Raw genomic sequence first — 55,010 nt, 5'->3', positions numbered from 1 at the left:
ACCGCCCGAGGTTCTGGCAAGTGAAATGCTGGGAAGCGACGCTTTGCCCTCACAAAGCGCCGCTTGCGGACGCGAGGTGACCGGCAATCAGGCGCCGAGGAAACCTTCCAGCACGTTCACCGTGTTGATCCCCACCGCCTCGATCGCATAGCCGCCCTCCATGCAGAACACGGTCGGCAGGCCGAGCGTCTCGATCCGGCGGCCGGCATCGGCGAAGTCGGGACTGTCCAGCTTGAAGAAGCTGATCGGGTCGTCCTTGTAGGCATCGACCCCCAGCGAGACCACCAGCGCCTCGGCCCCCCAGGCGCGGATGCGGGCGATGGCATCGTCCAGCGCCTCGGACCAGCGGTCATAGCCGGTTCCGGGCGGCAAGGGGTAGTTGGCCGTGGTCCCCTCGCCCGCGCCCGTGCCGGTCTCATCCCCGAAGCCGAGGAAGTAGGGAAAGGCATCCTCGGGCGCGCCGTGGACAGAGGCGAAGAACACGTCGCCGCGGCCGTAGAAGATGTCCTGCGTGCCGTTGCCGTGGTGGAAGTCGATGTCCAGCACCGCAACCCGGCCCGCGCCCTGATCGCGGAACATCTGGGCGGTCACGGCCGCGTTGTTCAGGAAGCAATAGCCGCCATACATGTCTGCCGTCGCATGGTGCCCCGGCGGGCGGCAGAGCGCGAAGGCCGCCCGCGCGCCACCCGCCACATGGCGCTGCGCCGCCTGCGCCGAGGCCATCGAGGACAGCGCCGCGGCCCAGGTGCCGCCGGTGATCGCGGTTTCCCGCGCAAGGCAATAGTAACCCGCCAGCCCGTCGATATTGCGGGGCGGGCGCGCCATCTGCATCCGCCGCGCCGGGATCGCCGCCGGGATCACCTCGCCCGCGCAGCCCGCGGCCTTCCACTGGTCCCAGGCGGTTTCAAGGAAGCCAAGGAAGCCCGGGTCCATCATGCCTCGCACGGGGCCCATGTCACAGGGGCCGGGATCGGCGATGTCGCGCAGGCCCTGCTGCTTCAGCCGCTGATAGACATATTCCGCCCGGCTTGGCCGCTCATAGGGGGTGACGAACTGGCCGCCGCTCAGCTCGGCCTGCGGGAAATGCAGGCGGTGATCCTCGCTGAAAAACACTTTCATGGTCGGTCTCTCCTGTGATCGTGCCGCTCGCAGGGCGGGAAGGGTTGTATCAGGGCAGCAGCCCGCGCTGGCGCAGGTCTGTCAGGATCTCGTCGCGGTGCTTTCCCCGCGCGGGGCGCGGCGCGATGGCCGCGCGCTGGCCGTCGAAGCGGGGGGCGGGGGCGGGTTCCGGCTGGCCGTCGCGCTGTTGCCAGGTGCCGCGCGCGGCCATATGCGGATCAGCGGCGGCTTCATCGGGCGAGAGCACCGGAGCGACGCAGGCATCGTTGGCGCCGAAGAGCGTTTGCCAATGGGCGCGGGGATGGGCAGCGAAGATCGCCGCCAGCCGGGCGGTCTGGGCCGGCCATTGCGCGGGGTCGTGCTGCGCTTCCATCGCGGAGTCGCCCGCCAGCCCCAGCCCCTCCAGCAGCAGCGCGTAGAATTTCGGCTCCAGCGCCTGCACCGCGACGTGGCCGCCGTCGGCGGTAGGGTAGCTGCGCGACCAGTGCGGCCCGTCCAGCAGGCTGGCGCCGCGGGCAAAACCCTGCGCGCCGGGCGGGCGCAGCGACAGCAGCAGCGCCAGCATATGGGCCGAGCCGTCGACGATGGCGGCGTCGACCGTGGTGCCCTGCCCCGTGCCTCGCGCCCGCATCACCCCGGCAAGCAGCCCCACCGCCAGATACATCGCCCCGCCGCCGATATCGCCCACCAGCGTCGGCGGCGTCACCGGCGCATCCCCCGGCAGCCCCGCAAACCACAGCGCGCCGGATCGGGCGAGGTAATTGAGGTCATGCCCCGCCACCGGGGCCAGCGGGCCGGTCTGGCCCCAGCCGGTCATCCGGCCGTAAACTAGGCCCGGGTTCAGCGCGTGGCAGTCCTCCGGCCCCAGCCCCAGCCGTTCCATCACCCCCGGCCGCAGCCCCTCGATCAGCGCCTCGGCCGAGGTGACGAGCGCATGGGCAATGGCCAGATCGCCCGGTGCCTTGAGGTCGAGCACGATCGAGCGTTTGCCGCGGTCCAGCAGCCCCGGCGCATCCGGGCCGGGGCGGTGGATGGTGATGACTTCGGCCCCCAGATCGGCCAGCAGCATCGCAGCGAAGGGGCCCGGCCCCAGCCCCTCGAACTCGATGACGCGGAGACCTTCCAGCATCAGCCCCTCCAGCCCGGAAACAGCGCGCGGGCCTGATCGGCGGTGTAGCGGCCAAGGCGCACATCCTCGTCCACCGCCGCGGGATCGCGCAGCGCCGGATCGCCATAGCCGCCGCCCCCGGGGGTGCGCACCCGCACCCGGTCGCCGGGGCGCAAGGGAATGTCCTGCGCCTTGGACAGGTGTTCGGGCACCGTCACCACGCCGCCACGGATCACCTCCACCCGGTTCACCGCGCCGTCCTGCCCGCCAAGCGCGCCCTGCGGGCCGGTGCGGCCGTGGTCCATCACGAAGCTGGCCCGCGCCTCGCCGCGCAGGAGTTCGATTTCATAGTCGAGGCCGAAGCCGCCGCGATGCTGACCCGCGCCGCCAGAGCCGTCATGCAGCGCATAGCGGCGGTAGAGCACCGGGTAGGTCTGCTCCATGATCTCCACCGGCGGGGCCTTGGAGATGCCGATGGTGGAGCAGCCATTGGCCAGCCCGTCATGCCCGGCATTGCCGCCATAGCCGCCGCCCGAGATCTGGTACATCACATAGTCGCGGCCCTTGTCCGGGTCGTGCCCGCCGAGGCCGAAATTGCCCGAGGTGCCGGCGGGGGCGGCGGTGACAAGCTCCGGGATCCCCTGCACCAGCGCCGCGAACACCGCCTCGGCGATGCGCTGGCTGACCTCTGCCGCACAGCCCGAGACCGGACGGGGGTAATGGGCATCGAGGAAGGTGCCTTCGATGCCGGTAACCTCCAGCGGCTCGAACGCCCCCGCCGACATCGGCACATCGGGGAAGATGTGGCGCAGGGCGAGGTAGACCGAGGACAGCGTGGTGGCGCGGACCGAGTTCATCGGCCCGGCGCAGGGCAGCGACGATCCGGTGAAGTCGAAGGTCAGGATTTCGGCACCGGGCGCGCCGCTGCGGGTGACGGCCAGCGCGATGGTCAGGGGTTCGTTCACCACACCGTCGCTGTCGATGAAGGCGGTGGCGGTCAGGCGGCCCTGGGGGATCTGGGCGATGCTGGCGCGCATCTGCCGCGCGGCGAGGGTGCGGACCCGGGCAATCGCCTCGCGGACATCGGCATCCCCGTAACGGTCCAGGATCGCCGTCAGTCGCTCGGCCCCGACCAGCAGCGCCGAGGCCTGCGCCTTCACATCGCCGATGCGCTGGCCCGAGACACGGATGTTGGAGCAGATCACCTGCCACAGCTCGGGGTCCATCACGCCGCGCTTGAACAGCTTGACCGGCGGCAGGCGCAGCCCTTCCTGTTCCGCACTGGTGGCGCTGGCGCTGAAGCCGCCGGGCACCGCGCCCCCCGTATCGGGCCAGTGGCCGGTATTGGACAGCCAGCAGAAGATCTCGCCGCCCCTGTAGAAGGGCATGGCGAAGCGCACATCCATCAGGTGGGTGCCGCCGAGATAGGGATCGTTGACGATGTAGATGTCGCCGGGCTCCGGCGGCAGCGTCTCGCCGCTGGCGATGCGGGCGATCAGGTGGCGGGTGGAGAATTGCATGGTGCCGACGAAGACCGGCAGCCCGCGCGCGCCCTGCGCGATCAGCGCGCCGTCGCTGGCGTCATAGATCCCGTCGGAGCGGTCATCGGCTTCGGCGATCACCGGCGAGAAGGCGGCCCTGGAGAAGCTGAGGTCCATCTCGTCGCAGACCTGCTGCAGGCCCGCCTGGATGACGGCGAGGGTGACGGGGTCGAGGGTCATCGTGTTGCGTCCCTCGCCAGCGAAGCCGGGGGGCCGTCTGCCCCCCGGAGCCCCCCGAGGATATTTGGAAAAGGCAAACTGGGCATGTCAGGCGCCTCCTACCGTGACGATCAGGTTGCCGTCCGTGTCCATCCTCGCATGGTCGCCCGGGTCCAGTACCAGTGTCGTGTCCATCTGCTCGATGATCGCAGGGCCGGTCAGGTTCAGGTCCACCGGCAGGTGGTCGCGCCAGTAGACCGGGGTGTCGGTCCAGTCGTCGAACCACACCGGGCGGGTGCCGGTCTGCGCCTCGGCCAGGGTCGCGCGGCGGCCTGCAGGGTCGATCAGCGCGGCAAGGTCGATCTCGGGGCGGGCGCCGATCACGGAGGTGTTGAGGTTCACGAGGTTGGCGGGGATGCTGTCGAGATCGACGCGGAAGCGGGCGTGATAGGCGCGCTCGAAGGCGGCCTGAAGCTCGGCGCGGGTGGGCTGGCCATTCGGCAAGGGCACGCGCAGCAGATGGGTCTGGCCGACGAACTGCATGTCGACGCTGAATTCGGCGGTGATGCCTGTCAGGGCGATGCGCTCGGCGCCGATCAGGGCGCGGCCCTCGGCCTCTTGCGCGGCGAAGATGGCGTGGACGGCGGCCATGTCGGCACTGTCCAGCGGGCGGTTGAGGGTGCGCACGAAATCATGGCGCAGGTCGGCCACCACGCAGCCAAGCGCGTTGGTGATGCCGGGGCGGGCGGGCACCAGCACCTGCGGGATCGCCAGTTCCCGCGCCAGCGCGGCGGCGTGGAGCGGGCCGGCGCCGCCGAAGGCAAAGAGCGCGAAGTCCCGCGGGTCGGCGCCCATCGAGATCGAGACCATGCGGATCGCGCCGGCCATGTGCGTGTTGCCGAGCCGCAGCACAGCCATCGCCGCCGCCTCTGGCGTCAGGCCAAGCGGCGCGCCGATCTGGGCCGCGAAAGCCTCGCGCACCGTCGCGCGCAGTTCTCCGCCAAACCGCTCGGGCGGCAGCCGCCCCAGCAGCAGGTTGGCGTCGGAGATGGTGACCTGGGTGCCACCACGGCCATAGCAGATCGGCCCCGGGGTGCTGCCGGCGCTTTCGGGGCCGACGCGCAGCATCCCCGCCGCATCGACCCGGGCCAGCGAGCCGCCCCCGGCCCCGACGGTGCGCACATCGACCATCGGCACATGGATCGGCATCGCATATTCGATCTCGATCTCGTTCGACACTGGGGCGCGGCCGCCGCGGATCAGCGCCACATCGGTTGAGGTGCCGCCCATGTCATAGGTGACAAGGTTGGGCATCCCCGCCCGCCGCCCGGTATAGACCGCGGCCATCACGCCCGAGGCGGGGCCGGACATCACCGTCTTCACCGCCTCGCGCGCCACCAGCCGCGATGAGACCATGCCGCCGTTGCCGTTCATCACCAGCAGCTCGCGCGCATAGCCGCGGGCCTGCAGTTCGTGTTGCAGCCGGGCGATGTAGCGTTCCAGCAGCGGCTGCACCGCGGCGTTGACGGCGGCCGTGACCCCGCGCTCGTATTCGCGGCTTTCCGACAGCAGGCGGTGGCCGATGGTGATGTGGGTGTTGGGCCAGACCTCTGCCGCAATCTCCGCTGCCCGCAGTTCATGGGCGGGGTTGGCGTAGGAGTGCAGGAAGTGGATCACCAGCGCCTCGCAGCCCTTGGCCAGCAGGTCGGCGAGCGCGGCGCGCAGGGCGGGCTCGTCCAGCGGCGTCAGCACCCGGCCGCGCGCGTCCATCCGCTCCGGCACCTCGGCCCGCAGGTCGCGCGGGATGATCGGCACGAAGCGGCCGGTCATGCCATAGGGCTGCGGGCGGGTGCGGCGGCCAAGCTCCAGCACGTCGCGGAAGCCCTGCGTGGTCACGATGCCGGTGCGGGCCAGCTTGCGTTCCAGCACGGCATTGGTGGTGGTGGTGGTGCCATGCACGATCAGGTCCAGCCCCCCCAGATCCTGATCCGCTGCCGCAAAGGCCGCCAGCACGCCGAAGGCCTGATTGTCCAGCGTGGTCGGCACTTTGGCCAGGCGCACGGTGCCGGTGGCCGGATCGAAGATCACGAGGTCGGTGAAGGTGCCGCCGACATCGACACCGGCGACGAGGCCGCGGGGGGGATCCATCTCCATGCTCAGATCCCCACGTATTTCAGGAATTCGGGCGAATTATGCGTCATCCCCGCCGCCGGAACCACCTCGGCGACGCGGCCATGATCGACGAAGGCCACACGGTCCGCCACCGACAGCACCGCATCGACGCGCTGTTCCACCAGCACCGTTGCCACGCCCGTGGCCTTCAGTGCCACCACCGTCTCGCGGATCAGCGCGATCATCGAGGGTTGCAGCCCCTCGGTGGGCTCGTCCAGCAGCAGCACCTTGGGCTCGATGCACAGCGCCCGGGCGATGGCGAGCATCTGCTGCTCGCCGCCCGACAGGGTGCGCGAGACCTGGCCCATTCGTTCGCGGAGGCGTGGGAACAGGTCGAGCACCCGGTCCCGCGTGGCGGGACCGTGACGGCGGGTCATCAGCCCGATCTCGATATTCTCGGCCACCGTCAGATCGCCAAACAGGCGGCGGCCCTGCGGGACATAGCCGATCCCCAGCCGCGGCACCTCATGCGCGGGCAGGCCGCTGACGCGTGTGCCGTCCAGCGTGATCTCACCGGCATTGGCGGGCACCAGCCCCATGATCGCCTTCATCAGCGTGGATTTTCCGGCGCCGTTGCGGCCCATGACGCAGAGCACCTCGCCCGGCGCTGCCTGCAGGGTCAGCCCCCGCAGCACCGTCACCGCGCCGTAGCCGGCCTCGAGTTCGCGCACCTTCAGCATTCAGCCCCCCAGATAGGCGGTTTGCACCGCCGGGTTGGCGCGGATCTCGTCCGGCGTGCCGGTCGCCAGCACCTGCCCGAAGTTCAGCACGGTGATCCGCTGCGCAAGGTCCATCACCACATCCATGTTGTGCTCGATCAGCAGCACGGTCATCTCCGGCACCACGCCGCGCACCAGATCCTTGAAGGCGTCGATCTCGGAGTTCGCAAGGCCCTGTGTCGGCTCGTCGAGGATCAAGAGGCGCGGGCGCAGGGCGAGGCCCATAGCCACCTCCAGCAGGCGCTGATGACCATAGGACAGCTCTCCCGCCAGCATGTCGGCGCGGCTGGCGAGGCCGACGCGGTCGAGTGCGGCCATGGACTCGGCCGCAAGATTGCCCGCCCCCCGCGACTGGACGGCGAGCGCGATGTTGTCGAGCACGGTCAGCCGGGCATAGATCGCGGTGATCTGGAAGGTATAGGCGATGCCGGCACGGACGCGCTGGTGAGCCGGCATCTTCGTGATGTCCTGCCCGGCAAAGCGGATGCTGCCCGACTGCACCGGCACCCGGCCGCAAAGCAGGCTGACGAAGGTGGTCTTGCCGGCGCCATTGGGGCCGATCAGGGCGTGAATCTCTCCCTGCGCCAGATCGAAATCCACCCCATCGACGGCGCGGAGGCCGCCAAAATGGCGGGTCAGGGCGCGGGCTTCCAGCAAGGCTACGGCAGCCATTTCAGCCCCCTGTCCCGCAGCGCGCCCAGGATGCCCTTGGGCGCGAACAGCACCAGCACCAGCAGCGCAACGCCCACCACCAGCAGATGCGCGGTGGTGATGCCGCTGGCGAGGTCGATCAGGTAGAACATCAGCACCGCGCCGAGGAACGGCCCCAGCACGGTGCCCGCCCCGCCGAGGAGCACATACAGCAGCGGCAGGATCGAATACTGGATCGAGGCGAAGCTGGCCCCGACATAGCCGAACAGCAAGCCATAGGCCGCCCCGGCAGCCCCGGCATAGATGCCCGACACCACCAGTGCCGCCAGCTTGATGCGGAAGGGATCGTAGCCCAGCATCCGGCTGCGTTCCTCATTCTCGCGCATCGCCACCATGACGCGGCCGAAGGGAGAGCGGACCAGCGCCAGCTTGACCAGCAGCGCGGCAGCGAACAGGGCGAAGGCGGCGAAGTAGCGGATGATGTCTTGCGACAGGTCGAACCCCAGCAGCACCCGCGCGGCGCGGTCGATGACGATGCCTTCCTCGCCGCGGGTGTAGGGGGTGTAGTAGAGGATGGTCAGGTAGCCGGCCTGGGCGAACATCAGCGTGACGATCATGAAGGACACGCCCGCGGTGCGCAGCGCCAGCAGGCCCACGGCCAGCGCCATCGCCCCGCCCGCGGCGATGCCCGCGACCAGCGCCGCGCCCGCGCCCCAGCCGGCCAGCGCCACCAGCATCCCCATGCCGTAGAGCCCCGCCCCGAAGAACAGCGCGTGGCCGAGGCTGAGGAGGCCGGTGTAGCCGAAGGCGATGTTGAACCCCATCGCATAGACCGCCAGCACCATGATCCGGGCAAGGTTGCCGGCGTGATAGGCGGGCAGCACGAACTGCGCCGCCAGCAGCGCCGCCAGCACCCCCAGATGCAGGGCCCAGACCTTTGTCGCGGTGCCGGTCATGCCGCGCGCCTTCCCATCAGGCCCTGCGGGCGGAACACCAGCACCAGCGCAACGAACAGCGTGGCAAGGATCTTGGCCAGCGTCGGCGAGAAGAAGACCGAGATCACCCCATCCGACAGCCCGATCAGCAGCGCCGCGACCAGCGTGCCGCGCAAGGAGCCAAGGCCGCCGATGATCACCACGATGAAGGACAGCAGCAGCGGATCATGCCCCATCAGGTAATGCGCCTGCTGGATCGGCACGATCAGCACCGCCGCCACCGCCGCCAGCCCCGCGCCAAGCGCGAAGACCCCGGCATAGACCCGGTCGACATTGATGCCGAAGGCGCGGGCGGTTTCCCGGTCGATCTGGGTGGCGCGCATCACGAGGCCGATCTTCGTTCGGGCCAGCAGCAGCCAGACCCCCGCCAAGATCACAGCCGCCGCAGCGATCACCGCCAGCTTGTACCCCGAATAGCCGAACCACGGGAATTGCACCCGCAGGGTGAAGGGTGCCTCCACCGGGCGGGCATCGGGGCCATAAAGGCTCAGCGCCGCCTGTTGCAGGATATACAGCAGGCCGATGGTGGCGACGATGGTGGCGTCGGGGTCGTAGTTCAGCCGTTTCAGCACCAGCGTATCGGCCAGCGCGGCGACGCTTGCCACCAGCAGCGGGCACAGCACCAGCGCGGCGATGAAGCCCACCGCCGGCGGGCCGGGTATCCAGGTGGTCACGAACCAGGCGGCGACGGCGCCGAGCATGAAGAACTCGCCATGCGCGACGTTCACCACGCGCATCACGCCGAAGACCAGCGCGAGGCCGACGGCGGTCAGCGCCAGCACCGCCGACATAACTAGCCCCTCCATCAGACTCAGTAAGAGCGAAGGGCCTTTGTCCTGAAGGAACTCAAAGATCGTCGAAATTCTGAAGTCCTCCGTTGAAGGTCGACAAGTCCCGTGGAGCTCAGCGGCCGGCTGACGCGCAACAGTCGGATACCGCCCACGTCACCGCGGGCGGGAACCAAAGCTTACGCCTTAGAACGACATCGACGTGTAATCGGCCTCGTCGGGATACATCCCGTCTTCGGGCGATGTGGTATGCACCTTGACCAGCTTGCCGCCCTCGACCTTCGAGATGTATTGCAACCCGAACACCTGATGGGTCTTGCCGTTGAAGGTCTTCGCGCCCTGCGGATGCTCGATGCCATAGGGCATGTCGGTCATCGCCTCGATCGCCTCGACCAGCTTCTGCCGGTCCGCCGGGCCCTGATAGCCCGCCGCCTCCATCCCCGCCTTCAGGATGAACAGCGTCTCCCAGACCGAGAACATGTGGGCGTAGGTGGACACGTCCTTGGCATCGGCCAGCGAGGCGCCGGTGTCATCCACCCCGACCGCTGCGCGATAGGTCGCCTCATGCTCGCCAGCATCCTCTTGCAGGTAGCGGCAATGCCCTTCCCAGAAATGCGTGCCCTCCAGGAATTCCAGCCCCGGCGAGGCGATGTTCACCGCCTCCAGCGAGTCGATGAAGCCGAAGATCTGCGGGCGGTCGCCCGAGCCATAGAACTCGCCCAGTTCCTTGACGAAGGTCAGCACGGCGGGGCCGACCATGACGTGATAGATCACTTCGGTGTCGGACGGGATCCGCGGCAGGTAGCGGGTGAAGCTGGTCTCGGTCGGCGGGATGGCGATCTGCTCGATCACCTCGCCGCCCGCCGCCTGGATGGCCGGCACGAAGGCGTCGCGGTGGTCATGGCCGAAGGCATAGTCCGGGAAGATCATCGTGACCTTCTTGCCGAGCGTCGAGGAAATCCACGGCGCCATCGCCTGCACCTGCGACTTCACGTCGGTGATGCCGGGCTGCAGCGTCCAGCGGTTCATCTTGCCCGAGGCGACGTGGTGGCCTTCGGAGCACACCAGATAGGGCATCTTCAGCTCACCCGCCCGCGGTGCGGTGCCGACGACGACATGGCTGAACAGCGCGCCGAACACCGCGTCGCAATTCGACTGGCTGGCGAATTTCTCCATCACCTCGGCGCCGCGCTTGGGGTCGGTGCCGTCATCCTCGAACAGGATCTCCACGGGCCGGCCATTGATGCCGCCAGCCTCGTTCACCAGCGTCAGCGCGGCCTGCGCTGTGCGCTCATACCAGCGGCCATAGGCGGCGCCGATGCCGGTGCGGTGCAGCTGGAAGCCCAGCTTGATGGGCGCCGCGCTTTGGGCGCTGGCAAAGCGGGCCGGCAGTGCCAGCGCCGCGCCCGAGGCCGCAAGCCCGCCAAGCACCGTGCGGCGCGACGGGGTCAATCCGATCAGTCTGGAAGTCATGGGAAGATCTCCGCTGTTGGGGGCTTGGCCCTGGTCTTGCGCGCCGGGCCTTGGGAAAAGAATGTGAGTGTGCAAATGAAAAGTCCACGCATTTCTGCACGCCTCGCAGGTCATCAGACCGCCTGTTTATCAGGCTCCGGTCGGGGTCGAAAGCAGCCAAAGGCCAAGCACCGTGTAAAGCACCATCAGCACGGTGACCGGAAGGTGAGACCAGCCGGACAGACGCTCGGTATCGTCCGACAGCCGCATCGACAGCACCACCGCCAGCACATGCGCGCCAAGGATCACCGCGAATTGCACCGCCCAGATGGCGTGGACCCAGGCCGCATCCGACAGGAAACCGAACGACACCCAATGCTCGGGCAGGCCCAGAAGCGCCCAGTCCCGGTGCAGGGGATCGTTCAGCGCCGCCAGCACGTATTGCCCCTGTGTCAGCAGCGCGATGAAATAATGCGCGACATGGTAGCCCGCGGCAATCGGCAGGAAGGACAGCAGCACCGGCCCCGCCAGCGCGCCGAACCTTGCGAGGGGCGCGCCCGCAAGCCGCAGCCCAAGCGCCAGCGCGGCAAGGATCGTCGCCCCGGTCAGCGCCCAGAGCGCCAGCAGGCCCGCGGTATTGACCCCGGTCACCGCAGAGCGGCCGGGGAATTCCAGCGGGTTGATGCCGATCCGCGCCAGCCACCAGAAGCTTTCCGACAGCCCGTCGAAGGTGACGCCGGCCAGCACCAGCGTCACGAAGGCGATGGCGGTCGGCGGCAGCGGCGTCATCCGCAGCACCTGCGCCCCGGGCAGGCCGGCGAAGCGTCGCACCGTGTCGCCATGGGTCTCATGCCAGAGCGGGGCGATTTTCGAGACGAAGCCGAAATAGACGGTGAAGGCCTCGCCCCTCTCCAGCCAGTCCTCGCCCTCGGCCACGGCCAGCACGAAGACCACCAGCCAGTAGCCCGCCACGACGCGGGCCAGAACCGCGGGGTCGGCGGGGCTCAGCGACACGATCTCGAACCAGGCGAAGGCGAGGTAGAACAGCACCGCGGGAAGGTAGCCGAGCCGGGCGAGGCCGATGCCGCCGGTCCGCCCCAGCAGGCGGCGGGCGCTGCGCACCGGGCCAGTCCAGGGGTCGATGCCGCGCCACAGGTCGCCGACGATCACGCAGGCCAGCGTCAGCGCCACCCACATCACCGTCCAGACCATCAGAGGCAGCGGGTTCGCCATCGGATCGCGGCTGCCAAGGAGGCCGGTGACGACCAGCGCCGCCCAGACCAGCGCGGCGATCCAGCTGACGACGGGCCGCGGCACGATCACCCGCCGCTGCCACAACTGCCGCGCCGTGAACGCCGGCAGCCGCCCCATCAGCGCCAGCACCCCCGTCAGCGCCACCGCCACGGCGGCGCCGAGAATATACCAGCCGGTCGGCAACGTCAGGATCACCATCCGTTCCGACGCATGGGCCAGCGCGGCGCCCGGCAGCAGCGCCAGCGCGCCAGCAAGCGCGGCGGCCTGCCGCATCAGCGCAGCCCGTCCGTTCCGGTGACCTGCCAGACCTCGAGCCCGCCCATCCGCGAATGCACCCGCCCGCCGCGGGCCATCGCCAGCACGAACACGATCTCATCGGCGCGGGGGCCGTCGGGCATCGACACGGTGAAGGCATCGAAATGGCTACGGACATAGGCGGCGTTGATATGCCCCAGGGGCACGTCCAGCGTCGCCCCCATCGCGCCCACCTTCATCGCCGAGGGCACGATGGCGCGCGATTCGCCCAACAGCTCGCGCATCGCATAGCCGCCGGGCACATGCCACAGCGCGCCATGTTCGGTCTCGCCGCCGGAGCCGACCAGCGCGCCCTTGCCATAGCCGTCGATGCCCTCGGGTCCGTCCAGCGCCGCGATCAGACGGCGGCTCATCGCCAGGCCGAGGGGTTTGAGATCCTCCATCGCCGGTTGCAGGTCCGGCTCATGGCGCCCGGCAAAGGGGTTGCGCACCAGCGCCAGCATCGCAGCGCGGCGGTGCGGCTGTTCAGGCGCGGGGCCGCCGTCATGGTGGATGTCTTCCACGATCAGGGCGGTCTTGCGGATGTCAAACTGGGGCAAGGCGGGGCTCCACGGGTTGTTGCAGCAAGGGGCCAGTGACTTGCGCGGCACCCTGCAGGAAAAGCGCCGCCCCGGCAATCAGCCCGCGCGCCTGCAGGCTGCGCGCGAAGGTCGCGCCGCGGCCCAGGGCATTTGCGATGTCGTCCGGCGACAGCGGGGCGACGGCGCAAGTGACAAGCCGTGCGCCAAGGTCGCTATCATGGCTGATCTCGCAGGCCGGGCGGCGGGTGATGCCGGCGTGCCCGGGCAGGTCCACGGCATTGGCGATCATCGTGGCGGCGGCATCGGCGGCGGCGGCAGTCTGGGCAAGCACCGTCACCGCATCGGCGATGCCGAGCGACAGCGAGCGCCCGCCCCGGCCCGAGGTGGCGATGCCGCGCACCGGGTCGGCGAAGGCGATGCGCACCCGGTCCGGCGCGCCGGGCCGCGCGGCGATGGCGGCGGTCAGCGTCTGCCCCGGCGCCAGCCACAGCGCGATGTCGCCGCCGTTGTTCACATAGGCGCGGGTCAGCCCGCCCCCCGCCACCAGCGCCGCGCAGACCGCATCGGCCACCGCCCCCGCCACGGCGGCCATCGGGGTGACGAACTCCGGCCGGAACGGGCCCACCGCCGCCGCCATCGCCTGCGCCACGCGGCCCCGCAGCGGGCCGGGCGCCTCGCTGCGCAGGGCCGGGAGTTCAGCCACCAGCGCCGGCAGCATCCCCTCGAACCGGGCGGTGGCGCGGGCATGGGCGGCGCGCACAACCTCTGGCGGGCCGAACGCCTCCACGATCAGGTCGATGGGCCCGTGTTGCAGATGCAGGCGGCCATCCGGCAGCAGGGCCGATTGCGCGCCGATCATTCCGCCGCCCCCGGCCATGGCTCCAGCCGCGCGGCGGTCACATACTCGCCGCCCTCGACCCCGATCCCCGCCAGCGGACGGATCGCCCCGCCATGCCCGCCAAGCGCCAGATAGGCGGCGCGCGGCAGGGTGAACTCCAACGGGGCCACCAAGGCGGGGGTCGGGACATAGCCGAAAGCCCCCCGTGGCAGCCGCGTCACATCGACCATGAAGGTGATGCCGCCGCCGGGCCAGAGGAACACCCCCGCCCCGCCCACCGTCAGCCGCGTCTCGCCCGCCTGCACCGACCGCGTCAGCCGCACCGGGTTGCGCGTGACCCCGGCGCGCAGGCTGCCCCCGGCCCCGCCGACGAACAGCACGGTGCACAGCGAGGGTTCGCAATTCTCGTCGATCAGCGCGACGGAGGGACGCAGCGCCTCGGGCATCGGCTGCGGCACCGGCTGCAGCGCCTCGTCCAGCACATAGTACGCGCAATCCTCTCCGGTGGTGGAGACCATCAGCAGCCGCAACCCCGGCCGCGCGCCCTTCTTGGCGTTCCACGGGCCAAGGATCGCCAAGGGATCGGTCAGCCGCGTGCCGCCCCATCCCAGCCCCGGCTCCGACACCCGGAAATACCGCCCCGGAGTCGAACGCTGGCCGAGGATCTTGATGCCGGTCTCGGGCCAGCCGATGACCTTGCCCGCCTGATGCTCTGATACGACGCCGGTGATGTGGTCATCGACCACCACCACCTCATCCACCAGCCCCAGCCACTGATCGGCGAACATGCCGATGGTGGCCGACCCGCAGCCGACGCGCATCCGCCGTTCCGGCACGCCATCGACAATTGGTGCGCACCCGGCCTGCACCACGACGCTCGACCCGCCCTCGATGGTCAGCTCCACCGGCTCGCGGTTGCACAGCGCCAGCAGCGCGGCGCAGGTGGCGCGGCCCTCGGCCTTGGAATGCCCGGTCAGGTGGCTGACCCCGCCAAGCGACAGCATCTGGCTGCCATACTCCGCCGTGGTCACATGGCCCACCGCCTCGCCCCCCGCCCGCACCACGGCGCCTTCGGTTCCCAAATGGCGGTCGGTGTCGATCTTCACCTTGACGCCGCAATAGGAGAAGATCGCCTCGGTCACCACCGTCACCATGTCGGCGCCGTCGATCCGCGAGGAGACGATGAAGGGCGCGGGCTTGTAGTCGGGATAGGTGGTGCCCGAGCCGATGCCGGTGACGAAGGCATCCCCGGGCAGCATCCCGTCCTGCCACTCCGAGCCCGCGAAGGGCACCACCGCCCCGCCCGCCGCCACGCTGCGCGACAGCAGCGTGACCGGATCGGTGCGCAGGATGCGGCCCCCGACATTGCCGTAACGGTCGCAGGCGCCGGTCTGGCCGGGGGCGATGTAGCACATCACCGGGCAGGCATCGCAGCGGATCTTGGCGGAGGCCTCGGTCACGGGGCGCCCTTCGCAAGGATCGCGGCGCGCAGGCGGTGCGGCAGCAGCGGCACGCGGGTGATGGTGACCCCCGTCGCATGGCGCACCGCGTTCAGGATCGCCGGTGCGGTCGGGATCAGCACATGCTCGCCAAGCCCCTTGGCGCCGAAGGGCCCCTCCGGGTCCGCCCGCTCGATCAGCAGGCTTTCGATTGGGGGCACGTCGCCGATGGTGGGGATCAGGTAGTCATGCAGGTTCTCGGTGCGGCCGGGGATATACTCCTCCATCAGCGCAAGGCCGATGCCCTGCGCGATGCCGCCCTCGGTCTGGCCCTCGGCGAGGGTGGGGTTGATGACGCGGCCCAGGTCATGCGCGGCGGTGATCTTCAGCAGGCGCACGGTGCCAAGCTCGGTGTCCACCTCCAGCTCCACCATCTGCGCGCCATAGCCATAGACGGCATAGGGCGTGCCCTGCCCGTCAGCATCCAGCGGCGCGGTGGGCGGGTCATAGGTCTCCTCGGCCATCAGCGCATAGCCGTGGGGATTGGGGGGCAAAGCGGCAAGGTCGACGCGGTGCGAGGTTTCGCCCTCCACCACCACCGCCGCCGCCTCCAGCCGCAGGCTGGCCGCGCCGTTCAGCCCGGCCAGCCGCAGGATCTGCGCCCGCAGGGCCGCCCCCGCCGCTTGCGCCGCCCGGCCCGACACATAGGTCTGGCGCGAGGCAGAGGTCTTGCCGGCATCGGGCGTCAGGAAGGTATCGGGGCCGACCAGCGTGAAGGCCTCCACCGGCAGACCGAGCGCATCGGCGCAGATCTGGGTGATGACGGTATTGGCGCCCTGCCCGATATCCATGGCTCCCTGATGCAGCACCAGCGTCCCCTCGGGCGTCAGTCCCAGCCGGATGGTGGAGGGGTTGGGCAGCGAGGTATTGCCGCAGCCATACCAGCACGAGGCGACACCCACCCCCCGGCGCAGATGGCCCGGCGCGGCATTGGCGGCAGCCGCCTCGGCCAAGGCGCGGGTCCAGTGCGGGGCCAGCGCGGTCAGGCAGTCATGGATGCCGGTGCCATGCAGCACCTGCCCCGTGGCGGTCGCATCGCCCTCCACGAAGGCATTGCGCAGGCGGAACTCCAGCCGGTCGATCCCCGCCAAGTCCGCCAGCTGGTCATAGAGCGTCTCTTGCGCCAGCGCCGCCTGCGGCACGCCAAAGCCGCGGAAGGCGCCGCCGCTGGGGCCGTGGGTGTGGATGGCGCGGGCGCGGGCCAACACGGCCGGGGTGCGGTAGGGGCCGGTGGCATGGACCGGCACCCGGTTCGCCACAGTCGGCCCCCAGCTGGCATAGGCGCCGGTATCGAACAGGCCATCGAAGCTCAGGGCGGTGACATGGCCGTCCGCATCGCAGCCGATCTGCGCGGTGATCCTGGCCGGGTGGCGCTTGGTGGTGGAGGTCATGCTTTCGGCGCGGGTATAGACCATCCGCGCCGGCCGCCCTGTCTTCAGCACCGCCAGCCCAAGGAGGGGCTGCAGCGAGACATCGAGCTTCGATCCGAAGCCGCCGCCCACCGCCGTGGGCAAGACCCGCACCCGCTCCGGCGGCAGGCCGAGGATGGCGGCGGTCTCATCACGGTCCATCACCGGGGCCTGGGTGCAGGCGCGGATGCACAGCACCTCGCCCTCCATCCAGGCGGAACCCGCTTCAGGTTCGATATAGGCGTGTTCGACGAAGGCGGTTTCCATGCTGCCCTGCACCACATGCGTGGAGGCGGCGAGGGCCGCGGCGGCATCCCCGCGGCGCACACGCCCGGTGATAAGGTGGTTGCCGGGGCGGCCTTGGTGGACCAGTTGCGCGCCCTCCGCCTCGGCCTCGGCCGGGTCCAGCAGATACGGCAGCGGCTGCCAAGTCACGGGGAAATCGGTCAGATCCGGCTCCGCCCCCGGCTCGAACGCAACCAGCGCCACCGCCTCGCCGCGCAGCCTCGCCGTGCCCTCGGCCAGCGCCGGCTGGTCGGCAAAGGCCGGGATCACGCCAAAGCGGTTGCGGCCGGGAATGTCGGCGGCGGTGAAGATCGCGGCCACACCCGGGCGGGCAGCCTTCCACGCCGAAATATCGCCAAAGTGAAAGCCGGCGTGAAAGTGCGGCGAGCGGACCGCCTTCAGCAGCAGCGCGCCCTCGGGCCATTCGTCGGCCCCGAAACGGTCCGCACCCGTCACCTTCGGGACCCCGTCCAGCCGCCGAACCCGGGCGCCCACGGCAGCGCCGGGCGCAAGCGGGGCCTCCGGCACATCCTCGCGCCAGGCATCGCAGACGGCGGCGAGGATCTTGCGGTAACCGGTGCAGCGGCAGAGCACCCCGCCAAGCGCCACCTCTGCCTCCGCCTCGGTCGGGCGGGGCTTTTTGGCCAGCAGTGCGGCGGCGGCGGTCAGCATTCCGGGCGTGCAGATCCCGCATTGCGCCGCGCCGTGGCGCAGGAAGGCCGATTGCAGGCGCGAGAGCGTCCCCGCCTCGCCCGGCGCATCGGCCAGCCCCTCGACCGTGGTCACCCGGGCGCCCGCCAGCCGCCCCACCGGCATCAGGCAGGCACAGACCGCCGCGCCATCGGCGATCACCGTGCAAGCCCCGCAATCGCCCGCATCGCAGCCGGATTTGGTGCCGCGCAGCCCCGCCTCCTCGCGCAGGAAATCCGACAGCCGGCGCGCGGGATCGCCGGTAGCGGCAATCGCCCGGCCGTTGACGGTGAGGGTGGCGAAGCGGCCGGGCTGGTTCATGCGGGTTCCTCCACCGGCAGCGCTTGCGTGACTGCCCGGCGGAGCAGCACGCAGGCGGCCTCGAGGCGGTAGTCCGCGGTGCCGCGGATGTCGGCGATGGGCGAGAGGGCGGCGGCGACCTCCGCTTCAGTGATCCGCGCGGCCACCTCGGACAGCGGCGCACCGACCAGCGCCGCCTCCACCGCTGGCAGGCGGCGGGCGACGGCGCTGCAGGCGCCCACGGCCAAGGCGGCTTCGACCACCTGCCCCCGCTCGGCCACGATCCGCACGGCGACCATGGCAATCGAGATCACCAGATAGGCCCGCGCCCCGAGCTTGACGAACGCCGACCTGCCCGCCAGCGCCGCCGCGGGGATATGCACCGCTGTCAGCAGCTCATCCGCGGCAAGCGCCGTCTTCCGCACCCCCAGCACGAACCGCTCCAGCGGCAGGCGCCGGACCCCGCGCACCGAGGCCAGCTCCACCTCCGCCCCCAGCACAAGCAGCGGCGGCACTCCGTCGGCGGCAGGCGAGGCATTACAGAGGTTGCCGCCGAGGGTCCCGGCATTCTGGATCTGCCGCCCGCCGACCAGACGCGCCGCCTGTTGCAGCGCCACCAGCGCCGGTGGCAGGTCCGCCTCGGCCAGCGCCGTCCATGTCGTGCCGGCGCCGATGCGCAGACCGTCCGGCCCCGCCGTGATCCCCGCCAACCCGTCCAGCGCAGTGATGTCCAGCAGCGGCCCCGCCAGCCGTTGCGCCTGAGTCGCGGGGTAAAGGTCGGTGCCGCCCGCCAGCACGGTGCGGGGGCCGGCAGCCAGCAGCGCCAGCGCCTCGGGCAGCGCGGTGGGGCGGGCGTAGTCGCTGGTCGCTTCCGTCATGGCCGGCCCGGTCCCTTTGGGTGGAAGGCGTGCTGCGCAGGGGGCAATTCGTATGTATAGAAACAAGATTGCGGCGCGCTTCGGCCCCTGTCAACAACCTTGCGTGGCGCGGGCGTGGCCTGTATCCCCGAGCCCGTGGAAAGCCCGGAAAAAACCTATGTGCTGGAAGATCAGGTGGGATTCGTGCTGCGCCGCGCGAACCAGCGGCACCTTGCGATCTTTGCCGAGGCGATCCCGGGGCTGACCACGACGCAATTTACCGTGCTGGTGCGCCTGCACGAGCTGGGGCCGCTGTCGCAGAACCACCTCGGCCGGGTCACGGCGATGGACGGCGCCACCATCAAGGGCGTGGTGGACCGGCTGGCGCGGCAGGGTCTGGTCGCCACAGCCCCCGACCCGGGCGACCGCCGCCGCCTGACCGTGAGCCTGACAGAGGCCGGTGCCGCCGCCTTTGCCGCCACCCGCGACACGGCGCTGGAGGTGTCGCGCCGCACGCTGGCGCCGCTGACCCCGGCGGAACAGGCGCGGTTCATGGACCTGCTGAGCAAGCTGGCCTGAGCGCTACTTCGCCTCGACGGTGATCGCGGTGCCCCAGGGGTCTTGCAGTGCCACAGGCCCGTCCGGGACCACCCCTGCCCGCACGGCAATCGCCGCCAGCTCTGCCGGATCGGCCCGCAACACCACCTCGGCAAGCCCTGCCGTGCCCGGCGCGCGGCGCCCTGCCCCGCGGCTGTTCCAGATATTGGTACCGACATGGTGGTGATAGCCGCCCGCCCCGAAGAAGTTCGCGCCCCGGTAGCGGACCGTCAGGGCCATCCCCAGAGTCTCGCCATAGAACCCCTCGGCCGCGTCCAGCGCGCCGACCTGCAGGTGAACGTGGCCGACCACCGAGCCCTCCGGGATGCCGGCCCACCGGCTGCCCCCGGCCGCCGCCAGCACCCCCGCATGATCCATCGGATCGCTGGCCATCTGCAGGCCGCCCGCCGACATCGGCCACTCGGCGCGGGGGCGGTCGACATAGACCTCGATGCCGTTGCCCTCGGGGTCGGCCAGATAGACCGCCTCGCTGACCAGATGGTCCGAGGCGCCCTGCAGCCGCAGGCCGCTTTCGGCGGCATGGGCGAGCCAGCGGCCCAGATCGGCGCGTGCGGGCAGCAGGAAGGCGGTGTGGAACAGCCCGGCCTCACGCGGCGAGGAAACGCGGGCGGCGGGGTCGCGGCGGAGTTCCAGCAGGGTTCGGTCGCCGGTGCCTAGCCGGACAATCTCGCCGTCCTGCGAGAGGGGGTCGAGCCCGAGGGCGCGTTGATAGAACGCGGCCACGGCGTCCAGATCGCGCACGGTCAGCGCGACATGGCCGATCTCGAGGGGGGCATCACTGGTGGCCATCTCGGCTCTCCCAAATCATCAATTGCTTCGAGGATAACAATGGGGGCCGGTGCTGCGGTTTGAAATTGCACATTCGGGACCATGCTATAGCGCATTTCGGCAGACTCGGGGGGGCGGCTTGACAGCGCGTGCCGCGGCGGGGCCAATCGGCGGATCAAGGGTGAGGGACCGATGCGGATCTGCATATTGGAAACCGACCGGCCGGATGCCGGGTTTGCGGCGCAGCACGGGACTTATGCAGACATGTTCCGCGATTGGCTGGCCCCGGCGATGCCCGAGGCGGTGTTCACCGTGCATGACGTGACGGCGCCGGGCCCCCTCCCCGATCCCGCCGGGCATGACGGCTTCCTGGTGACCGGATCGCGGGCCGGGGTCTATGACCGGCTGGCCTGGATGGGGCCGCTGGTGGCCTTGCTGCACGACCTGCGCGACCGGCAGGTGCCGGTGACGGGCGTCTGCTTCGGCCATCAGATCATGGCGGCGGCCTATGGCGGGCAAGTGGAAAAATCGGCTGCGGGCTGGGTGATCGGCCGGCACGATCACCGCCCCACCCCGGCTGGCGCGGCGCTGTGGGGGGCGGAGCCCTTCGCCAGCATCTCGTTCCATCAGGATCAGGTGGTGGCGCCGCCGCCGGGGGCAGAGGTGTTGGCGGCCAACGCGCTGTCCCCCTATGGCGGGCTGGCCTACCCGTTCCCGGCACTGTCGGTGCAGTTCCACCCGGAGTTCCTGCCGGCGCATGTCACGGATACCTTCGACGGCCCCGATGGCAGCATGGTGCCGCCCGCCATTGCCGCCGAGGCGCGCGCCTCACTCCCGGGCGCGCTCGACGGCCCCCGCATCGCCGCGGGATTCGCACGGTTCTACCGCAGCCAAGCACGAGCCCGGTTCAGACAAGCGGCCCCTCTCACCCAAGCGGGATGACATCGACGCTGTGGCCGCTGGCGCTGCGGCCGGCGGTGCGCAGCACGCCCTTGACCGGGGCCACGTCGTCATAGTCGCGGCCCACGGCCACCACGATATGGTCGCTGCCCACCATCAGGTCATTGGTCGGGTCGAACTCCACCCAGCCGCCCTCGACCCCGCACCAGGCGCGCACCCAGGCGTGCATGGCGTCGGCGCCCGCCAGCCGCTCCTCGCCCTTGGGCGGGCTGGTGCGCAGGTAGCCGCTGACATAGCCGGCGGGGATGCCGATGCCGCGCAGGCAGGCGATCATGATATGGCTGAAATCCTGGCACACGCCGTGGCGCGCGGCGAAGGCCTCGGACGGGTCGGTATCGACAGTGGTGGCCTTGGCGTCGAAGCGCATGTCGCGGTAGAGCGCGCCGCCAAGCGCCTGCACCACGGCCAGCGTGGTTTCACCCTTGGCCAGATGATCGCGGGCATAGGCGGTCATCGCCGCAGAGGGGCGCACCCGCTCGGACGGGCCCAGGAAGTGATGCGGCGCGGTGGGGCCGAGATCGTCGAAATCATACAGCTCTTGGGCCAGCCGCTTCAGCGGCGGCGACAGGTCCAGCGAGGGCGCCTGCGCGATGCGCTCCACCCGTGCCTGAATGCGGAAGCTGGCGCTGCGGGTCGCCTCGCGGAAGGCCACCTCCGTCACCGGATTGCCGAAGAAATCCAGCCGGTCGATGCGTTCCGCCGCGGCAGGCGCGGTGGTCAGCGCCCCCGCGATCAGCTTCTGCGCGCCCGGCACGGTGACCGGCAGCAGCCGCAACAGGGTGCGGCCAAGGCCCGAGGGCTGGTTATAGGCATAGTCGATGCTGGCGGTGATATCGTAGAGCATGGGGGCCGCCTTGAATCCTCGCGGAGAGGTCCGCGCGCCTTCTTAGCCGAAAAATGTGTCGGCGATCAGCCCCGAAAGTCCGGCCGTGGCACCGCGCAGTTTCAGCAGCCCGTCGGTGGTCAGCTCATCTGGCGACAGCACCGCGAGCCCGGTATGCAGCTCCAGCACCCGGCGCGGAAGTTGCGGCATCGGGCCGGCGGCGTCGCTGCCCGGCAGCTTGGCGATCTGGTTGCGGATCTCGCCCAGCTGGAAGAACACCGCGCGGGGGTTGCGGTCATCCAGCGCCAGCAGGTCGATCACCGTGGCGCGGTTGGTGGCGACGGTGTAGCGGCGGCGATGGGTCATCAGGCTGTCGCCGACCTCGACCGCCAGATCCAGCGCGCCCTCGGGCGCCTTGGCATCGGCAAAGGTCGCCAGCGTCCAGCACATGGAGTTCGCCCGCTCCAGCGCGCGGCCAAGGGTCAGGAACCGCCAGCCGGTGAAGCGGTACATGTTCTCATGCACCAGCCCCGAGAAGCCGGCGATCTGGCGCAGGAACTGGCCAAGGGCGCGGGCGGTGTCATCCCCCGCCTGGTCCGGCCCCGGCATGGCAGAGGCGGCGGCGGCGAGATCCGACAGCGCCATCCAGCCATCGGTGGAAAAGCGGTCGCGGACCTTGCCGGCGCAGCTGCGGGCATCGTCCACCCGTTCGGCCAGCGCCTCGGCGATCGGCTGCACCGGATCGAAGCCATGCGCCGCGAGGTATTTGCCCAGGCTTTTCAGCAGCGGCCGGTCGGCGGTTCCGCTTTCCGCCAGCCGCAGATGCCAGGCGCGCAGCAGCCGCACCGCCGTTTCCACCCGTTCGACATAGCGGCCAAGCCAGTAGAGGTTGTCCGCCGCCCGGCTTGGCAGCACCCCAAGCTCTGACCGCCGGAAGGTCTCCGGCGCGGCGACGTTGGTATCGGGCTCCACCGGCTTGTCGGACACGATCCAGACATCGGCGACCGACCCGCCGCGCTGCATGGCGATGGCGCTGGCATCCCTGGTGCGCCCGATGCGGGCATAGCCGCCGGGCATCACCTGCCAGCCCTCGGGCGTGCGCACCACGAAGGCGCGCAGGCTCATCGGCAGCGGGCGCAGACGGCCTTCCACATAGGCCGGCGTCGTCGACAGCGTGACCGCCTCTTGCCCCACCAGCGAGGGCCCCTCGGCCTTGATCCAGTCGCTGACGGCGGCATGGGCGCCGGGGCGGAAGGCGCGGCCCTGCACGGTGGCGCCATCCGCCTCGAACGGCAGGCGGTTCGAAAGGGCGGGGCCGATCAGCATCCGGTCCGCATTGGCCAGCACATAGGCGCGTTCCGCCGACTGCCCGCACCACCAGGTGGCGATGTTCGGCAGCTTCAGCCGCTCGCCCATCAGCACCTCGCAGATCCGCGGCAGGAAGGCGAGGAAGGCGCGGGTTTCCAGCAGGCCCGATCCAAGCGCATTGACCATCGCCACCTGCCCGGCGCGCAGCGCGCCGACCATGCCGGGCGTGCCGATGCGCGACGAAGGGTCCAGCTCCAGCGGATCGGCAAAGCGCGCATCGAGCCGCCGCCAGAGCACATCGACAGGCCGCAGGCCCGCGACGGTTCGGACCATCACCGCGCCGTCCTGCACCACCAGATCCTCGCCCTCCAGCAGCATGAAGCCAAGGTAGCGGGCGATATAGGTATGCTCGAAATAGGTGTCGTTCATCGGCCCGGGGCTGAGGATGCCGACGCGGGTGCTCTCATTCTGCCGCAGGCCGTTCATTGCATCGCGGAAGCCGCGGAAGAAGGCGGCGAGGCGGTGGACATTGGCATTCGCAAAGAAGTCGGTGAACACCCGGCTGGTCGCCACCCGGTTTTCCAGCGCGAACCCGGCGCCCGAGGGGGCCTGCGTCCGGTCCCCCAGCACGAACCACGACCCGTCGGGGCTGCGGCCGATCTCGAAGGCCAGGAAATGCAGGAAATGCCCGCCCTTCGGCACCACGCCCACCAACGGGCGCAGCCATTCGGGGTTCTGCGCCACCAGCTGCGCCGGAAGATGCCCGCCCGCCACCAGCTTGTTGGGGCCGTAGAGGTCGGCCGCCACCTTCTCCAGCAGTTCGGCGCGCTGGATCAGGCCGGCGGAAATCTCGTCCCATTCCGCCTCATGCACGATCACCGGAACGTGGCTCAGCGGCCAGGACCGCTCATCCGACCCGCTCTCGGCATAGAGCCGGTAGAACACCCCCGCATCGCGCAGATACTGGTCTCCCCGGGCAAAGCGCGCCGCCACCGTGTCACGGGGCAGCCGCCCCAGATGCTGCACGAAGGGCCGCCAGACCGGGCGCATCTCGCCCTTGGCATCGACCAGTTCGTCCGCGACGCCCGCATAACGCTCGTAGCCGCGCAGAAGCGCGGCCACGGGGTCAGACGGCGGCGTGGCAACGCGGCCTGTCATGGCTAGAGCCCGGCCAACCGGCGCAGGTCCAGCGTCATCGGGAACTCGGGATGCGGCACCTCCTCGGCAGGCCAGTAGCCGGACGGGGTGTGCCCGTTCGGCTCGAACCGCGCCAGACGCCGCGCCTCGGCCTCGTTGCCGTTGACGGGGAAGGTGTCGTAGCTGCGCCCGCCCGGATGCGCGACATGATAGACGCAGCCGCCAAGCGCATGGCCCGACCAGGTGTCGAACACGTCGAAGGTCAGCGGGGCATGAACCGGCACCACCGGATGCATCGCCGCCGCCGGTTGCCAGGCCTTGAAGCGCACGCCCGCCACCGACACGCCCGCCGTTTCGGTGGGCCGCAGCGGCATCTTGCGCCGGTTGCAGGTGACGGTATAGCGCCCGGGGTCTGCCGCAGTCAGCTTGACCTGCATCCGTTCGACCGAACTGTCGGTATAGCGCACGGTGCCGCCGATGGCGCCGGTCTCCCCCAGCACATGCCAGGGCTCCAACGCCTGCCGCAGCTCCAGATGGACGCCCTCATACTCCGCCTCGCCGCAGAACGGGAAGCGGAATTCGGCCTGCGCCTTGAACCATGCCGGGTCCAGATCGAAGCCATGCCGCCGCAGATCGGCCAGCACATCGAGGAAATCGACCCACAGGAAATGCGGCAGCATGAAACGGTCGGCCAGCTGCGTGCCCCAGCGGGTCAGCGTGCCAGAGGCCGGCGCCTCCCAGAACCGGGCGATCAGCGCGCGGATCAGCAGTTGCTGCGCAAGGCTCATCTTGGCGTTCGGCGGCATCTCGAAGCCGCGGAACTCGACCAGACCCAGCCGCCCGGTGGGGCCATCGGGCGAGAACATCTTGTCGATGCAGATCTCGGCCCGGTGGGTGTTGCCGGTGACATCGGTCAGGATGTTGCGCAGCAGCCGGTCCGTCAACCACGGCAGCGGCGGTTGCCCCTGCCACGGCGCGGGGATCTGCGCGAGGGCGATCTCCAGCTCATAAAGCGCATCATGCCGCGCTTCGTCGATCCGCGGGGCCTGGCTGGTCGGGCCGATAAACAGGCCAGAGAAGAGGTAGGACAGCGAGGGGTGCCGGTTCCAGTGCAGGATGAGGCTGCGCAAGAGGTCCGGCCGGCGCAGGAACGGCGAGTCGTTCGGGGTATTGCCTCCCACGACCACATGGTTGCCGCCGCCCGTGCCGGTATGCTTGCCGTCGATCATGAACTTGTCGGCGCCAAGCCGGCTTTGCCGGGCTTCCTCATACACCGCCTCGGTGGTGGCGACGCAATCGCCCCAGTTGTGGGCGGGGTGGATGTTCACCTCGATCACGCCCGGATCTGGTGCAACGCGGATCACGTTCAGGCGCGGATCCTGCGGCGGGGCATAGCCTTCGATATGCACCTTCAGGCCCAGCCGTTTCGCCGCCGCCTCGGCCGCGCGCAACAGGTCGAGGTAATCCTCGATCGACACCACCGGCGGCATGAACACGCACAGCCGCCCGTCGCGGGGTTCCACCGACAGCGCGGTGCGGATGAAGCCGTCCACCTCCGCCACCGGGCTGCCTTGCGAGCCTTGCCAGCCCGGGCCGCTGGGAATGAAGCTCGACATCGGCTGCGAGCGGCGGGTGGGATCGACGGGCGTCACAGGCAGCAGCGGGCCGCGTTCCACCGTCGGGTCCACCGGGTTGATGTAGGGGTATTGCGAGGCCGGAACCCAAGGCAGCGAGTCGAGCGGCAGGCGATAGCCGACCGGGCTGTCGCCGGGAACCAGGAACATATGGCCGCGGCGCAGGCGCCATTTTTCGGTGCGCCAGCGGCGGCCAGACGCCCTGCCCTGCCAGCTCTGGATCGGCAGGATGAAGCCCGAAGGTTCGGTCAGCCCGCGGTCGAACACCGCGGCGATGCGGTGGCGCTCCTCGGCGTCCTTCAGCTTGCTGTTGTCAGGCGTGACGTTCGGCGGCAGGTTCGCCTCCTTCACCAGCCAGGTCGCGGGGTCTTCATAGGCGGGCAGGATGCAATCCTCCTCCACCTCCAGCTCTGCCGCGATCTCGCGCAGGAACTCCTGGGCCTGCAACGGAGTCGCCCCCGCCTGCGCGCCCTCATCGGCGATCAGCTCCGGGTCCTCCCAGACCGGCTGGCCATCGGCCCGCCAGTAGAGCGAGAAGGTCCAGCGCGGCAGGCTCTCCCCGGGATACCACTTGCCCTGCCCGTAATGCAGGAAGCCGCCCGGCGCGAAGCGGTTGCGCAGGCGCCGGATCAGCCGGTCGGCGAACATGCGCTTGGTCGGGCCGACGGCGGCGGTGTTCCACTCGTCCGCCTCGAAATCGTCGATCGACACGAAGGTCGGCTCGCCGCCCATGGTCAGGCGCACATCGCCCGCCGCCAGATGCTCATCGACCTTGCGGCCAAGGGCGTTCAGCGCGTCCCAGCTCTCATCCGAGAACGGCTTGGTGATGCGCGGATGTTCCGCCACCCGCGTCACCTTCATGTCGAAGCCGAACTCCACCTCGGCAAAGCTGGCAAGGCCCGAGATCGGCGCGGCATTGCTGTAATGCGGGGTCGCGGCCAGCGGGATGTGGCTCTCGCCGGTCAGCAGCCCCGAGGTCGGGTCGAGCCCGATCCAGCCCGCGCCCGGCAGGTAGCATTCGACCCAGGCGTGCAGGTCGGTGAAATCGACCTCGGTGCCAGACGGCCCGTCCAGCGCCTTGAGGTCCGGCGCCAGCTGGATCAGGTAGCCCGACACGAACCGGGCGGCGAGCCCCAGATGCCGCAGCGCGTGCACCAGCAGCCAGCTGGAATCGCGGCACGAGGCCAGCGCCTTTTGCAGCGTTTCCTCGGGCGTCTGCACCCCCGGCTCCATGCGGATCACATAGCCGATCTCGCGCGCGACCTTGGCGTTGAGGCCGACGATGAAATCCACCGTGCGAACCCGGTCCCGCGGCACCGAGTCGAGGAAGGATTGCAGCAGCGGGCCGGCAGCGTCGGTCTTGCGGTAGATCGACAGATCCTCGCGCAGGTCTTCGGGATAGTCGAAGGGCCAGGTCTCGGCCGCTTCCTCGACGAAGAAGTCGAACGGGTTGTAGACCGACATGTCGGCCACCAGATCGACCTCGATCTTGAACTCGGTCACCGGCTCGGGAAACACGAAGCGCGACAGCCAGTTGCCATAGGGGTCTTGCTGGTGGTTCACGAAATGCGGCTGCGGGCCGACGCGCAGCGAATGCGAGATCACCCGCGTGCGGCTGTGCGGCGCGGGCCGCAGGCGGATCACCTGCGGGCCGAGGATCACCGGGCGGTCATATTTGTAATGGGTCAGGTGGTAGATGCTGGCCTTGATCGACATGAGATCCCGCAACGCTGTTTCCCGGGCAGGGTTGCACGGAAGCGGGCCGGGCTTCCAGCGACTTTGTGACCTGTCGCCCAAGCCCCTGTTTGTGCAGCGTCTCTGCCAGCCGCGCGGGCCGGGACCATGGCAGGGCGCCCAAGAAACGGGCAGTTGTGGAGAGATGTGGCGGCTTGCGCCCGAAAACGCACCGCCGGTCAGGCGGCGACCTGCCCCTTGGGCTCGATCCGCCGCACCACCAGCCAGCTTGCCCCGGCCATCACCCCGGCGGTCGCCAGGCAGAGCGGCAGCCCGCCCAGCTGATAGCTGACGCCCGACAGCAGCGTGCCGGTGAGCCGCCCCGCCGCATTGGCCATGTAGTAGAAGCCCACATCCATCGTCACCCGCTCGGCGCTGGTGAAGGCGAGGATCAGGTAGGAATGGACCGAGGAGTTGATCGCAAAGACAAACCCGAAGGCCAGCAGCCCGACGATCAGCGTGACGGTCAGCGCCGTGCTGGGTCCGCCCGCCAGCAAGGCCGCGCCCGCCAGCGCGAAGGGGATCACCGTCAGCGCCGCGACCCAGCGGGCGGCGATGCGGGTGATTTCGCCCGCCGGGCGGCCGTGCGCCTTCACGATCTTCGGCGCCGCGGCCTGCACCGCGCCGTAGCAGATGATCCAGGCCGCCATGAAACCGCCGATCACGAAGAACGCCGCCCGCGCGCCGGCAGGCGTGCCATCCGACAGCACCGACTGGAAATAGACCGGGATGCCGACGACAAACCACACGTCGCGCGCCCCGAACAGGAACATCCGCGCCCCCGACAGCAGGTTGATGCGCCGATCTCCCGAAAAGATCTGCCGCAGCTTGGTGCCCTTCTTGCCCTTGGGCAGGCCCGAGGGCATGAACAGCGCCACCGCGGCCAGGATCACCGCCAGCACGCCCGCCATCGCCCAGACGGCGGTCTGGAACCCCGCCAGCGCCAGCAGCACCGCGCCCAGGAAGAACCCCGCGCCCTTGACCGCGTTCTTCGACCCGGTCAGCACCGCCACCCAGCGGAACAGCGTGCCGTCCCCCTCGGGCGCCAGCACCTTGACCGCGCTTTTCGACGACATCTTCGCCAGATCCTTGGCGACGCCCGAAGCCCCCTGCACCGCCATCACGAAGGCGACCGAGGCGCCCACGGTCCACGAAGGGTCCAACTGCGCCAGTGCCGCCAGCGCGAGGATCTGGAGCCCAAGCCCGGCATAAAGCGTCGAGGTCAGCCCGAACCGCGCCGCGATCCAGCCCGCCGACATGTTGGTGACGATCCCCGCCAGCTCATACAGCAGGAACAGGTAGGCAAGCTGGATCGGCGAGAAGCCGAGCGCGTTGAAATGCAGCAGCACCAGCATCCGCAGCGCACCATCGGACAGCATGAACGCCCAATAGGCCGCGGTGACGGCGGCGTAGGCGGCCAGCCCCTCGGGGCGTGGGGCGGCGGTGGGCATGGTCATTCCCCCGCCACCATCAGCGCCACATCGGCGAGCCGGCAGCTATAGCCCCATTCATTGTCATACCAGGCATAGACCTTCAGCTGGGTGCCGTTGATAACCATCGTCGACAGCGCGTCGATGATCGCGGACCGCGGATCGTCGGTATAATCGGTCGACACCAGCGGCCGCTCCTCATAGCCCAGAATGCCCGCCAGCGGCCCCTCGGCGGCGGCCTTGAAGAGGCCGTTCACCTCCTCCACCGTCACCGCCCGCTTCATCTCGAACACGCAATCGGTCAGCGAGGCGTTCAACAGCGGCACCCGCACCGCATGGCCGTTCAGCCGGCCCGCAAGGTCGGGATAGATCAGCGTGATCGCGGTGGCCGATCCGGTGGTGGTGGGGATCAGGTTCGCCAGCGCCGACCTTGCGCGGCGCAGGTCCTTGGCCGGGCGGTCGACGATGGTCTGGGTGTTGGTCACGTCATGGATCGTGGTGATGGAGCCGTGCTGGATCCCGATCGCCTCATGGATCACCTTCACTACGGGCGCGAGGCAGTTGGTGGTGCAGCTTGCGGCCGTTACCAGATGGTGCTGCGCCAGATCGTAGAGGTCATGGTTCACCCCGTAGACGATGTTCAGCGCGCCGCCATCCTTGACCGGGGCCGAGACGACGACCTTCTTCACCCCCGCCGCATAATAGGGCGCCACCTTCTCGCCGGTCTTGAAGATGCCGGTGCAGTCGATGACCAGATCGACGCCTAGCTCCGCCAGCGGCAGATCCTCGATCCGCTTCACGCCCGTCAGCCGCATCGGCTGGCCATCCACGATCAGGCCCGCGTCGTCATGGCTGATCGGCACCGGCCAGCGGCGGTGGATGCTGTCGAATTCCAGCAGCAGCGCGTGGTCGGCGGGGGTGCCCACCGGATCGTTCAACAGCACGATCTTGCCCGCATGGCCCATGTCCACCAGCCGGCGCAGCACCAGCTTGCCGATCCGGCCAAGGCCGTTGATTGCGATCTTCGTCATCGGTGTAGTCCCTCATCCGGCGCGAACCAGCCGCGCGTCCTGTTGGCAAAGGCCACCAGCGTCAGCATCACCGGCACTTCGACCAGCACGCCCACCACCGTGGCGAGGGCCGCGCCAGAGCCAAGCCCGAACAGGCTGATGGCGACGGCGACGGCCAGTTCGAAGAAATTCGAGGTGCCGATCAGTGCGCAGGGCGCGGCGACATCGAAGCGCACCCGCAGCGCGCGGGCCGCGAAATAGGCGATCATGAAGATGCCGTAGGACTGGATCAGCAGCGGCACCGCGATCAGCCCGATCACCAGCGGATCGGCAAGGATCTGCTGCGCCTGAAACCCGAACAGCAGCACCACCGTCGCCAGCAGGCCGATCACCGAGGCCGGACGCATCCGGTCGCGGAACGCCTCCACCGCCGGCAGCCCGCCCGCCCGCATCCGCGCGCTGCGCACCCAGAGGCCCGCCAGCAGCGGCAGCACGACATAGAGCGCGACCGACAGCAGCAATGTCGACCACGGCACCACGATATCGGTGATCCCCAGCAGCAGCGCCACGATAGGCGCGAAGGCCACGATCATGATCAGGTCGTTCACGCCGACCTGCACCAGCGTGTAGGTGGCATCCCCCCGCACCAGGTTCGACCAGACGAAGACCATCGCGGTGCAGGGCGCGGCCCCCAGCAGGATCAGCCCGGCGATGTAGCTGTCGGCCGCGTCGGGCGGGATCAGCCCCGCGAAGATGTAGCGGAAGAACAGCACCCCAAGCGCCGCCATGGTGAAGGGCTTGATCAGCCAGTTCACCACCAGCGTGATCAAGAGGCCCCGCGGCTCCTGCCCGATCTTGGAGACCGCGCCGAAATCGACGCCGACCATCATCGGGAACACCATCGCCCAGATCAGCACCGCCACCGGCAGGTTGACATGGGCGATCTCGGCCGCCGCAAGCGCGGCAAAGAGGCCGGGCACCGACAGGCCAAGGCCGATACCCGCCACGATGGCCAGGGCGACCCAGAGCGACAACAGCCGCTCGAAAGTGCCAAGGCCGGCCGCGGCGGGACGGGTTGCTTCGCTTATGCTCATGCGCCCCGGCCGATATCGTCCAGCTTGCGCTGCAGCGCGACCTTTTCCAGCTCACCGACCTGCAGCGCCGCGAAGGCGATGATCCGGCGGCGCAGTTCGGCATAGGCGCGCGAGAAGGCCAGCCCCTTTTCGGCGTCGGTGCCCGTCGCCTTCACCGGGTCGGCCACGCCCCAATGCGCAGTGATCGGCTGGCCCGGCCAGGGCGGGCATTCCTCGTTCGCGGCGGCGTCACAGACCGTGAAGACGAAATCCATCGCCGGCGCGTCCGCCGACTGAAACTCGCTCAGATGCTTGGAGCGCATGGTGGACACGTCATGCCCTGCCCGCTCCAGCACTTCGAGCGCATAGGGGTTCAGCTCGGAATGCGGCTTGGTGCCGGCGGAAAACGCATTGAAGCGCCCCTTCCCCACATCGCGCAGCAGCGCCTCGGCAAAGATCGAGCGGGCGGAATTGCCCGAGCAGATGAAGAGTGCGTTGTAAACCCGGTCTTCCATTCGTTCCTCCAACGAAACCCCGGCGCGGAAGGCGGCGGGAGTGCAGATATCGGGCCGGCCGCGGCAGCAGTCGGCGTAAAGGTAGTCGATCAGCCCGCCGATGCCCGGCAGGTTGGCGGTGTAGGTGATCGCCCGCCCCTGCCGTTCGGCGGCGATCAGGCCAGCTCCCTCCAGCGCCGACAGGTAGGCCGACAGCGTGTTGGGCTTCATCCCAAGCGCCTCGGCGATCTCTGTGGGCCGCGCGCCCTGCGGCATTCGCCGCATCAGCAGGCGCAGCACCGACAGGCGGCCTTCGTGGCCAAGGACAGCGAGCGATTCGGAGGCGGTCTTTATTTCCATAATTCGCGAATAACGGAACTATATCCGAAACGCATGTGAAATTCGGCAAACGCCTGTGAATTTTTGATGACAGCCGCGGGGGGCCGTGCCGTCGCCGCCGCCTTTCCTTCGCCGCCGCCAGCGGGCAACACTGGCGGCAACACTGGCGGGCAACAACTCCGGAGGATCGACATGCGCCTATTGGATCTGAGCTCGTGGCAGGGCGTTCTGACCTCGCTTCTGGGTCTGGCGGTCTTCGCGCTGATCGGCGTCGGCATCCGGGTGCTGATGATGCTGACGATCCAGCAGCGCCAGCAGCGGATGAACCGGCAGATCAACGAGAGGCTGAAGACGCTGATCGCCGCCTATCGCACGCTTGGCGGGTCCTTCACCGGGCAACTGACGGTCAACCCCGCCCATCTGCGCGAATTGCGCCAACCGGCCCAGGAGGGCGCAGAGCCTGAACCCGATGCCGCCACTCCCAACGTGCCCCCCAGCGACCGCCCCCGCCGCATTCGGGATGCCGTGGAGGCCGCGCTGTCCGATATCCTGCTGCTGGGAACCGAGGACCATGTGCGCCTTGCCGCGCAGGCCGCCAGCGACATGGCGGCGGGGCGGCCGATCCATACCGCCGAACTGGTGATCTCGCTGCGCGCCTATATCCGCCGCGCGCTGGACCTTGAACCGATCCCCGAAGCGACCCCCATCCCCCTGCAGGGCCCCACCCGCCCGCAATCCGGCGGCGCCCGCGGTGGCCGGGACAGGGCCGGCGGCGGCGCGGGCGGTGGCGGTGGTGGTGGTGGCGGCATGGGAGGCGGTGGCGGCGGGATGGGCATGGGCTTGGGCGGCGCGCGCAATCAGGATACCCCGCCCGGCGGCTAAGCCCGCCCTTTCCCTTCGGATATTGTGCCAGCACAACGAGCCCTCCTTCGCGCCAGCCTAGACCGATGGCTGAAACCGACAGGTTCCCGAAGGAGAAACCCGATGTTCACCCGACGCGCCGCACTCATGGGGGCTGCCCTTGTTGCCGCCTCGCCCTACCTGATCACGTCCGCCAGTGCCGAGGAGGTGATGGACACCTCCGGCGCAGCGCCGGTCGATCTGTCCTCGCTTCCCCGCCGCAAGGTCAAGCTGCTGGCCCCGCCCTTCGTGCATGAACATGAACAGGTGGCAACGACCGGCCCCGCGATCATCGAGTTCGAGATGAAGATCATCGAGAAGGAGATGCAGGTCGATGAAGACGCCTGGATCCAGGCGATGACCTTCAACGGCTCCGTCCCCGGCCCGATGATGGTGGTGCATGAGGGCGACTATGTCGAACTGACGCTGTTCAACCCGCCCGAAAACATGATGCAGCACAATATCGACTTCCACGCCGCCACCGGCGCGCTTGGCGGCGGGTCGCTGACGCTGGTGAACCCCGGCGAAAAGGCGGTGCTGCGCTTCAAGGCCACGCGGCCGGGCGTGTTCGTCTATCACTGCGCGCCGGGGGGGCCGATGATCCCGTGGCACGTCGTGTCGGGCATGTCGGGCGCCATCATGGTGCTGCCGCGGGACGGGCTGAAGGACCATCTGGGCAAGCCGGTCTCCTATGACCGGATCTACCATATCGGCGAGAACGACTTCTACCTCCCGCGCGGCCCTGATGGCGACTACATGCGCTTCGCCGATGCCGGCGAGGGCTATTCCGACATGCTGGAGGTGATGAACAGGCTGATCCCCTCGCATGTGGTGTTCAATGGCCGCGTCGGCGCGCTGACCGGCACCGGCGCGCTGGTCGCCGAGCAGGGCGAGACGGTGCTGTTCGTCCACAGCCAGGCCAACCGCGACAGCCGCCCGCACCTGATCGGCGGGCATGGCGATCTGGTCTGGGAAAGCGGCAAGTTCAACAACCTGCCGGAACGCGATCTGGAAACCTGGTTCATCCGCGGCGGCTCTGCCGGGGCGGCGCTCTACACCTTCCTGCAGCCGGGCGTCTATGCCTACGTCAACCACAACCTGATCGAGGCGGTGAACCTTGGCGCAACGGCGCATGTGATCGTCGGCGGCGACTGGAACAACGACCTGATGGAACAGGTGGTGGCCCCGGTCGAATATGACGTGCTGCACGAAGGGCGCACCGCGCTACCGTGACCTCGCGTGGATTGGGCGGCACCGGAACCCCGGGGCCGCCCTTGCCGTTTTCAGGAGCCCACCATGACAACCCCCGCCGCGCTTGCCCTGCTGCTCGCCCTCGCCGTGATTGCCGGGGTGACAGCCTTGCGCCTTGCGCCCGGGGTGGAGGCGCCCGAAACCGTCCACATCGCCGCCGGCCCGCAGGATTACCGCCCGGCGGGCGAGTTCCGGCAAGGCACAAGGATGGTCGATGCGCCGATGGAGCGGGTGGAGGCCCCGGCACTGGAGGTGATGAAATTCCATGTGAGCGAGGCGGAGTATGCCCGCTGCGTGGCGGACCGTGGCTGCCCGCCGCTGCCGGTCACCGGCCGGCCCGGGATGCCGCAAACCAATATCAACCATGCCGATGCCACCGCCTATGCTGCCTGGCTCTCGGCCCGGACCGGCGCGACCTGGCGGCTGCCGACCGATGCCGAATGGCTGCGCGCGGCGGGCGAACGGGGTTTCGACGACGGCTTCGCCGAGGATGCCAACGGCGCCGACCCCTCGCGCCGCTGGATCGCCAATTACCTGCGCGAGGTGGAGCTGCGCGGCGAGGCAGACCTTGCCCTGCACCCACAGGGGCATTTCGGGGTCAATGACCGCGGCGTCGCCGACATCGCCGGCAATGTCTGGGAATGGACCGAGACCTGCTTCCAGAACGGCACCCTGACGCCGGACGGCACCGCCATCGCCACCCGCGCCGACTATTGCGGCGTGCGGTCGGTGCAGGGCAAGCACCGGGCCTTCGTGATCGACTTCATCCGCGACGCCCGCGTCGGCGGCTGCGCCGCGGGCGTGCCGCCGGACTATCTTGGCTTCCGGCTGGTGCGGGACGCGGGCTGAGGTTGGCGGATGGGCCGCCCCGCGGTAGGATAGAGGGTGTCCCCTGCGAGACCGAGGCCGATGATCACCGAGATCGAGGATTTCTTCACCAAGGGCTGCGGCCGCTGCGACCGCTTCGCCACGGCCGACTGCTCGGTCCGTGCATGGCAGCGCGGTCTGACGGAGCTGCGCACGCTGTGCCTTGCCGCCGGACTGACCGAGACGGTGAAATGGGGCCACCCCTGCTACACCCATTCGGCGCGCAACATCGCCATCATTGGTGCTTTTCGGGGGGATTTCCGCCTGAGCTTCTTCAATGCGGCGCTGATGAAGGACCCGGAGGGGGTGCTGGAACGGCAGGGACCGAACACCCGCCACGCCGACATGATCCGCTTCACGGAGAATGAGCAGGTGGCCGACAAGGCGCGCGTGATCGCCGCCTACCTGACCGAGGCGATGGGCTATGCCGAGGCGGGGGTGAAGCCGCCGAAGGACGACACCGCCCGCGAGTTGCCGGAGGAGCTGACCCTGGCCATGGACGCCGACCCCGATCTGGCCGAGGCCTTCCACGCCCTCACCCCCGGGCGGCAGACCAGCTATGTGATCCACCTCGCCTCGGCCAGGACCTCCGCCACGCGGGTTGCGCGGATCGCGCGCGCAAGGCCCAAGATCATGGCAGGCAAGGGCGCAAACGAACGCTAGCTGCGCGCTGGCTTGACTGTCGCCCGGATCATGTCCCAGATACCCACGGCCTGTGCTGCCAGCCGCTCGCGCCCCTTGGGGTCTGGTGAAAGCACCTTGGACGATCCGATGCACCCTTCCCGTCCAGTGCTTCGTCGGCAATGCGAGCCCCGATCCCGTGCGCTGGCAGGAGGATGTGATGACCGATCCCGACACCGCCAAATCCATGGCGCGCCAACTGCGCGCCGCCCTTGCGCTCGAGGGCACCGAGGTGACGCATTCCAAGGCGCTGGAGCTGGTGTCCAAGTCGCTTGGCTATGCCGACTGGAACACCGCAGTCTCCGCTCTGGGGCAAGGCGCCGAAGGCCCCCGCTTTACCCGGACCAGCCCGATCCTGCGGATCTTCGACGAGGCCAAGGCGCGGGAGTTCTACTGCGGTTTCCTTGGCTTCACCGTCACCTTCGAGCATCGGTTCGAGCCGCAGCTGCCGCTCTATCTCGGCATTGAGCGCGCGGGCCTGTCGCTGCATCTGTCGGAACATCACGGCGATGCCAGCCCGGGGTCCAATATCTTCGTGCAGACCGCCAATATCCGGGCCTTCCACAAGGAACTGGCCGAGAAGCAGTATCCCTATGGCCGCCCGGGATTGGAGCCCTTGCCCTGGGGGCTGCAGATGCAGGTGTATGACCCGTTCGGCAACCGCATCCGCTTTTGCCAGCAGGACTGACGCGCCTACCGCAAGCGGAAGCGCCCCCTGACAAGGGGGCGCCCTGAGCCGGTGTTACTCGGCAACCTGCGCGAACAGCGGCTCGAACCGGGTCTTGGCCTTGCCCTTCTGGGACACGGCGGCGGCCGCTTCCAGGTTGACCGGCGCGCCAGCCTGGATCAGCGCGACCATGCCCATTGTGTAGTGCGGGGTGCATTTCACGCCATAGAGGCCCTCGGCCGTCACGGTCAGCACGTAATCCGCCCCGACCTTGCTCTTGAACGCCTCCACCCCCTCGGGCAGCATGTCCTTGATGTTCTCGACATTGTGGCCCTTGTCGGTCGAGATGAAGGTGACGGTATCGCCCACATCGACCTTCACGAAGGCCGGCTCGAACACCATAGCGCCCTCGGTGCCCTTGTTCAGCATCAGCACATCGACATTGGCGGCATGGGCAACCGGGGCCAACAGCAGCGCGGCAAGGCTGGCGGCGAGCGTGGCGGGGATCAGGTTCGGGAACATGGTGCGTCCTTTCCGGGGATGGCAGATTGGTGTTGCCCCGGTTCTAGGCTAAGGTCGCGCGCGGCTCGTTGTGCTGCCACAACCTCGGAGGCTGCGTTTGCACAAACTCGACGAAAGCCTGCTGACCGGCCTGCCGCCGTTCCGCAAGCTGGCCCGCCCGCAGATCCGCGAGATCCTGGATGCCGCGCAGGCGCTGCGCTTCGATGCCGGGGTGCCGGTCTTTGCGGAAGGAATGCCGGTGGAGCGGTTTTTCCTGCTGCTCGACGGGCATATCCGGGTGATCCGCACCACGGCGGCCGGGGACCAGATCATCGCCCTGCATATCGCGCCGGGGCAGCTGTTCGGCATCGGCGCGGCGCTTGGCCATACCGCCTATCCGGCGACCGCGATGACGGCCGATGAGTGTGTGGTGCTGGCCTGGCCCAACCGCCTGTGGGCCGAGTTCACCGCGCGGCATGACGGCTTTGCCACCGAAACCTACAAGGTGGTAGGCGCCCGCGTCGGCGAGATGAACAACCGGATCGTGGAACTGGCGACGCAACAGGTGGAACAGCGCATCGCCAATGCCATCCTGCGTCTCGTCACCCAGATGGGCCGCAAGGTCGAGGGCGGGATCGAGATCGGCATCCCGATCACCCGGCAGAACATTTCCGACATGACCGGTACCACGCTGCACACCGTCAGCCGGCTGCTGAGCGCGTGGGAGCGGGACGGGATCGTGGTGTCCGAGCGCCGCAAGATCACCGTGACCGCGCCGCACCGGCTGGTGCTGCTCAGCGGCGCCGAGGGCTGATCACCCTCCGGGCTTGCGGCGGTAATCGGCGCTGGAGGTCTGCAGCACCTCGCCGTTGGCCCCCACGGTCAGCCTCAGCCGGCGGGTGGCGGAAAAGAAGGTCAGCCGGAAGCGCCCGGCGTCCTCGTCCATGCCCGTCTCGCATTGGCTGGTGACCGCGCCGCTGCGCAGGGCGGCGCGCAGCGCCTCGGGCTCCATCTGCAGGGCCTTGGCGACGAGCGCCGCATCGACCTCGATCCGGCCGTCCTCAAAGCTGATCGCGCCCATGCCCTGCCTCACTTTCCTGTCCTCACTCTAGGGGCGCCGTGCGCGGGTGCAACGCCCTAACGCCCGCCCGGCACCCGCCGCGCCGGGTTGGGCTGCGTCAGGATCGGCGCGAACCGCCACAGGAACAGGCCAAACCCCACCACCCACAGCCCTGCCGCCCCCCACAGCCCCGCGCCCGAGGGCACCGCGACCCGGACCAGCGCCGCCAGTGCCACGCAGGCAAACCCCAGCGTCAGCGCCCGCCCCGCCACCAGCTCGCGCGCAGTGTGGCCCAGCGAGGCGCGGATCATCACCGCCAGCGTCATCCCGCCAATGCCGCCAATGCCCAGAAGGTGCAGCCCCGTCACCGCCGGCCAGACCCCCAGTGCCGCCAGCCCCAGCGCGGCCAGCCCCGCGGGGATGAAGGCAAAGGCCAGATGTAGCATCGCCAGCAGCGGCGAGCGCCAGACCCGAATGCCCCGCCACCGTGCCAGCCGCCCCGCCTGCAAAGCGCCGGCCGCGAGCAGACCCGCCCCGGCCAACGCCGTGTCCGGCGCCGCCACCCAAGTCAGCAGCGCCGCCAGCGTGCCCGCAAGGCACAGCGCATCGAAGCGCCCGAACGGCACCGGCATCGGGCCCGGCCCCCGCTTGGCCAGCCAGTTGCGGGTGAAACTGGGGATGATCCGCCCGCCGATCAGCGCGATCAGCAGCGTCACCATCGCAAAGCCCAGGCGGCGGCCGATCTCGGCGCTGCCCTGCCCCATCGCCTCCAGATGGAAGGCGATGTTGGCGGCCAGATACGCCAGCACCGGCAGCACCACCATCAGGTTGCGCCAGTTCCGCCCCGCCACGATTTCCGTCACCACCATGACGCCGATGGCCAGAAGGAAGGCGCAATCGACGGCCATCACCAGCAGCGGCCAGGGCGCGAAGGCCACCGCCAGCCGCCCGGCGATCCACAGCACCGCCAGCGCGATCAGCGGCTGCCCCCGTGTCGGCATCCGCCCGGTCCAGTTCGGGATCGCGGTGAACAGGAATCCCGCGATCACGGCAGAGGTGTAGCCGAACAGCATCTCATGGATATGCCAGTCCAGCGGACTGAACGGACCGGACAGTGCCACCTGCCCCGACCACACCATCATCCACAGTGGCACGATCAGGGCCGCGAAGAGACCCGCGGCCAGAAACAGCGGCCGAAACCCATAGCTGAACAAGGCGGGGCCGGCATAGGTGGGTCGGGTGGGGGTGTGCATGGTGCTGAACCTGTCCTGTGTCGCGGTGGAGGCGGCGCACGCTGTCCGGGGCATGAGCGGGACTGGAAACGTCCCGGCCCCTGATCTGCGTCAGCACCTTGGCCGGACGGTCGCCTAGGATGAGCGTCAGCGTCGTTGTGCTGGCTCAACCTCTGGACAGTCCATGATCAGGCCCGACATCAACCAGCTTGGCGCAATGCCCCCGTTCCGCCGCCTCGATCCGCGACAATTGAGCGAGATCCTTGCCCTGTCCGGATCGCGGCACCTGGCTGGCGGCGCCGCGGTCTTTGACGAGGGGGAGCCTGCCCGGCGCTTCCATCTGCTGATGTCGGGCAACATCCGTCTCGTCAGGTTGACGGCCGAAGGTGACCAGATCATCGTGCTGCACATCCAGGCCGGTCAGGTGTTCGGCATCGCGGCCGCGCTTGGGCAGGACAGGCATCACGCATCGGCGATTGCCGCCGGTGGCTGCCGTGTCCTCTCCTGGCCCAATGCCCTCTGGCCGGGGTTCTGCAATGCCTATGACGGGTTTGCCGCTGAAATCTTCCGGGCCTTCGGCGCCCGGGCCGATGAGATGAGCAACCATCGTCGAGCTGTCGACCAAGCAGGTGGAGCAGCGCATCGCCTGTGCCCTGCTTCGGATGATCACCCAGTCGGGGCGAAAGGTCGTGGATGGCATCGAGATCGGCTTTCCGATCAGCCGCCAGAACGTCGCCGACATGACCGGCACCACATTGCACACCGTCAGCCGGGTGCTGAGCCTTTGGGAACGGGGCGGCGTGGTAAGAAGCACCCGCTGCCTCGTGGTCGTCACGGACCCGCACCGCCTTGTGGTGATGAGCCGGGCAGGACCCGGCCCGGACGCCGGCGATCCGATGGTTCAGGCAAGAAGGCGCCCGCCCTGCGCCACCGCGGCCGCCAGCGCGGCTCGGAAGGCGGCCTCGTCCAGCGCGTATTCGGCGCAGGCGTCGATCACCGTGTGAAACGGCGCGATCGGGCAGCCGAAGCACAGCATCCGCTGCGCCCGGAATACCGCCGCCACCTCGGGCCAGCGGTCGAACAGCAACCGCAGCGGCAGGTCTGGATCGTCTAACCTCGGGCCGCGCATGGTGCCTCCGCCTCGGCCGGCTGGGCCGTGCCGCAGCCTCGCCGCGCACGGCCCCTGCGTCGTTGCGCTGGCACAACCTCGCCCGCAGAGGGCGCCAGGACAAGTCGAACAAGGGCGCATGAAAAAACCGGCCTCCGTGGGGAGGCCGGCCTTGGCAGACAGGATGCGAGGGCGGCAGCTGCCCCGCTTGCCCTAATCAGTAGCGGTTCGGACAGGGCGCCGGGGTACCGTCGGTGTAGGTACACTTGCGCGCGCCGACGTTGGAGCCGATAGCCGCGCCCGCTGCGCCGCCGCCGAGGGCCGCGGCAACCTTCACGGTGTCGCTGCCGTCTGCAAGGTCAGCCGCTGCGAGGCCGGCAGCTGCGCCGGTCAGACCGCCGATGGCGGCGTTCTGGTTGGGGGTGTAGCCGGTGCAAGCCGACAGGGACAGCGTGCCTGCACAGAGCAGCATCATGAGTTTCTTGGTCATTCGTTCATCTCCCGGAACTTTGTATTGATCGCACATACCGCGGATGGAACGCCGCGAGACTGCACAATTCGGTGACCAACGCCCGGCACCCGGCAAGGTTCCGCCGCCCCGTCAATGATTTGGCGTCAGTGGATCGGATTGCCGCCGGTCACCCCGATGGTCTCGCCGGTCATGTAGCCGGATTCCTGCGTGGCAAGGAACACGAAGCTGGCTGCAATCTCGGCCGGTTGGCCAGGGCGGCCGAGCGGCGTCTGTTCGCCGAACTTCGCCAGCTTCTCGGCCGGCTGGCCCTGCGAGGGTTGCAGCGGCGTCCAGAACGGGCCCGGCGCGACGGCGTTGACGCGGATGCCGTCCCTGGCCACCTGCCCCGCCAGCGCCTTGGTGAAGCCGAGGATGGCGAATTTGGTCGAGGCGTAGTCGAGGAGGTTCGGCGAGGGATCGTAGCCCTGGATCGAGGTCACGTTGATGATCGTCGCCCCCGGCTTCATCCGCGGCAGCGCCGCCTTGGACAGCCAGAACATCGCATAGACATTGGTCTTGTAGGTGGCATCGAACTGCTCGGTCGTCAGGTCCTGGATGCTGGCCTGCGTCACCTGCTTGCCGGCATTGTTCACCAGCACGTCGATCCCGCCCATCACGCCTGCCGCCTCGTCGATCAGCGTCTTGCAGAAGCCCTCGTCCATCAGGTCTCCGGGGATCGCGTCGATCTTCAGCCCCTCGGCGCGCAGGTCTTTCAGCAGGCTGTCGGCATCGGCCTGTTCGGCCGGCAGGTAGTTGATGACAACATGCGCCCCCTCGCGGGCATAGGCGATGGCCACGGCGCGGCCGATGCCGCTGTCGCCGCCGGTGATCAGCGCGCGGCGGCCCTGCATCCGGCCGAGGCCCTTGTACGAGGTCTCGCCATGGTCGGGGCGCGGGGTCATTTCGCTGGTCAGGCCGGGTTCGGGCTGCATCGGCGTGTCAAAGGGCGGCTTGGGATAGAGGCTGCGGGGGTCACGCATCTCATACTGGGTGTTCGGGGCATTCTTGGGGGCGTTCTTCGGAGTGTCGTTCATGACAGGTCCTTTCGGCTTGGTCGGCTTGCGGCGAAGCGGGGGCCTTCTGCCCCCGCACCCCCGAGGATATTTCCGAAAGGCAAAGGCGATGCCGGCGCGGTCCCGCGGGGGGGGAGACCTGACAACGCGCGCGGCGCCCGGATGTTTCCGGCAAGGCGGATATTCGCGCGCCGAGCGCGTCAGCCGCGCAGCCGTGCCGCCAGCCGGTTCTGCCGGGCGATCACTGCGGGCAGGTCGATGGTCTGCATCTGCCCGTCGCGCACCACCTGCCTCCCCTCGACGAACAGGTGCCGCACCCGCGTCGGCCCGGCCAGCAGCAGCGCCGCCGGATCCCAGCTGCCGGCGCTTTCCACGCCCGACACGTCCCAGACCGCGATGTCAGCGCGCATGCCCGGCACCAGCGCGCCCACGTCGCTGCGCCCCAGCACCTCAGCCCCGCCAAGCGTGGCAATCTCCAGCGCCTCGCGCGCGCTCATCGCACCCGCGCCATTCTCCACGCGCTGCAGCAGCATCGCCAGCCGCGCCTCGGCCACCAGATTTCCGGCGTCGTTGGAGGCAGAGCCGTCCACCCCCAGCCCGACCCGCACCCCCGCATCGCGCATCGCCCTGACCGGCGCGATACCCGATCCGAGGCGGCAGTTGGAACAGGGGCAATGCGCGACGCCGGTGCGGGTTCTGGCAAAGAGGTCAATCTCTTGCGGGCCGAGCTTCACGCAATGCGCGTGCCAGACATCGGGGCCGGTCCAACCCAGATCCTCGGCATATTGCCCGGGCAGGCAGCCGAAGGTGGCCAGCGAATAGGCGACGTCCTCGGCGTTCTCGGCAAGGTGGGTGTGCAGCATCACCCCCTTGTCGCGGGCCAGCAGTGCCGCGTCCCGCATCAGATCGCGGCTGACCGAGAAGGGCGAGCAGGGCGCGACGCCGACGCGGCACATCGAGCCCTCAGAGGCATCGTGGAAGGCGTCGATGACGCGGATGCAGTCCTCGAGGATCGCCTCCTCGCGCTCCACCAGGCTGTCGGGCGGCAGGCCGCCGGCGCTCTCCCCGATGCTCATCGCGCCGCGGGTGGGGTGGAAGCGCAGGCCAACCTCGGCCGCGGCGGCGATGGTATCGTCCAGCCGGGCGCCGTTGGGGTAGAGGTAGAGGTGGTCCGAGGTCAGCGTGCATCCCGACAGCGCCAGTTCCGCCAGCCCGACCTGAGCGGAGGCGAACACCTCCTCGGGCCCGAAGCGCGCCCAGATCGGGTAGAGCGTCTTGAGCCAGCCGAACAGCAGCGCATCCTGCCCGCCCGGCACGGCGCGGGTGAGGGTCTGGTAGAGGTGGTGATGGGTGTTCACGAGGCCCGGGGTGACGACGCAGCCTTGGGCCATGACCACCTCGCCGGTGGTGGAGAGGCCCTGCCCCACGGCCGCGATCACCCCGCCGCGGATCAGCACATCGGCCCCGGCAAGCTCGGCACGGGTGTCGTTCATGGTCAGGATGGCATCCGCGTGGCGGATCAGGATCTCGGGCATGGCGTTTCCTCGCATCCCTTCGGTGAAACGCCGGCCACGCGACAGAAGGGGGAAGGACTCGCGCTGCTAGGGAATGATAGCAAAGCGGGGGGTGTGGGGGCTAGGGGATTCTTGCGGGTGGCGGGTGAGGCTGGGCGGCAGCCTCGAGCCCATATTGACCAATGCCGCAAGATACACGAATGTCAGCTTGAAGCGAGGGGCGGAGACAAATTTGGACGTTAAATTTGCGAGAAGATTTTATCTCTCCGCATTTGTTCTTGCTGCTTGTGCCAGTGGTGGACAATTGTTTGCTCAAGATCTTGAGCAGGACTTCTCAAACCTTTTGGACCGTTGCCGAACGTCCATCGAGATGAGCGCGGAGTTCGACAGCTATGGCTTGCAGTCGCGTAGCGTCGCAGAGCGGCATCTGCGTGATTGGGGTTCAGCACCCAAATACGCAGGCTGGATGGATGCACAGTCGGAAATGTACGTTGTATTAACTGATTGGACATCGCGCGATGGACAAACCAGACGCCTTTGCAACGTATATTTTTATGATGAAAAGCGCGTCCTCAGCAAGACGGAGCAAAGCCTGCTGTTAGAGCGCTTTCGTGTCACTCGAGACAAACTGATTGGGCTAGGAACTCACAAGGTTGACGAAGAGCTATCCAGCATTCCGCCCTTAGTGAATTCCGCCTTTCTGCTTTCCGAAAGAAATCCGAGCGGTTGCAGCGTCACGACGATGATTGCGTTCTCGCCAGACGGCACCTTCTTCTCTGCGGGTACCGGCGAGCAAGCCACCGAGTCTTGCGCCAAGAATTAACTGCTCTGAAGCTGCCCGAGTTGCTTACTTCCAAGAAGCGGCAACTGACAAGTCTTTGGCGAACGGCAACTCCGTCCGATGAACGGACATTCCATCGAGAACAGCGCTAAGCCCTCACCCGTTCAGCAGCGCCAGCGCCTCGGCATGGATCTCTGCATTCGCCGCCGCCACGATCCGCCCGCCGTGATGCGCCACCCCGCCCTGCCAGTCGGTCACCACGCCCCCCGCTGCCGTGACCACCGCAATCGGGGCCTGCACGTCATAGGGTTGCAGCCCCGCCTCGATCACCAAGTCGATCTGGCCCGAGGCGATCAGCGCGTAGGCGTAGCAATCCATGCCATAGCGGGTCAGCCGGGCGCGGCTGGCGACCCTGCGGAAGGCGGCGGCATCGGCTTCGGTGCCGACTTCGGGGAAGGTGGTGAAGACGATAGCCTCGGCCAAGGGCCGCGCCTTGCGGCAGCGCAGGGCGCGCGGGCCATGCGGGCCGGTCATTTCGGAGAGACCAAGGCCACCCACGAAGCGCTCGCCGATATAGGGCTGGTCGATGGCGCCGAGGATCGGGCCCACGGCATCCGACACGCCGACCAGCACGCCCCAGGTCGGGGTGCCCGACAGGTAGCCGCGGGTGCCGTCGATCGGGTCCAGCACCCAGGTCAGGCCGCTGGTGCCGGGGGTTGCGCCGTATTCCTCGCCCAAGATGGCGTCGTGGGGCCGCATTCGGGCCAGCACCTCGGTCATCGCGCGCTCGGCGGCGCGGTCGGCGACCGTCACCGGATCGAAGCGTTCGGTTTCCTTGGTGTCCGCCGCCAACCCCTCGGTGCGGAAATGCGCGAGCGTCTCCACCCGCGCGGCATCGGAAGCTGCATGCAGCGCCGCGATCAGCGACTGGCGTTCTGCCTCGTCCATGGTCCTGTCGGTCATCGCGCGCCCCCTGCTGCCCGGTCCAGCGGTAGCCGGGGCGCGGGGGCGGCGTCAAGGCGCGGCGGCCCTCAGGCGGCGTCGGACAGCACGCGGGCCAGATCGAACAGCCGGCGGCGCTGCGCTTCCGGGATGGCATAGTAGGAGCGGACCAGCTGCAGAGCCTCCTTGTCGGCAAGGATGTCGCCCTCGATCTCGTCCGCAGCCGCGGACTTGCCGTCCAGCCCCTCGAAGAAGAACGCCACCGGCACCCCCAGCACTTCCGAAATGTCCCAGAGCCGCGAGGCGGAAACCCGGTTCATCCCGGTCTCATACTTCTGGATCTGCTGGAACTTGATGCCGACCTTCTCGGCCAGTTGCTGCTGGGTGATGCCGATCATCCAGCGGCGGTGACGGATGCGCTTGCCGACATGGACGTCCACGGGATGGGTCATGGATGTTCTCCTTCTCTGTTGCAGATATATAAGCAATTTTCGTGCCAATCAGGGATTTCCCGAAAAGTTTTCTGCACACGCAAAGGCAGAGGGATCGCACACGGGGAAGTTGTGGGCCCAGCTGCCCAAATGGTCGCGGATTGCCGTCAGATCGTTGCCTCGGGCCCGGGCCCATTGCGCAAATGGTCAGATTGGCCGGTATACCACCGCTGGATTCGCAATTTGCATTGCATTTTGCAAATTGCTTTCAGTCAGTTGTGGCAATCTGCCTGTGCGCCGGGGGTGGCGCGGCGGCTCTCGCACAGCTAGCTTTCCGGCAGCCCCGCTGCCAGAGGATTCCATGCGCGCCTACCGTCTTGAAGCCATCGGCACCCCGCCGCGCCTGATGCAGATCGAAGCCCCCTACCCTGCCGAGGGCGAGGTGCTGGTGCGGATCGCCGCCTGCGGACTCAACTTCGCCGACACGCTGATGATCAAGGGCGCCTATCAGGAAGCGCCGCCCCTGCCCGCCACGCTTGGCATGGAACTGGCGGGGACGGTGGAGGCCCTTGGAATGGGCGTGACCTCGCCCGCCATCGGCACCCGCGTCGCCGTTTTCGCCGGGCATGGCGGGCTGGCCGAGTATGGCTGTTTCCCGGCGGCCCGCTGCCTGCCGCTGTCCGAAGCGATGAGCTTCGTCGATGCCGCCGCCTTGCAGGTTGCCTATGGCACCAGCCATCTGGCGCTGACCCGCCGCGCGCGGCTGCAACCCGGCGAAACGCTGGTGGTCACCGGCGCCGCCGGCGGCGTCGGGCTGACGGCGGTGGAGATTGGCGCGCTGATGCGCGCGCGGGTGATCGCGGTGGCGCGCGGCGCGGACAAGCTGGCGGCGGCGGCGGCGGCGGGGGCTGCGGTGTGCCTGGACAGCGACAGCGCCGACCTGCGGGCCGAGGTGAAGGCGCTTGGCGGGGCGGATGTGCTTTATGATGCGGTGGGCGGCGATGCCTTCACCGCCCTCTTCCGCGCCATGCGGCCCGAGGGGCGCATCCTCGCCATCGGCTTCGCCAGCGGGACGGTGCCGCAGATCCCGGCCAATCACCTGCTGGTCAAGAACGTGTCGGTCATGGGCTTCTACTGGGGCGCCTATCTGGGCTTTGCGCCGGCGGCGCTGAAGGACAGCCTTGCAGAGGTGATGCGGTGGCATGCCGAGGGCAGGATCAAGCCGCATGTCAGCCATGTGCTGCCGCTGGCGCAGGCGGAGGCGGCGCTGGCGCTGCTGTCGGGGCGCAAGTCCACCGGCAAGGTCGTGGTGACGATGGAGTAAGGCGGGGGAGTAAGGCGGGTCAGTCGCAGCAGCCATAGGCCATGCGCAGTTCGTCCTTCAGCCGCTCCGTCACAGCGCCCTTCTGGATGCCGGCATCATAGAGGAACAGCTGCGTCGCCCCGAGCCCGGGCAGCGCGTTCCCCGCCTCGATCACCTCGCAGCCGGGTGGCACCCCGCCGCGCATCCGCACCGTGATGGCCAGATCGGCGGCGGTGGTGGTTTCCATCACATGCTCGGACTGGCCCGAAAAGCCCATCTCCCACGGAATGCCCGCCGCATCGAGCGCGGCAATGGCGCGGGGGCGGAAGATGCAGGCCTCCTCGAACGCCAATCGCAGTGGGCGGCGCTGCCAGGCAGTGCCATCGGGCGCGCCGATCCAGACCAGGTCACGTTCCGCCAGCCGCTCGGCGCCCTCACCCGGCTGGTCCTCGGTGGTGACGATCAGGTCGGCCTCGCCGCGGGCAAAGCCCTCCTTCAGCCGCCGGGTGAAGCCCGAATCAAGCGTGACCCGCACCCGCGGGTAATCCGAGGCCAGCCGCTTGAGAATGCCCGGAATCGACGGGAACACGATGTCATGGGGCACGCCCAGCCGGATCTCGCCGGTGAAATCATCCGCCGTCAGCCGGGCCAGCGCCTCGTCATTCAGCACCAGCATCTTGCGCGCATATCCCAGCAGCTGCTCGCCCTCGGGTGTCAGCGCCAGCTTGCGGGCGGTGCGGGAGAACAGGCCAAGCCCCAACCCCTCCTCCAGCCGCTTGATCTGCATCGAGACCGCCGATTGCGTGAGGTTCATCAGCCCGGCGGCGCGGGTGACGCCCCCCGCATCGACGATAGCGACAAAGGAGCGCAGCGAGGTGAGGTCGAGGTTGCGGGGCATATCAGGATCCGTGATGTACAAGCCGTCAATCATTCATTTTCAATATCAAGCATAGACTGCGATCCTGATCAAGTCCGCTGATCCATCAGCGCCCTTACATCACACGGAGGCTATGATGTTCGCCCTGTTCCGCTCCCGCCTGACCCTTCCGCAGCCCGGATCGTTATTTCGCCTGCTGCGCCGCATGTCCGCCACCCGCCGCCAGCGCCGCGCGCTGCTGCGGCTCGATGACGCCCTGCTGCGCGACATCGGCCAGGATCCCCTGTCCGCCCGCGCCGAGGCCGCCCGCCCTATCTGGGATGTGCCCACCCATTGGCGGCTGTGATCCGCTGGACAGATCGTGAAGCCTTTCGGGGGCTTGGCCCTTGAACGAAAGCCGCTTGTGCCCGATATTGGCTGCAGGTGGGTCTTTCCTCGGGAAGGCCTGCAAGAGGGAAACGTAACGGAGGCTTCAATGGCTGACTACAACACGATCCGCGCCGGCCGGGTGGGCGCCGGTGCGGTTCACATCGACGCCGGGCTCAAGGCCCATATGAACAAGGTCTACGGGCTGATGTCCGTCGGCCTCGCCGTGACCGGTCTTGTCGCCTATTTCGTCGGCAGCAATGACGCGCTGCTGGCCTCGATCTTCGGCACCCCGCTGAAATGGGTGGTGATGTTCGCGCCGCTGGCCGTGGTCTTCGGCTTCAGCGCGATGATCGGCAAGATGTCTGCCGCGACCGCCCAGCTGGTATTCTACGGCTTCGCCGCGCTGATGGGCTTGTCGATCAGCTACATCTTCGCCGTCTATACCGGCGTGTCGATCGCACAGACCTTCCTGATCACCGCGATCGCCTTCGCGGGCCTGTCGCTCTACGGCTACACCACCAAGCGCGACCTGTCGGCAATGGGCGCCTTCCTGGTGATGGGCCTGATCGGCCTGATCGTCGCCTCGATCGTGAACATCTTCCTCGCCTCCTCGGCGATGGCCTTCGCGATCTCGGTGATCGGCGTGCTGATCTTCGCGGGCCTGACCGCCTTCGATACGCAGCGGATCAAGAACGACTACATCCAGCACGCCCAGATGGGCGATGCCGACTGGCTGGCGAAATCGGCGATCCTGGGCGCGCTGACCCTGTATCTCGACTTCCTCAACCTGTTCATGTTCCTGCTGCAGTTCCTCGGCAACCGCGAGTAACGACAGACGCAGACGACAATCAGGGGCCGGTGGGAAACCACCGGCCCCTTTTGCATGGACACAGCAGTGCTCAGACCTTGCAGATCGAATTGCCGCCATCCGCGAGCAGGGCCGATCCGGTCACGAAGCTCGCCAGCCCCGATGCCAGGAACAGCGCCGCAGAGGCGATCTCTTCCGGGCGGGCCATCCGCTTGAGCGCGTGGAGGCCGGAGATGAACGCGGCGGTCTCCGGATTCGTCGCCGCATCCATCGCCATCTCCGTCATCGTGCCGCCGGGCAGCAGCGCGTTCGCCCGGATCCCGGCAGGGCCATACTCGACGGCAATCGACTGGACGAGACCGATCAGCCCGGCCTTCGAGGCCGCATAGGGGCCCATGCCCGGCAGGGTCGCCGTGTAGCCGACGAACGAGCCGGTGAAGACCAGCGACCCGCCGCCCCGCTCCTCCAGCGCCGGGATCTGCGCGCGGGCGGCGAGGTAGGCCGCAGTCAGGTTGGTCGCCAGCACCGCTGCCCATTCCCCAGGCTCGGTCTCGGCAAGCCTGCTGCCGCTTCCCATGCGGCCGGCATTGTTGAACGCGCCGTCCAGCCCGCCGAATTCCGACCGGGCGAGGGCGACCAGATCGGCGGCGAAGCCTGCATCCGTCACGTCGCCGGCCAGCGCGACGGCTCGCCCGCCAGCCTGGTTGATCTCGTCCGTCACCGCTCCGAGTTCGTGCTGCCGCCGTGCCCCCAGCACCAGGAGGGCGCCTTCGCGGGCAAAGAGCCGGGCGGCGGCGGCACCGATCCCGCTGGAGGCACCGGTGATGATATGGACCTTGTCTTCAAGAAGCATCGCGTTTCCTTTCGCTGACGATGCCTCAGGACTAGTCGGCGGCCCCGACCCTCTCGACCCGATACCTGCGCATGGGCGACCCGGATCCTGCGGCTTGGCGCTTCACGGTCGGAACCCGGCCACGAAGCCCCGCACCTGCGCTGGCGAGGAGAGCCGGACCTTGGCCTTGCCCTCGGGCGCGCTGTCCCACAGGCGCTGGATATTCGCCCGCGCGCTGTGGCGGGTCCGCCAGATGAAGCGCCAGAAAGGCAGCGTCTCGCGGTGGAAGCCCTCAGGGCAGCCCTCGGGCAGGTCGGGTCGGTTGCGCCCCTGCCAGATGACGGTGCGCTTCACCACGCGCCACAGGCGCAGGGGCAGCGGCAGGTCGAGCCAGATCAGCATGTCGGCGCGCGCCAGCCGGGTGCGCCAGGTCGCCGAATGGCCGCCCTCGAAGATCCATTCCTCGCGCGCCTCGGCCTCGTGGCAGAGGCGGGTCTTGTCGTCGCGGGCGCGCTCCACCCAGCCGGGCTGCCAGTGGATGTGGTCGATATGCAAGACCGGCAAGCCGGTCTTCCGGCCCATGTCGCGCGCGAGGGTGGACTTGCCGGAGCCGGGCTGGCCGATGATCATGATCCGCTGCATGGCGTCTCTCCCGGGTGCAAACTGGGCGCAAAGCAAAACTGGGCGCAAAGCAAAAGGCCGCGCCCTGGGGCACGGCCTTGATCCGAAACGGGCCAGGCAGATCTTACTTGATCTTGCCTTCCTTGTATTCGACATGCTCCCGCTTGACGGGGTCATATTTGCGCACGACCATCTTTTCGGTCATGGTGCGGGCATTCTTCTTGGTCACATAGAAGTGCCCGGTGCCCGCCGTCGAGTTCAGACGGATCTTGATCGTCGTCGGCTTCGCCATAGTCGTGTCTCCTGCAGCCGGGCGGAAGTGCAGTCTCGCCCGCGCCCCGTGAATTCCTTGAAGCCCGCCTTTTACCTAGCCACGTCGCGGAGTCAACCGCAAAGCAACCGCGTTGCGCTGCATTTGCCGACGTGGCCCGTCAGGATCCGTCGGCAGCCTCACCCGGCTGATATTGCGCCCGGAACCAGTCCCATGCCGAGGCTTCCACCTCGGCCACACCGGGGATCGCCCGAAGCCGGCTCTCCCAAGCCCGCACCTGCGGGCGCAGCTCCACCAGCGACAGCGACAGGGCATCGTTGCGATTGGCGGCGGCGTAGAAGGCACTGCCGATCTTGCGCTTGCCGTTCCTGCGCCCGTTCGCATCGCCACGGGCACGTTTCAGCCGATGCAGGTCATCGGATTTCACATGATGGTGGTGGAGGCAGGCATTGTCCCAGGTCAGGTGATGCGCCGCGACCTCATAGTCGGACCCGCGCAGGCTGAGCAATTTTTCGACCGGCATCGCCACCCCCGCGGCGTTCACCACCTTTGGCACGCCCGCCTTGGGCAGCTTCGGCGAATGCACCCCCATCATGCCGAAATTGCGGGGCCGGAACAGGGTCTTGAAGCCGACAAGCCCCCCGGCCGCCAGATCTGGCAGCGGATCTTCACAGCGCGTGAAGCTCTCGATGACGCTGCCGCCCCCCCAGACCGCCTTGCCCGCCGAGCCGAAATGCCGCCACATCACCGCGATCGCGTCCGCTTCGGGATAGAGGGCGACGAGGTCGTCGATCCTGCGCTGCCCGGCGGTGACGTTGACGTATTCGTCGGCGTCGATATGGATCGCCCAGTCGGCCTGGGCGACATGGTCCAGCTGATAGGCCATGTGCAGGGCCTGTTTCTGGATCGACCCCATGTCATAGGGGCCGGGATTGGGATGGTGCTCGACGGGGGAGTCCTGCCCCAGCAGGGCCAGCAGCCGGTCGGTCCCGTCATCACAGTCATTGGTGTAGACGATGATCCGGTCGAAGCCGATGGTCAGGTGGTGCGCGACCCACTCGACGACGTAAAGCGCCTCGTTGCGCATGCATGCGACGATGACCTTGCCTGGTTTCATCACCTGCCCCTGGAGTTTGGTTTCCCGAGGAAAACCACGCGAAACAGCAAAACACAAGGGCTGGAGGTCTTTGCGCGGATGGCCTGTAAGCCGGATTCTGTGCGGGGGCTTTCGCCCCGTCCGATGACCATTCCTCTGGCCCCCGTCTTGCGACGGGGATCTAGCTGCCAACCCGGGCCTCTCGGGCTGAAGCGTCCCTGCGGCGGCCGGTTGCCCGGCCTGCCCCGCGCGAGGCCCCTATTCGGCATTGCTCCTGGTGGGGCTTGCCGTGCCGTCCCTGTTGCCAGGTCCGCGGTGGGCTCTTACCCCACCGTTTCACCCTTACCTGCGAGGCGTGGGTGTAACCCCTTGTCCGCAGGCGGTTTCTTCTCTGTGGCGCTTTCCCTCGGGTTACCCCGGCCGGGCGTTACCCGGCACCATTACTTCATGGAGTCCGGACTTTCCTCGCACGCCCCGGTTTCCTTGCGGACCCTGTTGCGCACGCGGTCATCCGGCCATCCGCGCGGGGAGACAGCTATGCGCCCCCTGCCCCGCCGTCAATGGGCGGCAGCATGAGGGGGCATGTGGAAGGCATATGGAAACCATGCAGAAACCATATGGGAGGTATACATACGATTTTGGGGCGCTTCCCCCATCCCCCGCAGTTCACCCCGCACCAGCCAGCCGCGCCCTTCCGGGCCGGATCGGCGGCACGATCCCGATCCGCCGGAGCGTGCGGTGCAGCAGCAGCAAAGCCGCCAGCCCAGCCAGCGACAGGGCCAGCGCCGCGCTGACGGCGAGGGACATGGAATGGGCCGCGGCGAAGGCAAAGAGAAAGGGCGCGGACGCCCCCAGAAGGTTGCGGATCGCGGCCAGCCGCCCCAGCCGCAGCCCGAGGCCGGAGGCGCCGAAGAGGGCAACCGGCACCGCGCCGCGCACGATGCTGGACAGGCCCGCCCCCGCCCCGAGAATGGCGGCGAAGGCGAAGGCCAGCGGCTGCGCCAGCGCCGGGACGAGGCCTGGCAGCAGCAGGAGCGCGATGGCGGTGGCAATGGCCCCGGCCGAGAGGAGCGCCACGAACAACGGGTGCCGGTTGCGCCAGACCGTCGCATCCATCACCCGCACCGCCACCTGCGATGGCCCCATCACCATCGCGGCAACATAGGCCATCTCGCCAAGGGCCAGCGAGCGCAGGATCTCGACCAGATGCACGGTGATCGCCGAAATCGCCATGCCGGTCAGCGCGAAGCCGAGCGCCAGCAGCCAGAAGGCGCGGCGGGCGACAGAGACAGTCATGACCGGGAGGGCGGGTTGCGGATCCGCCCCGGCCCCGGGAGCAGGCATCCGGGACTCGATCACGGGCAGCGCGCCCAGCCCCCAATGCAGGGCCGCACAGAGCAGATGCGAGGCGGCGAAGATCCCTTGGGTGCCGCGCCAGCCCACCGCCTCGACCAGAAACCCGCTGAGCGGCCAGAAGATCGTGGAGGCGAAGCCGGCGATCAGCGTCAGCCGGGTGATGGCCTTGCGGGTGTCGCCGGGGCGCTTCTGCGCCAGCATGGCGAAGGCCGCGTCATAGAGCACAGCGAAGCTGAACAGCTCGATCAGCAGCGTCAACCCGCCGAAGACATAGATGTTGGGCGCGGCGGCCAGCAGAGCCAGCAGCAGGGCCATGACCACGCTGCCCGCGGTCATCACCCGCCCGGCGCCGATGCGGTCGATCAGCCCGCCAAGGCTGGGCGCGGCGAGCCCGCCCAGCAGCAGGCCGGCGGAAAGGAGGCCGAACAGCAAGGGCTCGCCGACATCGAACTCCTGCGCGACCGCGGGGGCGAGGATCGGGAAGGCATAGTAGATGGAGCCATAGCCGATGACCTGCGTGGCCCCGAGCGCGGCGACGAGCGGCAGGGTCAGGCGCATGGGGTCGCGGCCTTGGTCGGGACGGGCAGGATCATCTCGGATCCTCCGCAGGCGGCACCGACACGCCCGAGCAGCATTCCGATGTCAGGAAGGCCAGCAGCCGGTCCATCGCCGGAAAGTCCACCCGGTTGAACACTTCGCGCCCCTGCCTGTCCTGCAGGACAAGCCCGGCATCGACCAGCGCCGAGAGGTGATGCGCCAGCGTGGAAGGGGCGAGGCCGAGATGCCCGCCGATATCGCTGACGCGCAGGCCGTCTTCCCCCGCCCGCACCAGCAGGCGAAAGATCGACAGGCGGGCATCATGGCCCAAGGCGGCGAGCGCGCGGGACTGGGGGCTGGTAACGGTCATGGGGCGAGACAGAACCACTATTCCGGTTTTGTAAAGGATTCGCGTGGGGGCTGTTTGTGATGGGACATCGCAGGGCCGAAGGCGGCGGGAGGAGAAGGACGGCGCCAGGGCCTTTGCAGGCTTTGGACCGCTGTGTTCGGGCAGGACCACTGCACCCAGAGCCGCTGGCAAAGCAAAGCCGAAGGAGGCCCGCGCCCGCCCCGGCTCTGGCGGGCGCGGGCCGGGCCCTTTGGGGGCCCGTCCGGAGGGGATGAGAGGGCGATGCGTGGCGAAGGCGATGGCCTTCGCCACGGACAGGGGCACAAGCCGGACGCCAGCCGGCAGCGGTACCCGTCCGGGGCAGGGCTAGACCCGGGCGGGCTTGCATCTGTTGCTGGATGCGCTGCGGGACCGGCGAGGTGCGGGTGGGGGTCTACCCCGCCGCCGGCCAGCGCCGCGCCAGATCGGCCGCGAGGGCGCAGTCGGCAGCGGCCAGCGGTCCGCTTGCCCAAGGGCGGAAGCGCAGGCGGAAGGCCTGCAGCAGCGCTGGGGGGGAGGCGTCGGCGGGGTAGCCGAAGCGGGTGAGGCCCGCGTGGAAGGCGGCCTCATCGGCGTCTGCGGCGCCTGCCTCGGGCCAGACCGACAGCCCGGCCAGCGCCAGACGGCGCCAGTCGAAGCGGGGGCCGGGGTCGGATTTGCGCCCCGGGGCCATGTCGGAATGGGCGATGATGCCGGAGGGGGCAATCGTCCAGCGGGCCATCACCCCGGCCAGCAGGCGTTCGAGGGCGGCCATCTGCGGCTCGGGGAACGGCCGGTCGCCGGGATTGGCCAGCTCGATGCCGATGGAGGCGGAGTTGACGTCGTGGCACGTCCCCCAGCTTCCGGCGCCGGCGTGCCAGGCGCGAGCGGGTTCGGGCACCAGCGCCTCGGCGGTACCATCCTCGGCGATCAGCCAATGGGCGGAGACTTCGGCGGCGGGGTCACAGAGCCGCTCGCGCGCCGCGGCGCAGGTGGCCATGGCGGTGTAGTGGAGCACGATCAGGCGGGGCGTCTGCCCGCCGCGCCGGTCGCCGAAGTTCGGCGAGGGGAAGGCCGGCGCCGCGTCGGTCATCAGATCAGCCGCGCGCCTTCT

At 68.8% G+C, this 55,010-nt stretch carries 54 protein-coding genes, 1 other RNA gene and 1 pseudogene (1 of these 56 only partly in view); 14 read left to right on the top strand and 42 right to left on the bottom strand.

Annotated features, from left to right (window positions below; genetic code table 11):
* Positions 1-87: 87 nt before the first annotated feature.
* The 15 genes from GVY41_RS06830 to GVY41_RS06760 all read right to left on the bottom strand — a co-directional run bounded on the left by GVY41_RS06830 (position 88) and on the right by GVY41_RS06760 (position 18,693).
* Entirely contained in the window at positions 88-1,119 is a 1,032-nt protein-coding gene (locus GVY41_RS06830) for a histone deacetylase family protein (protein ID WP_161344128.1), read from the bottom strand.
* A 49-nt stretch (positions 1,120-1,168) separates the two neighbouring features.
* Entirely contained in the window at positions 1,169-2,248 is a 1,080-nt protein-coding gene (locus tag GVY41_RS06825; RefSeq protein WP_161344130.1) for a CaiB/BaiF CoA transferase family protein, read from the bottom strand.
* The gene (locus GVY41_RS06820) at positions 2,248-3,948 is read right to left on the bottom strand and encodes a hydantoinase B/oxoprolinase family protein (protein ID WP_161344132.1); all 1,701 of its coding nucleotides are present in this window, start codon (positions 3,946-3,948) and stop codon (positions 2,248-2,250) included. Before GVY41_RS06820 ends, GVY41_RS06825 begins: the two co-directional genes overlap by 1 nt.
* 87 nt (positions 3,949-4,035) lie before the next feature.
* On the bottom strand, positions 4,036-6,081 hold the full coding sequence (locus GVY41_RS06815) for a hydantoinase/oxoprolinase family protein (RefSeq protein WP_161344134.1): 2,046 nt from the start codon (positions 6,079-6,081) through the stop codon (positions 4,036-4,038).
* Between the two features lie 2 nt (positions 6,082-6,083).
* Positions 6,084-6,779, bottom strand: a complete 696-nt coding sequence (locus GVY41_RS06810) for an ABC transporter ATP-binding protein (RefSeq protein ID WP_161344136.1) — start codon at positions 6,777-6,779, stop codon at positions 6,084-6,086.
* Entirely contained in the window at positions 6,780-7,490 is a 711-nt protein-coding gene (locus tag GVY41_RS06805) for an ABC transporter ATP-binding protein (protein ID WP_161344138.1), read from the bottom strand. It lies immediately after the preceding gene.
* Positions 7,478-8,425 carry a branched-chain amino acid ABC transporter permease gene (locus GVY41_RS06800; RefSeq protein WP_161344140.1) on the bottom strand — a complete coding sequence of 316 codons (948 nt, stop codon included), beginning with the start codon at positions 8,423-8,425 and terminating at the stop codon, positions 7,478-7,480. Before GVY41_RS06800 ends, GVY41_RS06805 begins: the two co-directional genes overlap by 13 nt.
* Positions 8,422-9,270: a branched-chain amino acid ABC transporter permease gene (locus GVY41_RS06795; protein ID WP_161344143.1), complete on the bottom strand. Its 849-nt coding sequence runs from the start codon at positions 9,268-9,270 to the stop codon at positions 8,422-8,424. Before GVY41_RS06795 ends, GVY41_RS06800 begins: the two co-directional genes overlap by 4 nt.
* A gap of 168 nt (positions 9,271-9,438) precedes the next feature.
* On the bottom strand, positions 9,439-10,725 hold the full coding sequence (locus GVY41_RS06790) for an ABC transporter substrate-binding protein (protein WP_161344145.1): 1,287 nt from the start codon (positions 10,723-10,725) through the stop codon (positions 9,439-9,441).
* Positions 10,726-10,854: 129 nt separating this feature from the next.
* Positions 10,855-12,231, bottom strand: coding sequence for a hypothetical protein (locus GVY41_RS06785; RefSeq protein ID WP_161344147.1), 1,377 nt, complete (start codon positions 12,229-12,231; stop codon positions 10,855-10,857).
* A complete protein-coding gene (locus GVY41_RS06780) occupies positions 12,231-12,812 on the bottom strand; it encodes an amino acid synthesis family protein (RefSeq protein ID WP_161344148.1) in 582 nt (193 codons plus the stop codon). Before GVY41_RS06780 ends, GVY41_RS06785 begins: the two co-directional genes overlap by 1 nt.
* The gene (locus GVY41_RS06775; protein WP_161344149.1) at positions 12,799-13,653 is read right to left on the bottom strand and encodes a UPF0280 family protein; all 855 of its coding nucleotides are present in this window, start codon (positions 13,651-13,653) and stop codon (positions 12,799-12,801) included. Before GVY41_RS06775 ends, GVY41_RS06780 begins: the two co-directional genes overlap by 14 nt.
* Entirely contained in the window at positions 13,650-15,047 is a 1,398-nt protein-coding gene (locus GVY41_RS06770) for a 6-hydroxynicotinate reductase (RefSeq protein ID WP_229725968.1), read from the bottom strand. Before GVY41_RS06770 ends, GVY41_RS06775 begins: the two co-directional genes overlap by 4 nt.
* Before the next feature lie 41 nt (positions 15,048-15,088).
* Positions 15,089-17,836: a molybdopterin-dependent oxidoreductase gene (locus GVY41_RS06765; RefSeq protein ID WP_161344153.1), complete on the bottom strand. Its 2,748-nt coding sequence runs from the start codon at positions 17,834-17,836 to the stop codon at positions 15,089-15,091.
* A complete protein-coding gene (locus GVY41_RS06760; protein ID WP_161344155.1) occupies positions 17,833-18,693 on the bottom strand; it encodes an FAD binding domain-containing protein in 861 nt (286 codons plus the stop codon). The genes GVY41_RS06765 and GVY41_RS06760 overlap by 4 nt, the downstream gene beginning before the upstream one ends.
* Positions 18,694-18,807: 114 nt before the next feature.
* Between GVY41_RS06760 and GVY41_RS06755 the strand changes: the two genes are divergently transcribed.
* Positions 18,808-19,251, top strand: a complete 444-nt coding sequence (locus tag GVY41_RS06755) for a MarR family winged helix-turn-helix transcriptional regulator (protein ID WP_229725946.1) — start codon at positions 18,808-18,810, stop codon at positions 19,249-19,251.
* Positions 19,252-19,254: 3 nt separating this feature from the next.
* Here the strand turns inward: GVY41_RS06755 and GVY41_RS06750 are convergent, their stop codons facing one another.
* On the bottom strand, positions 19,255-20,079 hold the full coding sequence (locus GVY41_RS06750; protein ID WP_161344157.1) for a VOC family protein: 825 nt from the start codon (positions 20,077-20,079) through the stop codon (positions 19,255-19,257).
* A gap of 171 nt (positions 20,080-20,250) precedes the next feature.
* Between GVY41_RS06750 and GVY41_RS06745 the strand changes: the two genes are divergently transcribed.
* On the top strand, positions 20,251-21,000 hold the full coding sequence (locus GVY41_RS06745) for a type 1 glutamine amidotransferase (protein ID WP_161344159.1): 750 nt from the start codon (positions 20,251-20,253) through the stop codon (positions 20,998-21,000).
* On the opposite strand, the gene GVY41_RS06740 is transcribed toward GVY41_RS06745, so the two are convergent.
* The 7 genes from GVY41_RS06740 to GVY41_RS06710 form a co-directional block, all read right to left on the bottom strand.
* A complete protein-coding gene (locus GVY41_RS06740; RefSeq protein ID WP_161344161.1) occupies positions 20,984-21,862 on the bottom strand; it encodes a transglutaminase family protein in 879 nt (292 codons plus the stop codon). The two genes, GVY41_RS06745 and GVY41_RS06740, sit on opposite strands and share 17 nt — an antisense overlap.
* A 42-nt stretch (positions 21,863-21,904) precedes the next feature.
* Complete coding sequence (locus GVY41_RS06735) at positions 21,905-24,307, bottom strand: circularly permuted type 2 ATP-grasp protein (RefSeq protein WP_161344163.1); 2,403 nt, start codon at positions 24,305-24,307, stop codon at positions 21,905-21,907.
* A 2-nt stretch (positions 24,308-24,309) separates the two neighbouring features.
* Entirely contained in the window at positions 24,310-27,636 is a 3,327-nt protein-coding gene (locus GVY41_RS06730; RefSeq protein WP_161344165.1) for a transglutaminase family protein, read from the bottom strand.
* A gap of 197 nt (positions 27,637-27,833) precedes the next feature.
* Positions 27,834-29,111, bottom strand: a complete 1,278-nt coding sequence (gene arsJ / locus GVY41_RS06725; RefSeq protein WP_161344166.1) for an organoarsenical effux MFS transporter ArsJ — start codon at positions 29,109-29,111, stop codon at positions 27,834-27,836.
* Positions 29,108-30,115, bottom strand: coding sequence for an ArsJ-associated glyceraldehyde-3-phosphate dehydrogenase (locus GVY41_RS06720; RefSeq protein ID WP_161344168.1), 1,008 nt, complete (start codon positions 30,113-30,115; stop codon positions 29,108-29,110). Before GVY41_RS06720 ends, arsJ begins: the two co-directional genes overlap by 4 nt.
* Entirely contained in the window at positions 30,112-31,188 is a 1,077-nt protein-coding gene (gene arsB, locus GVY41_RS06715; protein WP_170301127.1) for an ACR3 family arsenite efflux transporter, read from the bottom strand. The genes GVY41_RS06720 and arsB overlap by 4 nt, the downstream gene beginning before the upstream one ends.
* A complete protein-coding gene (locus GVY41_RS06710; protein ID WP_161344170.1) occupies positions 31,185-32,021 on the bottom strand; it encodes an arsenate reductase/protein-tyrosine-phosphatase family protein in 837 nt (278 codons plus the stop codon). Before GVY41_RS06710 ends, arsB begins: the two co-directional genes overlap by 4 nt.
* Positions 32,022-32,192: 171 nt before the next feature.
* Here GVY41_RS06710 and GVY41_RS20080 point away from each other — a divergent pair, with 171 nt between their 5' ends.
* From GVY41_RS20080 to GVY41_RS06685, 5 genes are all read left to right on the top strand, one after another.
* Positions 32,193-32,882 carry a hypothetical protein gene (locus GVY41_RS20080; RefSeq protein WP_163535497.1) on the top strand — a complete coding sequence of 230 codons (690 nt, stop codon included), beginning with the start codon at positions 32,193-32,195 and terminating at the stop codon, positions 32,880-32,882.
* A 102-nt stretch (positions 32,883-32,984) separates the two neighbouring features.
* Positions 32,985-34,133: a copper-containing nitrite reductase gene (nirK, locus tag GVY41_RS06700; protein WP_161344172.1), complete on the top strand. Its 1,149-nt coding sequence runs from the start codon at positions 32,985-32,987 to the stop codon at positions 34,131-34,133.
* Positions 34,134-34,196: 63 nt separating this feature from the next.
* On the top strand, positions 34,197-35,000 hold the full coding sequence (locus tag GVY41_RS06695; RefSeq protein WP_161344174.1) for an SUMF1/EgtB/PvdO family nonheme iron enzyme: 804 nt from the start codon (positions 34,197-34,199) through the stop codon (positions 34,998-35,000).
* A 60-nt stretch (positions 35,001-35,060) separates the two neighbouring features.
* Entirely contained in the window at positions 35,061-35,681 is a 621-nt protein-coding gene (locus GVY41_RS06690) for a YdeI/OmpD-associated family protein (RefSeq protein WP_161344176.1), read from the top strand.
* Positions 35,682-35,859: 178 nt separating this feature from the next.
* Positions 35,860-36,387 carry a glyoxalase superfamily protein gene (locus GVY41_RS06685; protein ID WP_161344178.1) on the top strand — a complete coding sequence of 176 codons (528 nt, stop codon included), beginning with the start codon at positions 35,860-35,862 and terminating at the stop codon, positions 36,385-36,387.
* A 54-nt stretch (positions 36,388-36,441) separates the two neighbouring features.
* Here the strand turns inward: GVY41_RS06685 and GVY41_RS06680 are convergent, their stop codons facing one another.
* Positions 36,442-36,888 carry a pseudoazurin gene (locus GVY41_RS06680; RefSeq protein WP_161344180.1) on the bottom strand — a complete coding sequence of 149 codons (447 nt, stop codon included), beginning with the start codon at positions 36,886-36,888 and terminating at the stop codon, positions 36,442-36,444.
* A 97-nt stretch (positions 36,889-36,985) separates the two neighbouring features.
* Between GVY41_RS06680 and GVY41_RS06675 the strand changes: the two genes are divergently transcribed.
* A complete protein-coding gene (locus GVY41_RS06675) occupies positions 36,986-37,681 on the top strand; it encodes a Crp/Fnr family transcriptional regulator (RefSeq protein ID WP_161344182.1) in 696 nt (231 codons plus the stop codon).
* Here the strand turns inward: GVY41_RS06675 and GVY41_RS06670 are convergent, their stop codons facing one another.
* Together GVY41_RS06670 and GVY41_RS06665 are read right to left on the bottom strand one after the other, a co-directional pair.
* Positions 37,682-37,960 carry a DUF6522 family protein gene (locus tag GVY41_RS06670; RefSeq protein ID WP_202456073.1) on the bottom strand — a complete coding sequence of 93 codons (279 nt, stop codon included), beginning with the start codon at positions 37,958-37,960 and terminating at the stop codon, positions 37,682-37,684. It abuts the gene before it with no gap.
* A 44-nt stretch (positions 37,961-38,004) separates the two neighbouring features.
* Positions 38,005-39,180 carry an NnrS family protein gene (locus GVY41_RS06665; protein ID WP_161344185.1) on the bottom strand — a complete coding sequence of 392 codons (1,176 nt, stop codon included), beginning with the start codon at positions 39,178-39,180 and terminating at the stop codon, positions 38,005-38,007.
* Between the two features lie 163 nt (positions 39,181-39,343).
* On the opposite strand from GVY41_RS06665, the pseudogene GVY41_RS20580 reads away from it, so the two are divergent.
* Together GVY41_RS20580 and GVY41_RS20575 are read left to right on the top strand one after the other, a co-directional pair.
* Positions 39,344-39,619: pseudogene (locus tag GVY41_RS20580) on the top strand (cyclic nucleotide-binding domain-containing protein); the annotation flags it as partial.
* 202 nt (positions 39,620-39,821) lie between these two features.
* Complete coding sequence (locus GVY41_RS20575) at positions 39,822-40,163, top strand: helix-turn-helix domain-containing protein (RefSeq protein WP_308421081.1); 342 nt, start codon at positions 39,822-39,824, stop codon at positions 40,161-40,163.
* Here GVY41_RS20575 and GVY41_RS06655 read toward each other — a convergent pair.
* From GVY41_RS06655 to GVY41_RS06640, 4 genes are all read right to left on the bottom strand, one after another.
* A complete protein-coding gene (locus GVY41_RS06655) occupies positions 40,061-40,288 on the bottom strand; it encodes a hypothetical protein (protein ID WP_161344187.1) in 228 nt (75 codons plus the stop codon). The two genes, GVY41_RS20575 and GVY41_RS06655, sit on opposite strands and share 103 nt — an antisense overlap.
* 196 nt (positions 40,289-40,484) lie before the next feature.
* Positions 40,485-40,757 carry a YMGG-like glycine zipper-containing protein gene (locus tag GVY41_RS06650; protein ID WP_161344189.1) on the bottom strand — a complete coding sequence of 91 codons (273 nt, stop codon included), beginning with the start codon at positions 40,755-40,757 and terminating at the stop codon, positions 40,485-40,487.
* Positions 40,758-40,882: 125 nt separating this feature from the next.
* On the bottom strand, positions 40,883-41,758 hold the full coding sequence (locus GVY41_RS06645) for an SDR family oxidoreductase (protein ID WP_202456080.1): 876 nt from the start codon (positions 41,756-41,758) through the stop codon (positions 40,883-40,885).
* A 233-nt stretch (positions 41,759-41,991) separates the two neighbouring features.
* Entirely contained in the window at positions 41,992-43,326 is a 1,335-nt protein-coding gene (locus GVY41_RS06640; protein ID WP_161344193.1) for an 8-oxoguanine deaminase, read from the bottom strand.
* A gap of 154 nt (positions 43,327-43,480) precedes the next feature.
* Here GVY41_RS06640 and GVY41_RS06635 point away from each other — a divergent pair, with 154 nt between their 5' ends.
* Positions 43,481-44,128, top strand: coding sequence for a hypothetical protein (locus GVY41_RS06635; RefSeq protein WP_161344195.1), 648 nt, complete (start codon positions 43,481-43,483; stop codon positions 44,126-44,128).
* 114 nt (positions 44,129-44,242) lie between these two features.
* Here GVY41_RS06635 and GVY41_RS06630 read toward each other — a convergent pair whose 3' ends face one another.
* Together GVY41_RS06630 and GVY41_RS06625 are read right to left on the bottom strand one after the other, a co-directional pair.
* On the bottom strand, positions 44,243-45,049 hold the full coding sequence (locus GVY41_RS06630; protein ID WP_373283262.1) for an inositol monophosphatase family protein: 807 nt from the start codon (positions 45,047-45,049) through the stop codon (positions 44,243-44,245).
* A 68-nt stretch (positions 45,050-45,117) separates the two neighbouring features.
* Entirely contained in the window at positions 45,118-45,480 is a 363-nt protein-coding gene (locus tag GVY41_RS06625) for a helix-turn-helix domain-containing protein (protein ID WP_161344197.1), read from the bottom strand.
* 340 nt (positions 45,481-45,820) lie between these two features.
* On the opposite strand from GVY41_RS06625, the gene GVY41_RS06620 reads away from it, so the two are divergent.
* Entirely contained in the window at positions 45,821-46,783 is a 963-nt protein-coding gene (locus tag GVY41_RS06620) for an NADPH:quinone oxidoreductase family protein (protein ID WP_161344199.1), read from the top strand.
* 19 nt (positions 46,784-46,802) lie between these two features.
* Here GVY41_RS06620 and GVY41_RS06615 read toward each other — a convergent pair whose 3' ends face one another.
* On the bottom strand, positions 46,803-47,660 hold the full coding sequence (locus GVY41_RS06615) for a LysR family transcriptional regulator (RefSeq protein WP_161344201.1): 858 nt from the start codon (positions 47,658-47,660) through the stop codon (positions 46,803-46,805).
* Positions 47,661-47,775: 115 nt separating this feature from the next.
* Between GVY41_RS06615 and GVY41_RS06610 the strand changes: the two genes are divergently transcribed.
* Together GVY41_RS06610 and GVY41_RS06605 are read left to right on the top strand one after the other, a co-directional pair.
* Positions 47,776-47,985 carry a YjiS-like domain-containing protein gene (locus tag GVY41_RS06610; protein ID WP_161656867.1) on the top strand — a complete coding sequence of 70 codons (210 nt, stop codon included), beginning with the start codon at positions 47,776-47,778 and terminating at the stop codon, positions 47,983-47,985.
* Positions 47,986-48,114: 129 nt separating this feature from the next.
* A complete protein-coding gene (locus tag GVY41_RS06605) occupies positions 48,115-48,837 on the top strand; it encodes a Bax inhibitor-1/YccA family protein (protein WP_161344205.1) in 723 nt (240 codons plus the stop codon).
* Positions 48,838-48,907: 70 nt separating this feature from the next.
* Here GVY41_RS06605 and GVY41_RS06600 read toward each other — a convergent pair whose 3' ends face one another.
* From GVY41_RS06600 to GVY41_RS06560, 9 genes are all read right to left on the bottom strand, one after another.
* The gene (locus GVY41_RS06600) at positions 48,908-49,669 is read right to left on the bottom strand and encodes an SDR family oxidoreductase (protein ID WP_161344207.1); all 762 of its coding nucleotides are present in this window, start codon (positions 49,667-49,669) and stop codon (positions 48,908-48,910) included.
* A gap of 102 nt (positions 49,670-49,771) precedes the next feature.
* Positions 49,772-50,290 carry a P-loop NTPase family protein gene (locus tag GVY41_RS06595; protein WP_161344209.1) on the bottom strand — a complete coding sequence of 173 codons (519 nt, stop codon included), beginning with the start codon at positions 50,288-50,290 and terminating at the stop codon, positions 49,772-49,774.
* Between the two features lie 103 nt (positions 50,291-50,393).
* Positions 50,394-50,561 (bottom strand): 50S ribosomal protein L33, encoded by a 168-nt coding sequence (gene rpmG, locus GVY41_RS06590; protein WP_017928995.1) that lies wholly within the window; start codon positions 50,559-50,561, stop codon positions 50,394-50,396.
* Positions 50,562-50,700: 139 nt separating this feature from the next.
* Positions 50,701-51,657: a glycosyltransferase family 2 protein gene (locus GVY41_RS06585; RefSeq protein ID WP_161344211.1), complete on the bottom strand. Its 957-nt coding sequence runs from the start codon at positions 51,655-51,657 to the stop codon at positions 50,701-50,703.
* A gap of 70 nt (positions 51,658-51,727) precedes the next feature.
* Positions 51,728-52,159: RNase P RNA component class A (gene rnpB / locus GVY41_RS06580), an RNA gene on the bottom strand.
* Positions 52,160-52,302: 143 nt separating this feature from the next.
* Positions 52,303-53,550 (bottom strand): MFS transporter, encoded by a 1,248-nt coding sequence (locus tag GVY41_RS06575; protein WP_161344213.1) that lies wholly within the window; start codon positions 53,548-53,550, stop codon positions 52,303-52,305.
* Positions 53,551-53,581: 31 nt separating this feature from the next.
* The gene (locus tag GVY41_RS06570) at positions 53,582-53,899 is read right to left on the bottom strand and encodes an ArsR/SmtB family transcription factor (RefSeq protein WP_161344214.1); all 318 of its coding nucleotides are present in this window, start codon (positions 53,897-53,899) and stop codon (positions 53,582-53,584) included.
* Positions 53,900-54,311: 412 nt separating this feature from the next.
* Entirely contained in the window at positions 54,312-54,989 is a 678-nt protein-coding gene (locus tag GVY41_RS06565; protein ID WP_229725947.1) for an N-acetylmuramoyl-L-alanine amidase, read from the bottom strand.
* Positions 54,990-54,993: 4 nt separating this feature from the next.
* Positions 54,994-55,010, bottom strand: the 3' end of a protein-coding gene (locus tag GVY41_RS06560) for an excalibur calcium-binding domain-containing protein (RefSeq protein ID WP_161344218.1). The gene runs 811 nt beyond the window's last position; only the last 17 of its 828 coding nucleotides appear in the window; its start codon lies off the right edge, out of view — the gene reads right to left on this strand; its stop codon occupies positions 54,994-54,996.

This window comes from Frigidibacter albus, from assembly GCF_009908165.1.
Lineage (GTDB): Bacteria > Pseudomonadota > Alphaproteobacteria > Rhodobacterales > Rhodobacteraceae > Frigidibacter > Frigidibacter albus.
The sequence above is the reverse complement of the archived record's forward strand: the minus strand, read 5'-3'. Positions and strand labels throughout refer to the sequence as shown.

Excerpts from the sequence above, each read along its gene's own strand:
- GVY41_RS06830 (WP_161344128.1), bottom strand. The coding sequence starts at position 1,119 with ATGAAAGTGTTTTTCAGCGAGGATCACCGCCTGCATTTCCCGCAGGCC.
- GVY41_RS06825 (WP_161344130.1), bottom strand. The coding sequence starts at position 2,248 with ATGCTGGAAGGTCTCCGCGTCATCGAGTTCGAGGGGCTGGGGCCGGGC.
- GVY41_RS06820 (WP_161344132.1), bottom strand. The coding sequence starts at position 3,948 with ATGACCCTCGACCCCGTCACCCTCGCCGTCATCCAGGCGGGCCTGCAG.
- GVY41_RS06815 (WP_161344134.1), bottom strand. The coding sequence starts at position 6,081 with ATGGAGATGGATCCCCCCCGCGGCCTCGTCGCCGGTGTCGATGTCGGC.
- GVY41_RS06810 (WP_161344136.1), bottom strand. The coding sequence starts at position 6,779 with ATGCTGAAGGTGCGCGAACTCGAGGCCGGCTACGGCGCGGTGACGGTG.
- GVY41_RS06805 (WP_161344138.1), bottom strand. The coding sequence starts at position 7,490 with ATGGCTGCCGTAGCCTTGCTGGAAGCCCGCGCCCTGACCCGCCATTTT.
- GVY41_RS06800 (WP_161344140.1), bottom strand. The coding sequence starts at position 8,425 with ATGACCGGCACCGCGACAAAGGTCTGGGCCCTGCATCTGGGGGTGCTG.
- GVY41_RS06795 (WP_161344143.1), bottom strand. The coding sequence starts at position 9,270 with ATGGAGGGGCTAGTTATGTCGGCGGTGCTGGCGCTGACCGCCGTCGGC.
- GVY41_RS06790 (WP_161344145.1), bottom strand. The coding sequence starts at position 10,725 with ATGACTTCCAGACTGATCGGATTGACCCCGTCGCGCCGCACGGTGCTT.
- GVY41_RS06785 (WP_161344147.1), bottom strand. The coding sequence starts at position 12,231 with ATGCGGCAGGCCGCCGCGCTTGCTGGCGCGCTGGCGCTGCTGCCGGGC.
- GVY41_RS06775 (WP_161344149.1), bottom strand. The coding sequence starts at position 13,653 with ATGATCGGCGCGCAATCGGCCCTGCTGCCGGATGGCCGCCTGCATCTG.
- GVY41_RS06770 (WP_229725968.1), bottom strand. The coding sequence starts at position 15,047 with ATGTGCTACATCGCCCCCGGCCAGACCGGCGCCTGCGACCGTTACGGC.
- GVY41_RS06765 (WP_161344153.1), bottom strand. The coding sequence starts at position 17,836 with ATGAACCAGCCCGGCCGCTTCGCCACCCTCACCGTCAACGGCCGGGCG.
- GVY41_RS06760 (WP_161344155.1), bottom strand. The coding sequence starts at position 18,693 with ATGACGGAAGCGACCAGCGACTACGCCCGCCCCACCGCGCTGCCCGAG.
- GVY41_RS06750 (WP_161344157.1), bottom strand. The coding sequence starts at position 20,079 with ATGGCCACCAGTGATGCCCCCCTCGAGATCGGCCATGTCGCGCTGACC.
- GVY41_RS06745 (WP_161344159.1), top strand. The coding sequence starts at position 20,251 with ATGCGGATCTGCATATTGGAAACCGACCGGCCGGATGCCGGGTTTGCG.
- GVY41_RS06740 (WP_161344161.1), bottom strand. The coding sequence starts at position 21,862 with ATGCTCTACGATATCACCGCCAGCATCGACTATGCCTATAACCAGCCC.
- GVY41_RS06735 (WP_161344163.1), bottom strand. The coding sequence starts at position 24,307 with ATGACAGGCCGCGTTGCCACGCCGCCGTCTGACCCCGTGGCCGCGCTT.
- GVY41_RS06730 (WP_161344165.1), bottom strand. The coding sequence starts at position 27,636 with ATGTCGATCAAGGCCAGCATCTACCACCTGACCCATTACAAATATGAC.
- arsJ (WP_161344166.1), bottom strand. The coding sequence starts at position 29,111 with ATGACCATGCCCACCGCCGCCCCACGCCCCGAGGGGCTGGCCGCCTAC.
- GVY41_RS06720 (WP_161344168.1), bottom strand. The coding sequence starts at position 30,115 with ATGACGAAGATCGCAATCAACGGCCTTGGCCGGATCGGCAAGCTGGTG.
- arsB (WP_170301127.1), bottom strand. The coding sequence starts at position 31,188 with ATGAGCATAAGCGAAGCAACCCGTCCCGCCGCGGCCGGCCTTGGCACT.
- GVY41_RS06710 (WP_161344170.1), bottom strand. The coding sequence starts at position 32,021 with ATGGAAATAAAGACCGCCTCCGAATCGCTCGCTGTCCTTGGCCACGAA.
- GVY41_RS20080 (WP_163535497.1), top strand. The coding sequence starts at position 32,193 with ATGCGCCTATTGGATCTGAGCTCGTGGCAGGGCGTTCTGACCTCGCTT.
- nirK (WP_161344172.1), top strand. The coding sequence starts at position 32,985 with ATGTTCACCCGACGCGCCGCACTCATGGGGGCTGCCCTTGTTGCCGCC.
- GVY41_RS06695 (WP_161344174.1), top strand. The coding sequence starts at position 34,197 with ATGACAACCCCCGCCGCGCTTGCCCTGCTGCTCGCCCTCGCCGTGATT.
- GVY41_RS06690 (WP_161344176.1), top strand. The coding sequence starts at position 35,061 with ATGATCACCGAGATCGAGGATTTCTTCACCAAGGGCTGCGGCCGCTGC.
- GVY41_RS06685 (WP_161344178.1), top strand. The coding sequence starts at position 35,860 with ATGACCGATCCCGACACCGCCAAATCCATGGCGCGCCAACTGCGCGCC.
- GVY41_RS06680 (WP_161344180.1), bottom strand. The coding sequence starts at position 36,888 with ATGTTCCCGAACCTGATCCCCGCCACGCTCGCCGCCAGCCTTGCCGCG.
- GVY41_RS06665 (WP_161344185.1), bottom strand. The coding sequence starts at position 39,180 with ATGCACACCCCCACCCGACCCACCTATGCCGGCCCCGCCTTGTTCAGC.
- GVY41_RS20575 (WP_308421081.1), top strand. The coding sequence starts at position 39,822 with ATGATCACCCAGTCGGGGCGAAAGGTCGTGGATGGCATCGAGATCGGC.
- GVY41_RS06655 (WP_161344187.1), bottom strand. The coding sequence starts at position 40,288 with ATGCGCGGCCCGAGGTTAGACGATCCAGACCTGCCGCTGCGGTTGCTG.
- GVY41_RS06650 (WP_161344189.1), bottom strand. The coding sequence starts at position 40,757 with ATGACCAAGAAACTCATGATGCTGCTCTGTGCAGGCACGCTGTCCCTG.
- GVY41_RS06645 (WP_202456080.1), bottom strand. The coding sequence starts at position 41,758 with ATGCGTGACCCCCGCAGCCTCTATCCCAAGCCGCCCTTTGACACGCCG.
- GVY41_RS06640 (WP_161344193.1), bottom strand. The coding sequence starts at position 43,326 with ATGCCCGAGATCCTGATCCGCCACGCGGATGCCATCCTGACCATGAAC.
- GVY41_RS06630 (WP_373283262.1), bottom strand. The coding sequence starts at position 45,049 with ATGACCGACAGGACCATGGACGAGGCAGAACGCCAGTCGCTGATCGCG.
- GVY41_RS06625 (WP_161344197.1), bottom strand. The coding sequence starts at position 45,480 with ATGACCCATCCCGTGGACGTCCATGTCGGCAAGCGCATCCGTCACCGC.
- GVY41_RS06620 (WP_161344199.1), top strand. The coding sequence starts at position 45,821 with ATGCGCGCCTACCGTCTTGAAGCCATCGGCACCCCGCCGCGCCTGATG.
- GVY41_RS06615 (WP_161344201.1), bottom strand. The coding sequence starts at position 47,660 with ATGCCCCGCAACCTCGACCTCACCTCGCTGCGCTCCTTTGTCGCTATC.
- GVY41_RS06610 (WP_161656867.1), top strand. The coding sequence starts at position 47,776 with ATGTTCGCCCTGTTCCGCTCCCGCCTGACCCTTCCGCAGCCCGGATCG.
- GVY41_RS06605 (WP_161344205.1), top strand. The coding sequence starts at position 48,115 with ATGGCTGACTACAACACGATCCGCGCCGGCCGGGTGGGCGCCGGTGCG.
- GVY41_RS06600 (WP_161344207.1), bottom strand. The coding sequence starts at position 49,669 with ATGCTTCTTGAAGACAAGGTCCATATCATCACCGGTGCCTCCAGCGGG.
- GVY41_RS06595 (WP_161344209.1), bottom strand. The coding sequence starts at position 50,290 with ATGCAGCGGATCATGATCATCGGCCAGCCCGGCTCCGGCAAGTCCACC.
- rpmG (WP_017928995.1), bottom strand. The coding sequence starts at position 50,561 with ATGGCGAAGCCGACGACGATCAAGATCCGTCTGAACTCGACGGCGGGC.
- GVY41_RS06585 (WP_161344211.1), bottom strand. The coding sequence starts at position 51,657 with ATGAAACCAGGCAAGGTCATCGTCGCATGCATGCGCAACGAGGCGCTT.
- GVY41_RS06575 (WP_161344213.1), bottom strand. The coding sequence starts at position 53,550 with ATGCGCCTGACCCTGCCGCTCGTCGCCGCGCTCGGGGCCACGCAGGTC.
- GVY41_RS06570 (WP_161344214.1), bottom strand. The coding sequence starts at position 53,899 with ATGACCGTTACCAGCCCCCAGTCCCGCGCGCTCGCCGCCTTGGGCCAT.
- GVY41_RS06565 (WP_229725947.1), bottom strand. The coding sequence starts at position 54,989 with ATGACCGACGCGGCGCCGGCCTTCCCCTCGCCGAACTTCGGCGACCGG.